Raw genomic sequence first — 57671 nt, 5'->3', positions numbered from 1 at the left:
AGCCAGCCCGCCCCCAGCCGGGCCGGTCGCGGCCGTGGCGCTCAGGGATGGCATCAGGGACGCCCCGCCCAGCAGGGCGGCACCGCCGCGCAGAAAAGACCGGCGGCTGGCCCACAGGGCCTCGGGGGTGGTGTCGCGCTCCTGCAGATCCCAGGAACGGCGGTGGCGCAGCAACATCATGATGTCTCCGACAGAACATGAGAGAGGAGGACTTCCGCAGGCAGGAGCCCCGATTACCGGGCATATCACCGGGCATCTGGCCCTGACGATATGGGGGTAGCCTGCCACGGGCGGAAGAACAGGGGCACTCACATCTGCGCGATTGACGGTCACGGCCCGTCCGGCAACACCGGAACAGGGGGCATACCGTCACAGCCATGACCACACAGACAAAAAGACAATCTTAAAAAATGGTGATTGCATTCCGCCCCGTTCCGTCGCAGGCTCCGCCCTGACCGGGGGATGCCGCTGTCCGTCCCGGTGCTGTGCTATGCGGGCCTCGCAGACCGGACCGCCGACCCTTTCAGGCCGGATGCCGGACAATCGAGTCGCCCCGCAGGTGTGGCGTGTCCCAGCCTACATAGGCAGCCTTTTTTCCGGGCCTGCCGCCAGATCTTACGTCGTTTTCCGGCCCGCCGTCCGCAGGCCCCCAGCTCAGGATTGCATCGTGTTTTCCAAGGCTCTCCGCGTTTCCCTTATCGCCTCTGCCGTTCTCTGTGCCGCTGTCCCGGCCTTTGCGCAGGAAAAAGGGGCCAAAGTGCAGAAGTTCGGCAACTGGTCGATGGGCTGCGACCCCAAGCAGCCGAAGGCCTGCCTGCTGCAGCAGGATTATGTTGATGCCAAGACCAAGGCCCCGCTGCTGCGCGTTGATATCGCCATGCAGGGCAACCCGGCTTCGCCGTCGCTGCGCGTGATCGCGCCGCTGGGCGTGCTGCTGCTGAAGCCGCTGGTGATCAACATCGACGGGAACGAGCCGGCCAACCTGCCGTTCACCACCTGCCTGCCCGGTGGCTGCTCCACTGTGGTGTCTCTGGCCTCGCAGGCGGTTGAGCGCATGAAGTCGGGCAAGCAGATGAACTTCACCTTCACCATGGCCAACCAGCAGACTGTCAACGCCACCATCAGCCTGAAGGGCTTCAACGATGGTCTGGCTGCCCTGAGCAAGTAAGACCCCGGCGCCAGCGGCCCGGCACAGCCCGGAAGGATGGGATCCGGACAGAGAGGGATATCTCTCTGTCCGGATTTTCTGTTTTCAGACCGTCCGGTCTCCCGCACACTGATTTTTCTGCTGATTTTTCAGGACATCCGCATGCCCGACTCTGCACGCCTTACCCGTCGGCGCCTGTCCGCCCTGCGGTCCGGTTCTGTGGTTTTGTGCGCACTGCTGCTGTCTTCGTTTTCAGGCTGCGCGCTGCAACCCTCGCTCTCCCCGCGCCCGGCCAGCCCGCCGTGGCAGGCCGAGCCGACAGTTCCGGTGATCAATGCCATCAGCCCGGATGCCCCGCCGGGGCGGGGCTGGAGCCTGCGCCATCCCTCGCTGCGCTTCGGCGGGCTGTCGGGCATGGCCGTAACCGGGGTGGCAGCCGATGGCCGGATCAGCCTGACTGCGGTTTCTGACCGGGGGACACTGGTCCGCTTTACCCTGACCCCTGACGGGGCCCCGGATCTGACCGTGGAGCCCGAGGTCCGCCCCCTGACCGGGCTTAACCTTCAGCCTCTGCTGAAAAACCGGGACCGCGACTCGGAAGAAATTGTGGCCCGCGCCGATGGCAGTCTGCTGATTTCCTTCGAGATGGACCATCGCCTGTGGGCGTATCCGCCCGATCTGGCATCCCCCCCGCTGGCCGTGGCCCTGCCCGATGATTTTGGCCGGGTGATCAACAATGGCGGTCTGGAAGGAATGGCCCTGCACCCCGACGGGCGCCTGCTGCTGGTGCAGGAAAGCACGGTGCCAGACGACAGCGGACCAGCGCATGGATCCGGGGCGCCGGACCGCCGCCTGATCCGCGCCTGGGTCGGCATTCCCGATGACCGGCACCCCGGCCAGTACCGCTGGTCCCCCCGCCGGATCGCCGCCTTTGAAGACTACGAGGTCAGCGGTGCCACCGCGCTGGCCGATGGCACCGTCCTGCTGATCGAGCGGGCGTGGTCCTTCCCGCTGACATTCCATACCCGGATCAGGCGACTCGGCCCCGAGCTGTGGGACGATGGCGCCAAGGTGCTGGACGGACCGGAACTTTTCCGCCCGGACCCCGCTGCCATACACGAAAACTATGAATCCTTGGTTGTATTGCCCACCCGATCCGGAACGGAGAAGGATCCGCACCTGTTTATATTGTCAGACAATAATTTCCTCGCTGCACAAAAGACTCTGCTGCTCGATATAGGCCGTTTGGCTGATCTTGACGGAATGCGGCGGTAGGTCTTTCCTGAGGAAGCAGTCAGCAGTTGCGGAAGGGCAGATCTACCGAAGGGTAAACATGTCTGCCGACAGTCAGCTTCCGGGCTGAGCAGTGGGGAAAAACGAATGAAGTTTCTTGTAGCGGATGACCATCCTCTGGTGCGGCGGGCACTGGCGCTGACCCTTGAAAAGGTCTCGCCTGATGTCACCCTGCTTCAGGCGGACAGTCTGCAGGCCGCACTGGACGTGGTGGGGCAGCACCCGGATATTGATCTCGTGCTGATGGATCTGTCGATGCCCGACACCACCGGGCTGGACGGGGTGAAAGAAATGCTGGCCGCCGCCGCCCCGGCACCGGTGGCCGTGGTCTCTGCCGAGGAATCCCCGGATATCGCCCTGCAGGTTCTGGCTCTGGGCGGTGCGGGCTACCTGCCCAAGTCGCTGCCGGAAGATGTGATGCGGGCCGCCCTGTCACTGGTGCTGGCCGGGGGTACCTATGTGCCGCCGCTGGTGACCAGCCGGGCCGCAGCCCCGGCGGCCCTGCCGCAGCTGGGCGGGGGCGTGATGCGCAGCCCGTCGCCGGATGTGGCGGTCCGGGGCACCCGGGGCGTCAGCTCTCTCACACCGCGGCAGCGCGATGTGCTGGATCTGATCATCGAGGGGATGTCGAATAAGGAAATCGCCGACCGCCTGCAGGTGGCCGAAGCGACGATCAAAGTGCATGTTACGGCAATTCTGCGGGCCTTTGGCGTCAACAGCCGCGCCAAGGCCATCAGCGCTGCCCGCAGGGAAGTGGAAGCCACCCCATAACCCCCCCCCCTTGCCCCGGCGGACCTGCCCCGGCGGACCTGCCCCGACGGACCTGTCCCCGGCAGGGCTGTCTACGGCAGACCTGAACATAAAAAAGCAGGCCCGCCGGGGTCTGTCAGAGTGGTGACAAGCCCCGTTGTTTTTCAGCGGGGTTTGCTTTTTGGGACATCAGGCTGCGATGAGGGTGCTTTCCCGACAACAGAGCAAACCGCCCGGATCAGGACCGCGGTGCACCCACGGGGGGGAGTTCTCTTGTATTGATAACGCCGGAAATCCGCTGAAATCCGGCCCGTCGATCGCAACTCCGGCCCCGGTGGGGCACCCCCCCTGTTCCCGCCGCTGATAACTCTGGAGTCATTATAGTCCGCAGGGGTACCGCCGGTCAGATTCTGCCGAGTCCCCGGCCCGGAACGCCGGCCCCGCTCCCGGCGGCCCCGCCCCCCCCCAGAACAGGCAAACCGGCAGGAAAATCAGTGTTCACGCCCGACAGCGGGGCAATCAGCCACTTGTTTCAGGTCACTTTTTCCCGCTGATCCCGGCAGGTTTTGCCTACTGTTAACTCCTTTTTCACTGAGGAGGCATAGGGTCAGACCAAACCAGTGGTGTGACGGCCTTCGGGCGGCGTAAACAAACGGGAACGGAAGCAGTGGACTCATTCCTTGCACAGATGCGCAATCTCGGCCCTGCCCGTCTGGCCGCCCTTGCCGGTGTTGCCATCGGGATGCTCGGCTTCCTGATCTATTTCGCCACCCGCTTCAGCTCCCAGCCGATGGAACTGCTGTTCGGCGATCTGGCCCCGCAGGATTCCAAGGCGATTATCGCCGACCTTGATGCCCGCAAAATCCCCTACGAACTGCGCGCCAACGGCACCGAAGTGCTGGTGCCCGCCGATCAGGTGCTGAAGCTGCGCGTGCAGATGGCCGAAAAGGCCCTGCCGATCGGCGGGTCGGTCGGCTACGAGGTGTTCGATAAGATGGACAGCCTCGGGGCCACCAATTTCATGCAGAACATCAACATGGTGCGGGCGCTGGAAGGCGAACTGGCCCGCACCATCATGGCGATTGACCACGTCAAGGCCGCCCGCGTGCATCTGGTGATGCCCAAGCGCGAGATGTTCACCCGCGAAACGCAGGACCCCACCGCCTCGGTTTACATCAAAATGTCGCGTGGCCGTCTGGAGCGGGATCAGGTGATGGCGATCCAGCGCCTGATCGCCAGCTCGGTCCCGAAGATGAAGCCGGGCCACGTCGCGGTGGTTGACGAACATGGAGCCCTGCTGTCGTCCCCCGACGACACCGACGCCATGGCGGTGATCAGCAATCAGGAACAGATGCGTCTGAAGGCGGAAAACCGCCTGTCCCGCTCGGTTGAGCAGCTGCTGGAAAGCGTGCTGGGCCCGGGCAAGGTGCGCGCCGAGGTGCGGGCCGACATGGACTTTGACAAGGTGATCACCAATCAGGAAGTCTTTGACCCTGATCAGCAGGTCGCCCGCTCCACCGTCACCCGCAACGAAAACAACCAGTCCACCGAAAACGACCCCGGCACCGTCAGCGTCGCCAACAATCTGCCCAACGCCCAGACCAACAGCGGCGGCCCGGCCGCCACCAGCCGCGAAAACCGCACCGAGGAAACCACCAATTTCGAAATCTCGAAAAAGGTGGTCAATCAGGTCAAGGAAGGCCCGAGCATCAAGCGGCTGTCCGTGGCGGTGCTGATTGACGGCCTGTATACCGGCACCGGCGAGCAGAAGCAGTATCAGCCGCGGTCCGAGCAGGAGATGGATAAGCTGTCGGCGCTGGTGCGGTCTGCCATCGGCTTTGACGCCAACCGTGGCGACCAGATCGAAATGGTCAACATGCAGTTTCAGGTCATTGATCTGGAAGGGGAAAAGCCGTGGATGTTCCTTGGGTTCACCAAGGAAGAGGTTATGCGCATGGCCGAAGGGCTGGGCGTGGCGATCGTCGCCATCCTCGTGATCCTGCTGGTGGTCCGCCCGCTGATTTCCCGTGCCTTTGAAGGGGCCGCCGCCTCTGCTGACAATCAGCTGCTGACCGCCGAGGGCCTGCCCGGTGCCCCGCAGCTGACCGGCCCGGCGCCGATCCCGGAAGAAGAGGATATCTCCGACGAGCTGATCGACATCGACAAGGTCGAAGGCCGCGTCAAAGCCTCCAGCCTGCGCAAGATCGGCGAAATCGTCGAAAAGCATCCGGAAGAAGCCCTGTCCATCGTCCGCAACTGGCTGTATCAGGAGGCCTGATCCCGGCTTCGGGGTTATGTTCCGGTCTCTGTTGTCCGTCATCTCCGGCCCCCCTGCCCCGGCAGGGCCCGGCCACAGTGTAGGGAGTTCGCGCCTTGGGTCGCGTAAAGGAAGACTACCGCAGCCTCACCGGCCCCCAGAAGGCAGCCATCCTGCTGCTGTCACTGGGTGAAGAGCATGCGGCGAAGATCTTCTCGATGATGGATGACGAGGAGATCAGGGAAATCTCCCAGATCATGGCCAACCTTGGCACGGTGTCATCCAATATCGTCGAGCGTCTGTTCGTCGAATTTGCCGATGCCATCTCTAACACCGGGTCGCTGGTCGGGTCGTATGACACCACCGAACGCCTGCTGCTGAAGTCCCTCGGCAAAGACCGCGTCGATGCGATCATGGAAGAAATCCGGGGTCCGGCCGGGCGCACCATGTGGGATAAGCTCGGCAACGTGAACGAGCAGGTGCTGGCCAACTACCTGAAGAACGAATACCCGCAGACCGTGGCGGTGGTGCTGTCAAAGATCAAGGCCGACCACGGGGCCCGGGTGCTGGCGCTGCTGCCCGAAGGCTTCGCCATGGAAGTCATCATGCGTATGCTGCACATGGAAGCGGTGCAGAAGGAAGTGCTGGACGGCGTGGAAAAGACCCTGCGCACCGAGTTCATGTCCAACCTTGCCCGCACCGCCCGCCGCGATGCGCACGAGATGATGGCCGACATCTTCAACAACCTCGACCGCAACACCGAGGCCCGCTTCATGGGGGCGCTGGAAGAGCGCAACCGCGAAAGCGCCGAGAAGATCAAACAGCTCATGTTCACCTTCGAGGATCTTACCCGCCTCGATACCCAGGGCGTGCAGACCCTGCTGCGCCATGTGGAAAAGGACAAGCTGGGTCTGGCCCTGAAGGGGGCATCGGACGGCCTGAAGGAAATCTTCTTCAAGAACATGTCGGAACGCGCCGGGAAGATGCTGCGCGAAGACATGGAGGCCCTGGGCCCGGTGCGTCTGCGCGAAGTGGACGAAGCCCAGAACATCATCGTGGTGCTTGCCAAGGAACTGGCCAATTCCGGCCAGATCGTGATCTCCGAAGGCAAGGACGACGACGAGCTGGTCTACTGATCCCCGCCCGTCTCCGCCCTGCCTGCCCTGTTCCTCTCTGGTGATAAGGATCCCGCCCCTTCATGTCGGCCCCGACCGTCCGCAAGTTTACCTTCGACCTCCGCTTCGACGAGCCGGAGGATCCCGGGCAGACCGTGGCCTCGGACCTGCTGTATGCGGCTCCGACCGGGCATCTGGCCGGGCACGAGGGGGAGGAAGCCGACTATCTGGCGGCGGACGGCGTCTATGATGCCGAGCCCGCCCCGCCCCCGCCGCTCTATACCGAAGAGGAAATGGAGCTGGCGCGGGAGGAAGCCTATGTCGCCGGGCATACCGCAGCGCTGGAAGAAGCCTCGACAGCGCTGGAACAGGCCATGGTCAGCGCCCTGACCCGCTGCGCCGAAGGCATCGCCGGTCTGAAGCCGGGGCTGGAACGGGCCACCGGTGAAATCGGCGAACTGGCGACACAGGTGGCGCTGGCCGTCTGCCGCAAACTTCTGCCCCATACCGGCAGCCACTATGCGGCGGCGGAAATCACCGCGCTGGTCGCCGCCCTGATGCCGGAGCTGCACGCCCACCCGCGCCTGATGCTGCGCGTTCACCCCGACATGGTGCCGCTGCTGCGCGACCAGATCATGCAGGTTGCCCAGCGGGCCGGGTTTGAAGGCCGGATCGTCACGGTCGAAGACCCGTCGATGGTGCTGTCAGATGCCCGGCTGGAATGGGCCGACGGCGGTGCTGAACGCAACACCACCCGCCTGTGGCAGCAGGTGGAGGATCTGGTGGAGCGGAACATTCCCCGGTTCACCCGTGGCGAGGCGCTGGATCTTCCCGCCCCGCCCGACCCTGACCCTGCCCCCGCCGCCGCGCCCGGTCCTGCTGACGAAGATGTCTGGCCCGAGACCGATACCCGGCGCTGGTATACCCCTCCTCCTGCGGTGCCCGCTGAATGATGTACAGCCCGATCCCGTCCCCTCCGTCGCCATCAATCCTGCCCGGCCCCGGTGGCCCCGGCAGCCCCGGCAGCCGGATGCCCCCCCTGAAAGACCCGGGCCAAACCCCGGTGACGTCTGCCGGTCTTTCATGCCATAACCAACTGAAAATAACCCCGGCGGCCCCGTTTATTCCACGGACGCCCCCCGGACAGACCCTGCAGGAGATGCCGCAATGGCCGATCAGGACCTTGAACTGGATGAATGGGAAGCCGCATCCCGTGCCGCTGCCTCCTCGGCTGAAGACGAAGTGGCAAACACCCTGATGGGGGAAGCCGTTCCCGATAAGCCGCGCTCGGCGGCGGATCTGGAAGCGGTGTATGACATTCCGGTCAAGGTGCAGGCGGTGCTGGGCAAGTCGTCCATGCAGGTCAACCAGCTGCTGAAGCTGGGCCGCGGCGCGGTGGTGGAGCTGGACCGGAAGGTCGGCGAAGCCATTGATATCTATGTCAACAACCGGCTGGTTGCCCGTGGCGAGGTCGTGGTGGTCGAAGACCGCCTTGGCATCACCATGACGGAAATCATCAAGACCGACCGCAACTGACCGGCCCGGCCCGGCCGGACCCGTCCGGATCCGGCACGGGCTGAGGACACCGGTATTTTTACAGTCAGGAGCCCGGCATGGCCGAAGAGACCCGCCCCAGCCTCCCCCTTCTGCGGATCGGACGGCGCTGGGGCCTGATCGACGGGGCAACCCTGTTCGGGATTGCCGGGGCCTTTGTGCTGATGGCTCTGGCGATCGTGCTGGGCGGGTCGGTTCTTGCCTTCCTTGATTTTCCCAGCGTGCTGATCGTCATCGGCGGTACGGTGCTGATCACCACCGCCAGCTATTCATGGGGCGACATGCTGCGCGCCGGGCAGGATCTGGGCCAGACCATCCGCCACCGCACCCGGTCGGGCCCCGACGCGGCGCGCGATGTGCTGCGGCTGGCCGATTTCGCCCGCCGCCACGGCATCCTGACCCTGCAGGGCAACATCGTCGGCGCCCTGCGGGACCAGCCGGTCCTGCAAAATGGCCTGAAGCTGGTGATCGAAGGCACCCCGGATACCGAGGTCGAGGTGCTGCTGCGCCGGGATATCGCCGCCCAGCAGAGCCGGATCGACAAATCCGCCAGCGTGCTGCGCCGCGCGGCTGAAATCAGCCCGGCCATGGGGCTGATCGGCACCCTGATCGGTCTGGTGCAGATGCTCAGCCAGCTGTCCAACCCGTCGGCCATCGGCCCGGGTATGGCGGTGGCCCTGCTGACCACCTTCTACGGGGCCATTCTGTCGAACATGGTGTTTTCGCCGCTGGCATCAAAGATGGAGCGCAACAGCGCCGAAGATCAGCTGATCCAGCACATTCATTTGCTGGGCGTGCTGTCGATCTGCCGCAAAGACAGCCCGCGCCGTCTGGAAATGCAGGTCAACAGCCTGCTGCCCGCCGACCAGCGGGTAGACGGACCGACCGGTTGACAGGCGCCTCCCTGTCTCTGCGCCGTAACAGTCGCCCCCGGGCGTCTTGCCTTCTGGCCCAACCGGCGCACACTGTCAGCAGGATCCCGCCCCGGGGTACGGCACCATGAACCTGTCGCAGACTTTCGCAGCATCGGCCCTTACCACGCTGGCCTTTACCGGCCCGGCGGCGGCGGCCCCGGCCCCAGCGGTGGCAGAAACCGGGGAGGACAGGCTGCGGCTGGTTTATTATGTCGGCAGCAAGGCACGCGGGGGTCAAGCCGCCACACCGGAAGAGGCGGCAATGCTTGACCGCCTCCACCGGCTGTCCCCGCTTGTCACCCTGACCGAGGAGCTGCCGATCCGCGCCGACCCGCTGTTTGAGGCGCACCGCTATGACTGCATGGTCTCCCTGCGCTTTTCCTCCTCGCAGCCGCGCCCGGAGACCCTGTCCAGCCGCCCGCAGATGCGGGTGGAGTATCTGTACTACCACTTACGGGGGACCCCGCCCCCGCCCGCCGATGCGGTCCGGGTTGCCCGGAACCGCCGGATGGCCGACTGGCCGGCAACCCTGAACGGCATCCCCTATGCCGAGCTGATCGGCACCAACGACGTGATCCAGACGGTTGATCTGCTGAAGGCGCGGCGGGTGGACTACATCCTTGCCTATCCCGGCAATATGGTCGGGTTGCCTGAGGTCCAGAGCGGGCAGATCGAGCCCGTGCCGGGCCTCCCGCCCGCGCGGACAGCCCAGATCCTGATCACCTGCCACACCTCTGACCGGGCCCGGCAGTTTCTGGAGCAGCTCGACAGCCTGACCCCGCCGCTGACCGATAGCACCGTCAGCCAGTAACCATCTCGGGTCCCGGCATTTTTTGCCGGTCTCTAAGACTTTCTTCAGGATTACCCGCTACCATCTGACCCGTATGCCTGTATTCCTGCCCGACTCCGGCACAGCCCGCCGGGGAATGGGGACAGGGGTGCAGACCAGACTTTGGGTTCAGGAGTGGTGCGGATGCGGTTACTGATTATCGGTTCTCTCGGCGGACAGATCGGTGCGGCCAGCCAGATTGCCATCCGGCGCGGGGCCAAGGTCAGCCAGGCGGACGATATTCCGGCGGCCCTTAATCTGTTGCGCAGCGGCAAAGGGGCCGATCTGATCCTGATCGACGTCGGGCTGGATGTCGGCGGACTGGTCGCCGGGCTGGAGGCCGAGCGCTTTTCCGTGCCGGTCGTCGCCTGTGGCATCGCCAACGATACCCGCGCCGCCGTTGCCGCCATCCGCGCCGGGGCCAAGGAATATCTGCCCCTGCCCCCCGATGCCGACCTGATCGCCGCCGTGCTGGAAGCGGTGGTGGCGCAGGACAATTCCCTGATTTTCCGCGATCCGGTGATGCAGCGCTCCATCCGGCTGGCCGATCAGGTTGCCCCGTCGGAAGCCGGGATCCTGATTGTCGGCGAATCCGGCACCGGGAAAGAGGTGATGGCCCGCTACCTGCACCGCAAATCGCGGCGGGCCGGGCAGACCTTTGTTGCCGTCAACTGTGCCGCCATCCCTGAAAACCTGATGGAATCCGAGCTGTTCGGCCACGAGAAAGGCGCCTTCACCGGGGCCGTCGCCCGCCGCATCGGTAAATTTGAGGAAGCCAGCGGCGGCACCCTGCTGCTGGACGAAATCTCGGAAATGGACGTGCGGCTTCAGGCCAAGCTGCTGCGCGCCATTCAGGAGAAGGAAATCATCCGGCTGGGCGGCAACCAGCCGGTGAAGGTCAATGTGCGCATTCTTGCCACCTCTAACCGCAACCTTCAGGACGAGGTCCGCAAGGGCACCTTCCGCGAGGATCTGTTCTTCCGCCTGAACGTGGTGACCCTGACCCTGCCGCCGCTGCGCGAACGCCCGGCGGATATCGAGGCGCTGGCCACCCACTTTATCCGCAAATATGCCGAGCTGAACGGCGTGCCGGAGCGGCCGCTGTCACGGGCGGCCCTGTCGATGCTGCTGCGTCACCCGTGGCGCGGCAACGTGCGCGAGCTGGAAAACACCATGCACCGCACCGTGCTGCTGGCCAGCGGGCCGGAAATCGAGCCCGAAGCGATTCTGCTGACCAGCGAGGACGGATCCCTCAGCGGTTTTGGCAGCACCGACAGCCATGACCCGGCCCCGGCCTTTGCCAATCCGTACAACGACGGGCTGTTCGGCAGCCCGACCACCCCGGCCCCAACCCCGGCGACCCCGGCGATGCTGGCGGGCGGGGCCGGGCTGGCCTCGGCCCTTGTCGGGCGGACGGTGGCCGATGTCGAACGCGACCTGATCATCGACACCCTGCGGCACACGCTGGGCAACCGCACCCATGCCGCCAATATTCTGGGCATTTCGATCCGCACCCTGCGCAACAAGCTGAAACTGTATGCCGATCAGGGCATGACGGTGCCGCCGCCCCCCAGCGGCGACCCTGACGCCCGCCTGTAAGCCGCGACCGTTACCCCGATCCCCCATCCCGCCCGCGCGGCGGGGCCTGCCAGCACACGCCCCGGTCTGACCGGGGAAGACAGTCAACGAGGACCGAATGGCCGACGATACCGGCAAGACAGGAGATGGCGGCGCTGCCCAGGCGGGCGGCGGACGGTTTTCGCTGAACGCGGATGCCGTGCGCGGTGCGGCCCTGGGCCTGCTGAAGCGGGGCGATCTGGCGCTGGCCATCGGTATGGCGATGGTGCTGGTCATCCTGATCATCCCGATGCCGCCATGGTTCCTCGACATCATGCTGGCGTTGTCGCTGACGATCTCGGTGCTGGTGTTCATGACCGTGATCTTCATCCAGAAAGCGATGGAGCTGAACAGCTTCCCCGTCATTCTGCTGGTCACCACCCTGTTCCGCCTGGCGCTTAACCTCGCATCGACCCGCCTGATCCTGCAATACGGGCATGAGGGCACCGCCGCTGCCGGTCACGTCATTCAGGCGTTCGGCGGGTTCATCATGGGCGGCAACTTCGTGATCGGGGTGATCGTCTTCCTGATCCTGATCCTCGTCAACTTCATGGTGATCACCAAGGGGTCAACCCGTATCGCCGAAGTGACGGCCCGTTTTACCCTTGATGCGCTGCCCGGTAAGCAGATGGCGATTGACGCCGACCTGTCCGCCGGGGTGATCGACGAACGGCAGGCGATCCAGCGCCGCCTTGACCTGCAGAAGGAAGTGGACTTCTTCGGGTCGATGGACGGTGCGTCGAAGTTCGTGCGCGGCGATGCCGTTGCCGGTCTGATCATCACCGCCGTCAACATCGTCGGCGGCATGATCATCGGCATGGCGCAGAACGGTCTGCCGTTCTCGCAGGCGGCTGACACCTATACCCGTCTGACCGTCGGCGACGGCCTGATCAGCCAGATCCCGGCGCTGATCGTCTCAGTCGCCGCCGGTCTGATGGTCTCTAAGGCCGGTCTGAGCGAAAGCACGGAAAAGGCACTGGGCGGCCAGCTGACCCAGTACCCCAAGGCCCTTGGCATGGCGTCCGCCGTTGCCGGTCTGCTGGCGGTGCTGCCCGGCACCCCGGCGCTGCCGTTCCTGCTGCTGGCGGGTATCACCGGGGCAGCGGCCTATTACACCGACCGCAAGCAGACCCGCGAACAGCTTAAGGCCGCCGAAATGGCCGCGATGGCCGAGCAGCAGAAGGCCCCGGTGGCGGAAGAACCGATCGCCACCGCCCTGCGGCTGGACATGGTGCGGCTGGAACTGGGTTACGGCCTGCTGTCGATGATCTCGGGCGGCGGCAACCAGCGGCTGACCGACCAGATCAAATCCCTGCGCCGGGCGCTGGCGACGGAAATGGGCTTCGTCATGCCCAGCGTCCGTATTCAGGATAATATGCAGCTGGCCGCCAATGCCTATGTCATCTACGTCAAGGAAGTGGAGGCCGGGCGCGGCGACCTGCGGCCCAACATGCTGCTGGTGATGGACCCCCGGGGCGAGGAAATCACCCTGCCGGGCGAAAAAACCCGCGAACCGACCTTTGGCCTGCCGGCGGTGTGGATTGAGGCGTCAAACCGCGAGGAAGCGCTGTTCCGTGGCTATACCGTCGTTGATCCGGCCACCGTCATCACCACCCACCTGACGGAAGTGGTGCGTGACAACATGGCCGAGCTGCTGTCGTTTGCCGAAACCCAGAAGCTGATGGACGAGCTGGACAAAGAACATCAGAAGCTGATCGCCGACATGATCCCGGCCCAGATCAGCGTCAACGCCGTCCAGCGTATCCTGCAGAACCTGCTGGGCGAGCGCATCTCGATCCGCGATCTGCCGACCATTCTGGAAGGGATTTCGGAAGGGTCGGGTATGACCCGCAACGTCATGCTGATGACCGAGCATGTGCGCATGCGCCTTGCCCGCCAGATCTGCGATGCCAATGCTGATGACGAAGGCGTGATCTCGCTGGTCACCCTGTCGCCGGACTGGGAACAGAACTTCGCCGAATCCCTGATCGGTCAGGGCGAGGAAAAGCAGCTTGCCATGCCGCCGACCCAGCTGCATGAGTTCATCAACACCACCCGCCAGACCTTTGAACGCTTTGCCATGCAGGGCGAAACCCCGGTGCTGCTGACCAGCCCGATGGTCCGCCCCTATGTCCGATCCATCGTTGAACGGTTCCGGCCGATGACGGTGGTGATGAGCCAGAACGAAATCCACCCCAAGGCCCGCATCAAGACTCTGGGACAGATCTGATGTCCGGGCCCTGGACCCTGATCCGGCAGATGCCGGTACCCTGCAAGCGCACCCCCCGCCCTGAGCGGGGGACGGAACCGGGAGACCGCCGATGCGCCTGAAGAGTTACTCCGCTGTCACCATGTCAGAGGCAATGGCACTGGTGCGCGCCGAACTGGGGGACGATGCCATCATCGTCTCCACCCAGCGCGCCAGTGGCGGGCAGGGCGTGCGCATCACCGCCGCTCTGGAGGAAACCACCAGCGATCAGGAAATCGCCGAGGTCTTAAGCGGCGCGCCCCTGTCGCCGGTCAACGAGACCATCCGCGACTGCCTTGTCTATCACGGGGTGCCGCCGCGCCTGTGCGAACGGATGCTGGCCGCCGCCCGCAGCATCGACACCGCCGACGCCACCATGGCCACCGCCGGGGCGATGGACGAGCTGTTCACCTTTGCCGCGCTGCCGTCGCGCAAGTCACCAACCCCGGTGATGCTGGTCGGTCCGCCGGGATCAGGCAAGACCATCACCGTCGCCAAGCTGGCGGCCCGGGCCCGGCTGGCGGGGCGCAGTGTCACCGTCATCACCGCCGATTCCGTGCGGGCCGGGGCGATGGAGCAGCTGTCGGCCTTCACCAGCATCCTCGGTGTGGAGCTGAAAAAGGCGCGCGGGGCCTCCAGTCTGGAAGCGATGGTGGCCGAAGCGACGCAGATCAGTGATCTGGTCTATATCGACACCCCCGGCCTGAACCCTTTCAGCAGCGAGGATATCGGCTACCTCAACACCCTGACCCATGCGGTCAGCGTCGAGGCGGTGCTGGTGCTGGCTGCCGGAGGCGACCCGATGGAAGCCACTGAGGTGGCGGAAATTTTTGCGCAGGCCGGGGCAACCCGCCTGCTGGCCACCCGGCTGGACATGACCCGCCGTCTGGGGGCGGTGCTGGCCGCCGCCGACGCCGGGCAGTTCATGTTCAGCGATGTGTCGATCAACCCGCATGTGGCCAACGGCCTGTGTTCGATCACCCCGGTGACCATGGCCCGGCTGCTGGTGCCGCCGTCAGAGGAATCGGTGGCCGCCGCCCCCGATGACTGGTCGGCCCGCCGCTCTGCCGCCGTGCCGATTCCGTCGGCACCGCAGCAGGCACAGGCCTATGCCGGGGCGGTTTCCGCCGCTGCCAGTGAGGGGTATGCCAGTGAGGGATATAGCGGTGAGGAGTATGACGGGGCCTATGCTGACGGCTACGGCGACGGGGATTATGACCAGCCCGCCGCCAGCCCGCCGCGCATGCCCCCGGCAGCCCAGACCTATGCCGACCCGGATCTGAATGATGATCCCGCCGGGTATGGTGCCGGATACGGCACCGACCCCTATGGCGGACAGGCCGCCCCGCAGCGGGGTGGATACGCCGCTGCCCCCTATAGTCCTTCGGACTACGACTCGGCCCGCAGCGCACAATCCCCCTATGGCGGATCGGGGTATGACCCGGCAGCCTATGCCGCCCAGCCGGTTGCCGGGCGCGGACAGGCCGCCCCGCAGCGTGGCCCCTATGGGCAACCGGCCCAGCCGCAGGATCCCTACGCTGCACCGCGTCAACGCAGCGCAGCATACGGGCAGCAGCAGCAGCCGCAAAACCCGGCGGCGGCTGATGTTCCGCGCATGCCGCGCCTGCGTTCAGGCCCGGATCAGGGGCAGGATCCGCAGCAGCGCCCCCGGGCGGCGGCCCCGCTGCCCCGCCTGCGCCAGCCGCAGCCGATTACTTCCGGCTATGGCGGACCGGGCGAAGACATGCGTAATATGCCTGATCCGGAACCGGAAAAGAGCCCAGATTTCTTCTCTTTCCTTGATGCAGACAGTGATACCAGCGAGGCACGCGGATGAGCACCCAGCTCCCCAACGACCAAACCCAGCTTCTGGCGCCGTCCCTGGCGCCGGGGTCAAGCGTGCGCTCGCGTGGCCGCAATGTTCTTGCCGTGGCCTCCGGCAAGGGCGGGGTCGGCAAGACGTGGTTCTCGATCACCCTCGCCCATGCGCTGGCGCTGCGGGGTCGTAAGACCCTGCTGTTTGACGGTGACCTCGGGCTGGCCAACGTCGATATCCAGCTCGGCCTGATGCCGAAGCTGGATCTGGGCAGCGTTGTCACCGGCAAGGTCACCCTGACGCAGGCGTGCAGTCATTACGACCGCGGCGGGTTTGATGTCATCGCCGGGCGGTCGGGCTCCGGCTCGCTGGCCAACATTCCGCTGTCGCGCCTGCAGCTGATGGCGGAAGACCTGTCGATGATGGCCACCGCCTATCACAAGGTGATCATTGATCTGGGGGCCGGGGTGGAAAAAAGCGTGCGCCAGCTCGCCCGGGCCGCCGGGACCATTCTGGTCGTCACCTCCGACGAGCCGACATCCCTCACCGATGCCTATGCCTTTATCAAGGTGACGGCGCTGGAACGGCCGGGGGCGGACATCCGCGTGGTGGTCAACGCCGCCAACTCGACCCGCGAAGGCGAGCGGACCTATGCCACCCTGCGCAAGGCCTGCGAAGGCTTCCTGAAGTTCAGCCCGCCGCTGGTCGGCATCGTCCGCCGTGACATGCGGGTGCGGGAAGCGATCCGCAATCAGACGCCGATCCTGATCCGCTCGCCGAATGCCGAGGCGGCGATGGATGTCGAGGCAATCGCCGACAAGCTGCTGGCGGACTGACGCCGTCTGACACAGGGGGCCGGGCATGAGCACTATACCCTCAGCACCGCCGCCCGCAGCGGCGGCAGCGCCTGCCCCTGCGGCGGCCCCGGTCATTGCCTCTGACGTGCCCGACGCCTTGCGCAGCCTGCCTGCCGGAACCCGGATTGAGGTCACCACCCTTACTGATCTGGTGCGGGGGCAGGTGCAGGCCGACAGCCGCTATGGCACGCTGACATTGCGCGGTGGCCTGCCCGCCCTGCCCGCCAACAGCAGCCTGACCCTGATTTTGACCGGCACCCCCGGCGAAGGCGTGTCGTTCCGGCTGTTTGCCGTCAACGGTCAGCCGCTGCTGCTGCCCGGCGGAACAGCCCTGCCCGGTTCGGCGTTACCCGGTGCGGTGCTGCCCGGTGGCGGAATCCCCGGAAACGGAATGCCGGGAAACGGAATCCCCGGAAGCGGCCTTAACACCCCCGGCCTGACCGCGCCCGGTTTTGCCGGGACAGGACTGGTCGGGACAGGGCTGGCCGGGACCGCCCCCGGCGGCCTCCAGCCCCCCGGCCTGCCCGGCTTTGACCCCGCTCATGGCCTGCGCCAGCCCGGCAGCCTGTTGCAGGCGGCCAATCAGGGCGATGCTGTCGCCCTCAGCCTTGGCAAGACCCTGACCGCCACCATCATCACCGGCCCACAGTCCGGCCCCCTCTCCGCCGGGGCGGCCCTGCCTGCGGCGATGGGTCCGGCTGCCCCCGGCAGTGCCGGACCGACCGGCCCCGCGCCACAGACCGCGCCGGTGCCCGGGGCTGGCCCCGCCGGGGGGGCACTGACCGCCCACGGCCTGTTTGCCGCCCTGCGCCATGCCGCCCATGCGGTCGCTGACGCCGCCACCGGCGACCATCCGGCCCCGACCCCATCGGCCCCGTCAACCCCGCTCCTTGAGCCCGGCGCACAGGCGCAGGTCCGGCTGACGGCGGTGCAGCTGCCCGACGGCACCCGCCCGCTGACCGCGCCGCCTTCGTCCGGGGCGGCCCCGCTGCTGTCGCTGGAGGGGAGCGTGACCGCCAGCCCCGGCGGCGGAACGGCCCTGATCCAGACACCGCAGGGCAGCCTGCTGCTGGATGTCCGCTCGCCGCTGCCGGTCAACAGCCATGTGACCCTTGATGTGATGACGGTGACGACCCCGGCGCAGGCCGGGGCGGCAGCCCCCGCACTGACCGGGACCGGGGCGGCCCCCGGTTTCGGCGCGCTCAGTCAGGCGCTGGATCTGCTGGCGCAGGAAGATGCCGAGGCGGCGCAGGCGCTGGCCCGGGCGATCCCCGCCCCGGATGCCCGGATGGTCACCACCATGATGGCGGTGGCCGGGGCAGCCCGCAGCGCCGACCCCAGAGGCTGGCTGGGGGACCGCCCGCTGAAGGCGCTGGACAGGCCCGACGGCAAGGGCCGCGCCCTGCTGAAGGATGTCGAGGACGCCACCCGCGAAACCGTCCGCCCGGCCCGGGATGGCGGCGGCGACTGGCGGGTGATGAACCTGCCGTTCGGCTTTGGCGGCCAGATTGACCGCATCACGCTGGTCACCCGCCGCACCGGCAGCGAAGCGGTGGAAGAAGACGGCACCGGCAGCGGCGGCGGCCGGGGTGGGGGCGTGCGCTTCCTGTTTGCGCTCGACCTGTCGCGGCTGGGGCCGATGCAGTTTGACGGCCTGTATAAAGGGGGGCCGCACGGGCAGCCCGGCAGCCGCCGCCTGTCGCTGCTGGTGCGCACCAGCCGGGCGCTGGACCCCGTGATCCGGCGCGACATCCTCGGCCTGTTCAGCACCTCGGCGGAGGCCATGGGCCTGACCGGCAGCCTGTCGTTTCAGGTTGCCGCCACCTTTCCCGGCCCGGTGGAGGCGCTACCGCCGTCGCTGCGGACCGCAGGCGGGGCCGGGGGTTTCACCGCCTGAGTCTGGCCCCTGTGTCTCGCCCCCCAAGTCTGGCCCCCCAAGTTTAGCCCTCTAAGTTTGGCCCCCTGAGTCTGGCCCTTACTTTCCCGTGTGCGGCGGATCAAAAAAATGATACTCGCATGCCTGCTGTCCTGATCCCTGCTTCTTTCTGGCTACACCCGAGACCATGACCGACCCAGAGTTCCGCCGCGCCCCTCTGCTGACCCGCCCGACACCGGCGCCGGGGCTGGATGCCGTGGTTGTGCTGTCGCGGCCGATGGCCGATGGCACCCGGGTGCAGGCCCGGTTCGTGCCGGACCGGCACGTGCTGGCCCCCGGGGCGTGGCAGGCCTATGCCGCCGTGCTGGACCAGCCGGAGCAGGGCTTTGCCGCCGACATCCCCGAAGGGCTGGCCGCTGCGGTCCTGTCTGATCTGGCCAACCAGCTGGTGCCCCGCTGGCTGGAGGTGACGGTGACCCGCGCCACCGGCACGGACAGCCACCGGGTGCGGCTGGAGGAACGCCAGCCCGGCTGGGCCAACCCGGATCTGCTGAACCGCCTGTATACGGACGAGGCCCTGTCCTGCGCGCTGCGCCCGGTCGTGCCCCTGCCGGAGGCCGCCGGATGACCGCAGGCCGGTTTGACATTGACCCGGCAGACCCGCGCGGCTTTTACGCCCTGCTGGGCATCGCCCCCACCGCCAGCCCGGCAGAGGTCAAAAGTGCCTTCCGCCGCCGGGCGAAGGATCTGCACCCTGACCGCAACCCGGACCCCGGCGCCAAAGAGGCGTTCCATCGCCTGACTGCCGCCTATGAGGTGCTGTCTGATCCGGCCCGCCGGGCAGCCTATGACAGCCGCCGCACCGGGGCGGGAAAAGCCGGGGCCGATGCCGCAGCGGGCCGTCAGTCCTCGCGTCACAGTACATCCTCCGGGGCCTCTTCTGGGGCGTCCTCTGGCGGCACGCGGGCGCAAAGCCGGTCCCCGCGTGACGGCGACCCGACCCGGGCCTATCGCCAGACGCAGGCCCGCACCCAGCAGCGCCCGGCCCCGGCCCACAAAGCCCCGGGCCGCACCGCCGCGCCGCCGGTGGCCTGCTGCTGCTGCGGCAAGGTGGCGGCCCAGCCGCGCTTTGTGGAATTCCTGACCGTCACCGGCACCCTGCGCCACACCCGCGAACACTGGCAGGAGGGCATCTACTGCCGGGCCTGCGCTGACCGCAAGGCCCTGAAGGTCGCCGCCCGCTGCTGGCTGACCGGCTGGTGGTCGCTGCGCGGGCCGCTGAAAACCATCCATGCCCTGAGCATTGCCCTGCGCGGCGGGCGTCTGCCCCGACAGCGCAACCACGCCCTGCTGATGCAGCAGGCACAGGCCTTCCTCAGCCAGAACGACCCGATGATGGCCCATGCCATCGCCCTGCAGGCGCAGATGTTTTCCCCCGACGGCGTCAGCCGCCTGCAGACCGACCAGATACTGGCCCGCATCCGCGCCGCCGCCCCCGGCCAGACCCTGCCGCCGCTGAAAGACCGCTGGCGCGGGGCCAGCGCCCTGCAACTGCTGCAACTGCTGCCGGTCTATGTGCTGATTGTGGTGCTGGCCCTGCTGTTCTGGCCGGGCGCCCAGACGGACGGCACCCCCGCCGAGCCGGTGACGGCGGTGACACAGCCGGGTGCGCCGGTGACGGGTCCGGCCAGCCCTGCGGCGCCGCCAACACCGTCCGCCGCAGCACCACCGCCGGTCGTCTCCCTCTCCGCCGGTGGGGTGCGGGCCGGGCAGTATCACGACATCCGGGTCGCCGCCACCGCCCTGCGCACCGGGCCGGGGCAGGAATTCCAGACCCTGCTGCTGCTGGGGTCCGGCGAAACCGTGATGGTCAATGAGGTCGCCAGCGACGGCCAGTGGGCCCGGGTGCAGACAGTCGATGGCCGCACCGGCTTTATCAGCAGCAGGGCCCTGATCCTGACCGACCCGGCCCGCGCCGAAGCGCTGCGACGGGAGCAGAAACGCCTCGGCCGCCCCTGATTTTCCCCTGCCCCCCGCCTCCACCGGACCGGAGCAATACCATCGGATATCCTACCCCATAAGTCGGGATACGATTGTTCGGACTCAGACACCATAGAACTAACCTGATATGCTGATGCAACAGGCCGTCTGGTGCCCGGCCCTGTTATTGTGCCCCTGTTGCATCCCCTGACCGGGCGCCCACCGCCTGCCCCTTGCGTTGTTATGGCCTGCCTGTTGTGTCAGGCCTGTTATGGATCATAATGCCTTCCACCGCCCGGACGCTGCCGGTCCTGTTGCCAGCCCTGCTGTCCCTGCTTCTCTCTGTTTTTGTCATGCCGGTGCAGGCTGCACAGCGGCCCGCTGCCGCGCAGGCCCCTGCCGCCACCCGGCCAGCCGTGGCTGGCCCGCCGATGATCGCCCGCTTTCCCGCACCGCAGATGGATGACGACCCCCGGGCCTATTACACCCAGGCCCTGATCGAGCTCGCCTTTTCCGAAACCCCGGAGCAGGGGCCGGGCCATGTGGTGTTCGCCACCGCCCCACAGGAACGGCTGCGGATTGAGGCCGAGCTGGAAAAAGGCACACGCCTGAATGTTTACCTGATGCCCGGCACAAATGCTTACGACAGCCGGTTCCTGCGGGTTGATGTTCCGGCGGACCGTGGCCTGCTCGGGCTGCGTGTCGGGGTGATCCGGGCCGAAGATCAGGCCCGGTTCGCCGAACTCCGCACACTGGATGATCTGCGCCAGATCCGCATCGGCAGCGTTCTCGGCTGGCACCTGACCGATATCCTGCAACACAATAGCCTGACCACCAATGTGGTGCCGGTCTATGAAGACCTGTACCGGATGCTGGTCCGCAACCGCCTTGACCTGATCTCACGCGGGGCGACCGAGATCGTGCGGGAACAGGCGGAAATGCACTTCGCCTATTCCGGGACCGTGATTGAAACCGGCCTGCTGCTGCGGATGCCGCTGGCTTTCTACATTTACGTCAGCCCCACCCACCCTGCCCTGCACCAGCGGATTCAGACCGGACTGCACCGGGCCATGACCAACGGGCGCTTTGAGGCCGTCTTCCGCGAGTGGTTCGGCCATGATCTGGATGCCCTGAAACTGGACAGCCGCCACATCATCGACCTGTCAGTCCCCGATCCGCATCTGCCGACCCTGATGATGGATCCGTCTTTGCGTCTGCCGCTGCGGATGCCGGGGGCCAAGGCCCAGACGTGGTAAGGCCACACTCACAACCCAAGGTACATATTTCAGCGATAAAGTATAAGCGCACAACCGGGCGCTTCCGGTGATTGTGTTTCCGTTCCGTCTGCCTGTAAGCTCTTGACTGAAAAGCGGTTCGCATCCCCCCGATGCCGGAAACAGCAGGACCATCCTCATGCGGCTTTCCTCTCCGGTTTCCCGACGTCACTGCCTTGGCCTGCTGGCAGCCCTGCCCTGGGCCACACTGCCCGCCCGCCCGGCCCACAGCCGCACCGCAGAGGTGCTGGTGGCACGGACCCCGGCCCCAAACCCCGTGACCGCCCGCTTCGCCACCTATACCCACGCCCTGCTGGAGCTGGCCTTTGCCGAAACCGCCGAGTTCGGCCCGTCACGGGTTGATCTCGATGAGCGGAGTCTGGAACGGCGGCGGGTGGAGGCGGAACTGGACCGCGGGGACCGGATCTCCGTTTTCCTGATGCCGGGCACCAACGCCTACGACCGGCGGTTCCTGCGGATCAGCCTGCCGGTGGACCGTGGACTGATGGGCTTCCGGATCGGGCAGATCCGCCGCGCGGATACCGGGCGCTTCAGCGCCATCCGCAGCGTTGATGACCTGCGCCAAATCCGCATCGGCAGCGTGCTGGGGTGGTACATGTCCGATATCCTGCACCACAACGGGCTGACCGTGGATGTTCTGCCCACGGCAGGAGACCTGTACCCGATGTTGCAGAGGGGGCGGATCGACATGATCCTGCGCGGCGCCACCGACATCCAGCAGGAACAGGTCAACATCGCCGCCGACATGCCTGACATCGGGATCGAGGAGTCGCTGCTGGTGCACCTGCCGGTGGCCCAGTACCTGTATGTCAGCCGGGAACAGCCGGCCCTGTACCACCGCCTTGAGACCGGCCTGCGGCGGGCGGTGGACAGCGGCCGCTTCGACAGCCTGTTTTACGGGTATTACGGCCCGCCGCTTGAGAGCCTGACGGTCAGCGGACGGACCCGGATTGACCTGACCGACCCCGACCCGCATGGCCCGACCGCCAACGCCCCGCCCGGGCTGCTGCTGTCCCTGCCATCGCTGCCGGCACGGTGACAGTGACCAACGCCGCCGGTCTGGCCGTCAGGTCTTCTGGCGGCGGCGGTGCGATTCCTGACCGATGTCATCCAGCATGATCTGGGTCTTGCGGTCCTGCTCGGCCTTGGCGGCAGCCTCGCGGTTGGCCTGGGCGATTTCAAAGGTTTTCAGCTCTTTGAAGGCTTCGGCCACCGCATCCTGCGCCTGCCCGATCTCCACCCGCACATGGGCCAGCACCGTCTCCAGGTCCTGCCGCTGCCTCCGGGCCCACTGGGCATAGGCACCGAAGGTAAACCCGGCCCCGGTGCTGTCGCGGCGGGCCAGTTCCGCCTCGGCCTTCACCTGCTCTTCCAGCTGACGCATGAAATCAAGGATCTGGTCTTCCCGCTCATGCAGCTGACGCAGGATGCGGCGCTTTTCATCGACATCCCACTTCCGCAGGCGGATGACACCCTTCAGGCCCTTGGCCATGCGGTTTTACCCCTTACCCGATCTGCGGCGGCGGCGGTTCCATGCCGATCGCCTGTGCCAGCATGGTGTAGGATGTCTGCAGGTCGGTCGGTTCGTTCTTGCGCTGGCGCAGCACCTCTTCGATGCGGGGATACAGCTCGATGGCGGTATCGACCTCTTCGTTTGATCCGGCGCGGTAGGCCCCCAGCCGGATCAGTTCCGCCATATCCTCATAGGTCGAGATGATCTTGCGGGCGGTGCGGACCAGATCGTTCTGCTCGGGCGAATTACAGCCCGGCATGGTTCGTGACACCGACCGCAGCACGTTCATCGCCGGATAGCGGCCCCGCTCACCGATGGAGCGTTCCAGCACGATATGGCCGTCCAGAATACCGCGCACGGCGTCGGAAATCGGCTCGTTATGGTCATCGCCTTCCACCAGCACGGTGAACAGGCCGGTGATATTGCCCTGCCCGCGTGCGCCCGGACCAGCCCGCTCCAGCAGTTTCGGCAGCTCGGCGAACACGGTGGGGGTATAGCCCTTGCTGGCCGGGGGCTCGCCCGCGGACAGGCTGATTTCACGCTGGGCCATGGCAAAGCGGGTGACACTGTCCATCAGGCACAGCACATTCAGGCCCTGATCGCGGTAATATTCAGCAATCGCCATGGTCAGATAGGCGGCCTGACGGCGCATCAGCGGCGGCTCGTCAGAGGTGGCGACCACCACCACCGACCGCTTCAGCCCGTCTTCGCCCAGATCGTCTTCGATGAATTCCCGCGCCTCACGCCCGCGTTCGCCGATCAGGCCACAGACAATGATATCGGCGGAGGAGAACTTGGCCATCATCGACATCACCGACGACTTCCCCACCCCGGAGGCGGCAAAGATGCCCATACGCTGCCCGATACAGCAGGTGGTGAAGATGTTCATACAGCGGATGCCCAGATCCAGCTTGCCGCCGACCCGCTGGCGGCTGTGGGCCGACGGCGGATTGTTGCGGATGGTATAGGCGGCGGGCCCCTGCAGCAGCGGCCCCAGCCCGTCCACCGGCTCCGCCATCGCATTGACCACCCGGCCCAGCCAGCTGACATGGGGCTGCACCGACGGGGCCCCGGCCACCACTTCCGCCCGCGCGCCAAGGCTGATGCCATCGACACTGCCAAAGGGCATCAGCAGGGTTTTCCCTTCCCGGAACCCGACCACTTCAGTCGGGATCATCTTTCCGGCCCGGCCCATCACCATGATGCGGTCGCCCACCGACACCGCCGACTGCACCCCGCCGACCTCGACCAGCAGCCCCTGCACCCCGACCACCCGGCCAAACACCTGATGATCGGGAATACGGCCAAGCTCGGTCAGAAAATTGCGGACCAGACTGCTCACGCGGGGGACTCCGGGACAGATAAAGGACGGAAATAACAAAAGAAGAATCGGCGACGCACATTTCTGTTGTGAAACAAGGCCCAGCCGGATCAGAAAAAGATCAGAAAACTCAGATATCCGATGGCTTAGACCCTTGCCAGACTGAGTCAAGCACCCTATCGTTAACGGCGGGTTAACCGGGGATAACACGGACCTGTGCCGCGACAGACCACAGTGCCTGATTTTTTAGAGTCAGGGCCCGCTTCAGGCCAGTAAAAAGCCTGATGCCGGAGGTGGCCTGTTTCTCCCTAACAGTCTGTAAAACAGGGGCTGGAATGCGCGTTTTAGTCGTCGAAGACGATCCGTCGATGCGTCAAACCATCGAACTCATGCTCCGGAAGGAGCAATGGGTGGTCGACTCCACGCACCTGGGTGAAGACGGGCTGGAGATCGGCAAGCTTTACGATTACGACATCATTCTGCTGGATATGATGTTGCCGGACATGGATGGTCTGGACGTGATCCGCCAGCTGCGGGCGGCCCGGGTGGAAACGCCGGTGCTGATTCTGTCCGGCCTGTCCGATTCCGACCGCAAGGTGCGCGGTCTGGGCGTCGGGGCCGATGACTATCTGACCAAGCCGTTCGACCGGGCGGAGCTGGTGGCCCGGATGCAGGCAATCGTACGGCGGTCGAAAGGCCATGCCCAGTCGGTGGTGTCCGTCGGGCGCCTGAACGTCAATCTGGATACCCACAGCGCCGCCATCGACACCAAGCCGCTGCACCTGACCGGCAAGGAATACGGCATTCTGGAGCTGCTGGCGATCCGCAAGGGCACCACGCTGACCAAGGAACAGTTCCTCAACCATCTGTACGGCGGTATGGATGAACCGGAACTGAAAATCATCGACGTGTTTATCTGTAAGCTGCGCAAAAAGCTGGCGCAGGCCTCTGACGGTGACAACTACATCGAAACCGTGTGGGGCCGTGGCTATGTGCTGCGCGACCCCAGCCAGCCGGAACAGGCGAAGGCCGTGGGCTGAGAACGCCCTGCCCCTTTACAGAGTATGACGGTAAAACCGGGCGGCAGATCCCCTCTGCCGCCCGGTCTTTTTCTGTGCTTCAGGCCGCGCTGTCTTCTGTCACCGGGACCGGGGCGGGCACCGGGAAGACCGTGTCATAGGCCCAGGTGAAGACGAAGGCATAGACCAGATAAAACGCTGAAAAGGCGATATCGACCAGCAGCGCGTCCCACAGGCCGATGCCCAGCCACCACGCCGTGACCGGCAGAAAGCCGACCGTCAGCCCGGCCTCGAACGCCACGGCATGCAGCACCCGCTGCGGTACGGTCTTGCGGGTATGGCCCTGCCAGCGCAGCAGCGCATGGTCAAACAGCCAGTTGAACAGATAGTTCCAGCCGGTTGCCATGCTGGCCCCGATGATGACCAGCACCCCGAACTCGGCGGGCTTGGCATCAAACACCCACGCCCCCAGCGGCGTGGCAATCATCAGACCCAGCAGTTCAAAGCTGACAGCCTGACGGATACGGTCCAAAGGTGTGCGCATGATTTGCGGCCCCGTGTGTGCGGGCCGTCCCGATTGCTGATCCCAGAATGGGGGAGGCCGTCCTCCTGTCATCAAACGGGGGGACCATGCCAGATCGACTTCCCGGGATCAACCATACATTCAGTGACCCCATGCTCCGCCCGGAGCAACTGCGGAAAATTAGCCTGTCAAAATATTAAAAACACTTAAGGATATCATGGCAGTGCCTTGCCACGTATACGAAAGCACCTCTCACATTAGATATTTATAACCATACCCGGTCACAAAACCGCAGGATATAACCCGCGACAATTACTGACCACACTCACTCAGTAATTGATAGTAATTATCAGAAAAGCAGACCCATCATGTTCTGGAACAAGTCCTCTCAAAAGGCTGATGACATCCTGCGCGCCCTCGACCGCTCGCAGGCGATTATCGAGTTTAATCTCGATGGCACCATCCGCAATGCGAACAGCCAGTTCCTGTCCCTGATGGAATACTCCGCCGACGACATTGTCGGCCAGCACCACCGCCTTTTTCTCGATGAGCAGACCCGCACCAGCCCGGACTATGCCGCTTTCTGGGACGATCTGCGCCGGGGCGAATTCAAGACCGCGCAGTTCAAGCGAATCACCAAAACCGGCAAGGTGGTGTGGCTGCGGGCCTCGTACAATCCGGTGCTGGATAGCCACGGCAGGCCCTACATGGTGGTCAAATACGCCAGCGACGTCACCGCCACCAAAGAAGAGCACATCGACCTTCTCGGCAAGGTCAATGCCATCCTGCGGTCACAGGCGGTCATCGAATTTGCCGTGGATGGCACGGTGATCACCGCCAATGCCAATTTTCTGAGTGTGCTGGGCTACAGCCTGCCGGAAATCACCGGCAAACATCACCGCCTGTTTGTTGATCCGGCGGAACATGACAGCGCCGACTATGCCCGGTTCTGGGACGATCTGCGGCGCGGCGAATTTCAGGCCGCCCAGTACAAGCGCATCAGCAAAAGCGGGAAGCCGGTGTGGATTCAGGCCAGCTACAATCCGGTGTTCGATCTGGATGGCACACTGGTGAAGATCGTCAAGTTTGCCACCGACATCACAGCGCAGGTGGAGCTTCTCGACCATCTTAAGGCACTGATTGACGTCAACTTCACTGAGATTGACAGCGCCATCAGCCGGTCTGACACACTGGCTGATACCGCAGGATCGGCGGCGGGCGAGACCCTGAACAACGTGCAGACCATCGCCGCCAGCGCCGAAGAACTGGCGGCCTCGATCAGCGAAATCTCCGCCAGTATGACCCGGTCACAGCAGGCCAGCGACACCGCCACCATCACCGTCGATCACGCCGGAGATGCGGTGGAACGCCTGTCGGATGCCGCCAATGCCATGTCCGGCATTGTCAGCACCATTCAGGATATCGCCGCCCAGATCAATCTGCTGGCCCTGAACGCCACCATCGAATCCGCCCGTGCCGGTGACGCGGGGAAAGGTTTTGCCGTGGTGGCCGGAGAGGTGAAAAATCTGGCGACACAGGCCGCCCGCGCCACCGGCCAGATTTCGCACGAGATCGAAGGGGTTCAGAAAGTGGCCGGGGACGTGGTCAGCGCGCTGGACAGCATCCGCCAGTCCATCGGCACCGTCCGCAATCACGTGGTCAGCACCGCTTCGGCGGTGGAGGAACAGAGCGCCGTCACCCGCGATATGTCGCAGACCATGCAGTCCGCCGCCCGGGCGGTGGAACTGGTGTCGGGCAATGTCAACACCATCACCTCAGCCATCGGGCAGGCCCGGGGGGCCTTTGACCGCACCCGCGAAGCCGCCGAGGTTCTGGCCCGCTAAGCCGGACGACAGAGCAAAGACAGGAACGGATCATCCGGCGGATGGTCCATCCCCATCATCCGCTGCGCTTCATCTCTTTCTGGCAGGTGGGCGCCAACACCGCCGCCACGGCATCAATACGACACACATCCGCAACCCATCAAACAGTCCGGGGGGAAACATGTTCTGGAGCCGCGCATCCTCACAGGCGGAAGAAGTCCTTCACGCTCTCAACCGCTCTCAGGCGGTCATCGAATTTGCGCTGGACGGTACGATCCTGAACGCCAATCAGCCGTTCCTGATCCTGATGGAATATTCGGCAGAAGAGCTGATCGGGAAGAATCACCGCCTGCTGGTCGATGAGCAGACCCGCACCAGCCCGGACTATGATGCGTTCTGGAATGACCTGCGGCGGGGCGAGTTCAAAAGCGCCCAGTTCAAACGGATCACCAAATCCGGCCGTACCGTGTGGCTGCGGGCATCTTACAATCCGGTACAGCATGCCGATGGCACCCTTCACAAGATCGTCAAGTATGCCAGCGACGTCACTCAGACCAAGGAAGAGCATATTGATCTGCTGGGGAAGGTAAACGCCATCCTGCGGTCACAGGCCGTCATCGAGTTTCAGCCCGACGGCACCGTCATCACTGCCAATGAAAACTTCCTCGGTCTGCTGGGGTACCGGCTGGACGAAATCGTCGGGCAGCACCACCGGATGTTTGTGGACCCGGCAGAACAGAACAGCCCCGGCTATGCCACGTTCTGGGATGACCTGCGGCAGGGGGAATTCCGGGCGGCGCAGTATAAGCGCCTGACCAGATCCGGGCAGCCGGTATGGATTCAGGCCAACTACAATCCGGTGTTTGATCTGGATGGCCGTCTGGTCAAGATCGTCAAGTTTGCCACGGATGTCACCGAACAGGTCCTGCTGTTAGATCAGGTCCGGTCTATGCTGACGGTCAACTTCAGCGAAATTGACGGGGCGATCAATCAGTCAGACACGCTGGCCCATACCGCCGGGTCGGCTGCGGCTGAAACACTGGGCAACGTGCGCAGCATCGCCGCCGGGGCGCAGGATCTGGCAGCATCGGTCCACACGATCTCTGCCAGCATGTCGCGGTCGCAGGAGGCCAGCGATACCGCCGCCGCCGTGGTCGCCGACGCCGGATCGGCGGTGGAGCGCCTGTCGGAAGCGACCTATGCCATGTCCGGCATTGTCAGCACCATTCAGAATATTGCCGCCCAGATCAACCTTCTTGCCCTGAATGCCACCATTGAATCCGCCCGCGCCGGAGATGCCGGAAAGGGCTTTGCCGTGGTGGCCGGAGAAGTGAAAGCCCTGGCGACGCAGGCGGCCCGCTCCACCAGCCAGATTTCTCACGAGATCGAAGGGGTGCAGAAGGTCGCCGATGATGTGGTTGGCGCGCTGGACAGCATCCGCCAATCCATCGGCACGGTGCGGGGCCATGTGGTCAGCACCGCCTCGGCAGTGAAGGAACAGAACGCCGTCACCCGGTCAATGTCACAGACCATGGAATCAGCGGCCAGGGCGGTGGAACAGGTTTCAGGTAATGTTCTGACCATCAGTGAAGCCATCGGGCAGGCCCGGGGCGCCTTTGACCGCACCCGCGAAGCCGCAGAGGTTCTGGCCCGCCGCTGAGGGCACCACAGCCTGACAGCGGATGCAGAGGCGGGGGCTGCCCCCGCCGCTGTTCTCATTTTGCACTGACTCTCATTTTGCACTTCAGGAGTGTCCCCCCTGCCTGCGGAATGGAGGCCGGGCAAGAGTCCTGTAAAGACTGAAGAAAGCGCCTTCTTTTCTTAGAAAAAATCTAAAAATCTTACTTTTCCCTGCGTTTTCAGGATAGTCCAACCAGACCATAGACCCAAAAACCGTGCGGCGTACACTGTACAGACTGCCCGCAGAGACCCGCACCGCAGAGAAAGGGGATCAGATCATGTTCATCAAACGAATGGACGCCGACGCATCTGATCTCCTTCAGGTTGTAAGGGAAACTCAGGCCGTCATCTCGTTCACCCCGGATGGGGTCATCCTGTCCGCCAATCAGGTCTTCCTTGATCTGATGGGCTATAAACTGAGCGAACTCGCCGGCAAACATCACCGGATGTTTTTATCCGGCGCAGAGCAGCAGGGCGATGACTATGCCGATTTCTGGGGTCGCCTGCGCCGGGGCGAACGGCAGAGCCGCCAGTTCAGCCGCGTGACCAAAACCGGCCAGACCGTCTGGTTGCAGGCCAGCTACACCCCGGTGCGGAATGCCTCCGGCAAAGTCGAAAAGGTGATCAAATGCGCCACCGACATCACCCCGATCAAGATGGAACACATTGACCTGCTGGGTAAGGTCAATGCCATCATGCGGTCGCAGGCGGTGATTGAGTTTTCCCCGGACGGGATGGTTCTCACCGCCAATCAGAATTTTCTCGATGCCCTCGGGTACCGGCTGGACGAAATCACCGGCAAACATCACCGGATCTTTGTGCCGGAACAGGACCGGACCAGCGAAGAGTACACGGCATTCTGGGCCACGCTGCGGCAGGGCCAGTTTCAGGCCAGCCGGTACCGCCGCATCCGCCGCGATGGCTCTGACATCTGGATTCAGGCCACCTACAACCCGGTTTTTGACCTGACCGGCACGCTGGTCAAGGTGGTCAAGTTTGCCACCGACGTGACCGAGCATGTCAGGCTGATGAGCAGGCTGAAGCAGATCATTGACGTCAACTTCAGCGAAATCGACGAAGCGATCGTTCATTCTAACCAGATGACGCAGGCGACCGGCACCGCAGCCTCCTCCACGCTGGAAAACGTGCAGACCATCGCCGCCGGAACCCAGCAGCTTGTCGCTTCGATCAACGAGATTTCTGCCAGCATCAGTCAGTCGCAGCAGGCCAGCGATCAGGCGAAGGAAACGGTGGCCACCGCCGATTCCTCTGTCGTCCGGCTGGTTGATGCCACGCAGGAAATGAGCAGCATCGTCAGCACCATCAACGGCATCGCCGCGCAGATCAACCTGCTGGCCCTGAATGCCACCATCGAATCCGCCCGCGCCGGAGTGGCGGGCAAAGGGTTTTCCGTTGTCGCCGGAGAGGTGAAGACGCTGGCGACACAGGCGGCGCAGGCGACCGGCCTGATCTCAAGAAAGATTGATGCGGTTCAGGCCGTGTCGTCACAGGTGGTCATGTCTCTCGACTCGATCCGCAGATCGATTGATACCCTGCGCCAGCAGGTGGTCTGCACCGCATCGGCGGTTGAGGAACAAAGCATCGTGACCCGCGATATTTCCAACACCATGCAGGCGGCGGCCTCGTCGGTGGGGGCGGTGACCCAGAACGTGGTGACCATCAGCGCCGCCGTCGCACAGGCCCAGAGCGCCTTTGAACGGACCCGGGAAGCCGCGGCGGTGCTGAGTCACTGACGCCCCGTTACCGGTAGCGGGCCGCAGGCTCCCGCCGGGACAGGTTGGGCAGCATCGCCTGCCGGGCGGTTTCATAGGCCGTCCACTCCGCTTCCTCTGCCAGCGGCGGAATGGTGATGAACTCGCCCCGGTCCAGCCCGGTCAGGGCGGCATCGACCAGATCATCAACGCTCATCACAGCGTCCGGCGGCAGGGCCGACAGATCACCGCCGCCGGTCTGCCAGATGTCGGTGGCGGTCGCCCCCGGCAACACCGCCTGCACATGCACCCCGGTTCCGGCCAGTTCCTGCCGCAGCGACTGGCTGAGGGCCAGCATGAAGGCCTTGGACCCGCTGTAGACCCCGTTCAGGATCTCCGGCCCCACCGCCACCACCGACGACAGATTGATCAGCGTCCCCTGTCCCCGGGCCTTAAACCCGCCGATGACCGCCCGCGCCAGCCGGGCCGGGGCCGTCACATTGATGGCAACCATCGCCGTGATCTGATCCGGCGTCATCGCCGCCACCGGCAGCACCGACGCCACCCCGGCGTTGTTGACCAGATGGGTCAGCCCGGCGTCGGATGCCAGATCCGCCTCGACCGCCGCCAGTGCTGCCGGGTCGGTCAGGTCGGCGACCACCACCCGCACCGCCACGCCGTAGGCCGCCCGCAGCCGGGCCGCCAGCGCGTCCAGCACATCCCCTCGGCGGGCAATCAACACCAGACCGTGGCCCCGGGCCGCAAAACGGTCGGCATAGGTGGCCCCGATGCCGGACGATGCGCCGGTGATGGCAATGGTACCCAAAGAAGACGTGCTCATGATCGGTTATCCTGTGTCTGTCGGGCCGTGTCTGCCGCAGCATAACAGGGCCCGGTGGAGTGCGTGACCACAGGTTTACCATTGCCAGCCGATATCCTGAATGTCATAGAAACAGCAATTCAGGACATGACACAGGCAGGGCAATGATGAAGACCATCGGCGTGGTGGTGCCCGACGGCACCCCGTTTATGGGGCTGGCGGCCCTGTCGGTGTTTGAGCTGGCCACCGTTCTGCTGACCGGCTCAGGTCTGCGGGCCGACTCAGGCGGCGGCTACCGCTGTGTGCTGCTGTCGGCCACCGGCGGGCCGGTCCGCACCAGCCTTGGATCACGGCTGGAAACCGATGCCCTGCCCGCCGGGGACGGCCCCGACTGGCCCTATGACACCACTCTGGTGCTGGGCGGGCTGATGCCCCAGCCCGGCCCGCCGCCGGTGCTGGCCCATCTGCGGGCAGCGGCCCGGCGCTCCCGCCGCGTTGCCGGGCTGTGCACCGGGGCCTTTCTGCTGGCCGAAGCCGGGCTGCTCGACGGTCGGCGGGCCACCACCCACTGGTATTATGCGCCCCAACTGCGCCAGACCTATCCGGGGGTCCGGGTTGAGGATGACCGGATCTTTATCCGCGATGGCGCGGTCTGGACCTCGGCGGGGATGAGTGCGGGGATTGATCTGGCGCTGGCCCTGCTGGAAGACGACCACGGCCCGGCCCTGTCCCGCGCCGTGGCCCAGCGGATGGTGGTCTATCACCGCCGCCCCGGCGGGCAGTCGCAGTTTTCTGCCCTGCTGGAGATGGAACCCCGCTCTGACCGGGTCCGCCGTGCCCTTCAGCACGCCCGCGACCATCTGCACACCCCGCTTGGTGTCGAGGATCTGGCGGCAGCCGCCAGCCTGAGCCCCCGCCAGTTCAGCCGGGTCTTCCGGGAAGAGACCGGACAGTCCCCGGCCAAGGCGGTGGAGCATCTGCGGCTGGAATCGGCGCGGGGCCTGCTGGAACAGGGCCGCCGGTCACTGGACGAGGTGGCGCGGATCACCGGCTTTTCTGACCGCGACCACATGCGCCGCGCCTTTCTGCGCCACTTCGGGCACCCGCCCCAGACCCTGCGCCGCAGCCTGCACGGCAGCCTTACAGCGGATGCAGATCCAGATGCAGGGGCTGATCCGGCCGCAGCGTGACCCGCATCACCGGCACCGGGATTACAGCGAACGGCAGGCGGAGCGGCGGGTGCGGGCCGAGGCGGTGTTTCATGCCGCCTGCGACCGTCACCGCAGCGGTGCCCCGCTGCACTTTGCCGCACTGGCCGCTGAAGAAGGCTTTGCCGATCAGGCCCACCTCAGCCGCGAGGTGCGGCGGATCACCGGCTTCCCCCCCGGGGACTTTGCCCGGCGGTTTGCCGAAGACGAGTCGTTCTGGCTGTACCGGCTGTGGGTCTGACCCGGCGACGTTACACCGCCTCCGGGACAAACAGATGCGGCGGGGTCGGCAGCAGATCCTGCGCCGCCACCAGCTGCGGCTCGATCTCGCCCAGCGACAGTGTCAGATCAATCACCGCATACAGGGCTGACATCGCGTGCGACAGCGCCTGCGGCGGGCTCTCGCCATTCAGCAGGCAGCCCAGCAGCAGCGCCGCAAAGGCATCGCCGGTACCATGGATCGGCGCTGGCGGCGACAGGCGCGGGGTCCGCACCAGCCACGCCGCCTCTTCGGTCACGGCCAGACAGCCGATCTCCCCCCGGTCCGGCAGCGGCATGCTGGTGCCGACCACCAGCCGCGGCCCCAGCCGCAGCGCCGCCCGCGCCGCCGTCACCGCCTCGGCCACCGTGGTCACCGGCAGGCCGGTCAGCAGGTGCAGCTCAAAACGGTTGGGGGCAATCACATCGGCCTGCGGCACCAGATGCGCCCGCATGAAATCAGGGATATCCGCCGCCGCATACAGCCGCCCCTGCCCGTGGGCATCGTCATCGCCCATCACCGGGTCGCACAGATAAATGCCGGTGCCGTCCCCGGCGTGCAGGGCCTTGACCGCCCGCAGGATCGCCCCGCCGATTTCCGCCCGGCCCAGATAGCCCGACACCAGCCCGGCAGCGCGGCCTAGATGCCCCGCCGCCGCCAGCCCGTCAACGATGTCGCCGACATGCTCCGCCGTAAACGCCTCGCCCCGCACATCGGGGTAGCCGATCCGGCACGACAGCTGACAGGTATGCACCGGCCACACCTCAAACCCCAGCCGCTGCAACGGGAACACCGCCGACGCGTTGCCGACATGCCCATACGCCACATGCGACTGCACCGACACCACGGTGCGCTTCCGGTTTGTCATTTTTTTGGTCCCTCACACGCCGGGCGGGCGCCTCCGCGCCCTTGGCTTACGTGCCCACGCGGGCACGGGGCCTCAATGGCCCAGTCGGTACGGCGGCGCCGTACCTCCGTTGTCTGTCCCTCACACGCCGGACGGGCGCGTCCGCGCCCTTGGCTTACGTGCCCACGCGGGCACGGGGCCTCAATGGCCCAGTCGGTACGGCAAAGCCGTACCTCCGTTGTCTGTCCCTCACACGCCGGGCGGGGGCGTCCGCGCCCTTGGCTTACGCGCGAATGGTCGCGCGGGGCCTCAATGGCCCAGTCGGTACGGCAAAGCCGTACCTCCGTTGTCTGTCCCTCACACGCCGGGCGGGGGCGTCCGCCCCCTTGGCTTACGTGCCCACGCGGGCACGGGGCCTCAATGGCCCAGTCGGTACGGCAAAGCCGTACCTCTGTTGTCTGTCCCTCACACGCCGGGCGGGCGCGTCCGCGCCCTTGGCTTACGCGCGAACGGTCGCGCGGGGCGAGTTGGCTCAGGAACATCTCTCTCCCCCTTTTTCAACCGCCCAAGACCCTAGAACCACTCCGGCCTGTCGAAAAGATCCTTTTTTGCAATCACGGCCAGTCCGGTTTCTTCCCACCCATAGCCCCGCCCCCACCCCCGCCATAACACACTGCGGCCTTGTGCCCGGTGCCGGAATCGGTACTATGCTGCATGCGCGAATGCGCAACTTTGTTAAAGACGCACCACCAATTCAAAAAATCATCTTGCGCCAGGTCCGGCCAAGACCGGCGCCATCCGGGAGGTTCCCCTGCCATGCCGACACAGTCCCGTCCCCGCCGTTCCATGCTGTATATGCCGGGGTCGAACACCCGGGCGCTGGAAAAGGCCCGTGGCCTTGCCGCCGATGCCCTGATCCTTGATCTGGAAGACGCCGTCGCCCCCGACACCAAGGTCGAGGCCCGCGCCAATGTCTGCGCCTTTGCCGCCACCTACGGCCAGCGTGAGGTGCTGATCCGCGTTAACGGTCTGGGCACCCCGTGGGGCCATGATGATATTGCCGCCGCCGCCCGCAGCGGGGCCCACGGCATCCTGATCCCCAAGGTGGAAAGCGCCGACATGGTCCGGCAGGTCGAAGCCATCATGGCCGCCAGCGGGGCCCCCGCCGACATGGCCATCTGGTGCATGATCGAAACCCCGCTGGGCGTGCTGCATGTCGAAGAGATCGCCCGCGCCACCCCGCGTCTGGGCGGGTTTGTGATGGGCACCAGCGACCTTGCCAAGGATATGCGCTGCCTGCACACCACCCTGCGCCTGCCGTTCATCGCCGCTTTTAACCTGTGCGTGATGGCGGCCCGGGCCTATGGGCTGGCGATTCTGGACGGCGTCTATCTTGACCTGTCCGATGACGAAGGCTTTGCCGCCGCCTGCCTGCAGGGCCGCGAGCTGGGCTTTGACGGCAAGACCCTGATCCACCCCAAGACCATCGCCGCCGCCAACGCCGCCTTCGGCCCGACGGAGAAGGAACTGGACTGGGCCCGCACCATCATCGCCGCCCATGCCGCCGCCGAGGCTGACGGCAAGGGCGTGGTGGTGGTTGACGGCAAGCTGATCGAAAACCTGCACGTCGTCACCGCCCGCCAGACCGTGGCGCTGGCCGAACAGATCGCCGCGCTTGAAGCCGCCGCCGCCTGAGCCGGAAAGGACTGTCCCCCATGACAACCAATAAGACCAACAGCGGCAACTTCTTCGAGGATTTCCGCATCGGTCAGGTGCTGGCCCACGCCACCCCGCGCACCGTCACCGAAGGCGATATCGCCCTCTATACCGCCCTCTACGGTCCGCGCTTTGCCGTGCAGTCTTCCGCCGAGTTCGCCACCGCGCTCGGGTTCGAGGATATGCCCGCCGATGACCTGCTGGCCTTCCACATCGTGTTCGGCAAGACCGTGCCGGATATCTCGCTGAACGCGGTCGCCAACCTCGGCTATGCCGACGGCACCTTCGGCGTGCCGGTCTATGCCGGGGATACCATCACCACCACCTCCACCGTCATCGGCCTGAAGGAAAACTCCAACGGCAAGACCGGGGTGGTCTATGTCCGGTCACGCGGGGTCAACCAGCGCGGCGAGATGGTTGTCGATTACGTGCGCTGGGTGATGGTCAACAAGCGCGACGCCGCCGCCCCGGCCCCGGCCGAAGTGGTGCCCGACCTGCCGAAGACGGTGCCGGTCGCCGCCCTGAAGGTGCCCGCCGGTGTCACCTTCGACACCGAGGCCTACGACACCGTGCTGGCGGGCAGCCCGCACCTGTGGGACGACTACGCCCCCGGCGAGAAGATCGACCATGTTGACGGCATGACGATCGAGGAAGCCGAGCACATGATGGCGACCCGGCTGTACCAGAATACCGCCAAGGTCCACTTCAACCAGTTTGAGCAGGCCAAAGGCCGGTTCGGCAAGCGGCTGATCTATGGCGGGCATATCATCTCGCTGGCCCGCGCCCTGTCGTTCAACGGGCTGGGCAACGCCTGCAAGCTGGTGGCGATCAACGCCGGAAGCCACTGCAACCCGACCTTCTCCGGCGATACCATTCACTGCTGGACCGAAGTGCTGGACAAAGCCGCCTTCCCCGAACGCAGCGACGTCGGCGCCCTGCGCCTGCGCACCGTCGCCACCAAAGACCTGCCCTGCGCCGGTCATCCGTATAAGGATGCCGACGGCAAGTATCTGCCCGCCGTGGTGCTGGACTTTGATTACTGGGTGCTGATGCCGCGCCGCTGAAACCGGCCCGGCATGCCTGATGACGGACCGCCCGGCCACCGCGCCGGGCGGTCTGCGTTCCGCCGCCTGCCGTCAGTCGAGCTTGCCGATCCGGGCCTTATACGCCTGCCCCGGGGTCAGTACCGGGGCCGGGGCCGTCACGGGTATCCATGCCGGGGTGATCATCCGCCGTGGCCCGCTGCGGACGGCCCGCCCGGTCACTTCCAGCCACAGCATCAGGTCACCGTACTGCGATACGGCCCGGTGGAAGGCTTCTGTCTGTACCGCCAGTTCGCCCGGTGCCCAGTGCAGGGCCTGCCCGTGCAGCACCCGGTACACCTGCGGAAATGCCTGCGCAAACATCTCTTCATGGTGATTGTTGACGTAAAGGCCGGGCCGGCGCACATACTGGTTCATGTTCGCGACAAAGGCCCGGTTGGAGAGCATGCCTGCCGCAGGCCACAGCGCCTTCATACGGGCATAGGCCAGCACATAGGCCAGCGGTGTCATCGCATAGGCCCCGACTCCGGCATGGAAGACCGTGCCCCAGCCATGCAGGGAATCCAGCGCCAGCCCCCAGGTGCAGCGCCATGCCGCTTCCAGCGCCCCCTGCCCGGTCCGCATCACCTGCCCGGAATGATTCCCCGCCATCGGCAGCCATTCCAGCGTTGTTGCCCCCGCATTCTCCACATAGACCACACTGGCATCCTGCGGATCGAAAAACGGCCGGTCCACATCATGGACCGCCAGAATGATCCGCGCCCGGCGGACGTTCGGCGGCAGCCGGGTATCCTCGACCGCCTGACTGACCACCTGCCCGTGAACCGGATCGATCAGGAACAGGTTGACCCGGATCACCGCCCCAAAGACCTCCCACAGTCTGTTGGCGATCTTGATGGCGGTCACCGCGCCCCGGCTCCAGCCCATGATGTTGATGACGGTCGGCTGAACATGCAGGTTGGCCACCACACTCACCGCCCGCAGCACATTATCATGCCAGCCGGTCCCGTTGGCCTTCGCGGTCAGCTGACTGTAGGGCGTATCCCCGGTCTCGCCATAGAACGACCGGATGAACCCGGCATCCGCGCCGCGCGGGGCCGCCTTGATCTGCTGTTCAATAAAAGGATTGGCGATGTTCTTTGCGACCCCCAGCAGCGGGTTGTTCACCCCCGGCATCACCGCGCCGTTCCCGGTATCCGATCCCGGCCCTTCCAGAATCAGATAGGTGCCGGTCACCGGAGCATTGCCATAGGGGGACGTGCGGACCTCATGTCCGGCAGTCAGGGCGGCGAAGGTGGCCACCAGCTCATCCTGACTGTTGCGGTTGAATGCAGTGCCACAGCAATAAATGGTAAAAACCGGCATCACCGCCCCCTATATACCTATAAGGGTAATTGAAGCACGATTCCCCCCGCCCTCAAACCCCCCGTTTCCGGACGGTCTTTATCGCAGTGCAAACCCATCCGCTTTCTGCGGTCTTTGTCGCAGTGCAAACCCATCCGTTTTCTGCGGTTTTTATCGCAGTGCAAACATTGTGTTGACCGCAGGCCGCAGACGTGGTTATCTCCCCCTCGATTGTCTCGCGATCGCGCGAATGACGGTGGCGCTCAGGTGGATATGCCGGGCGCCTTAATCGTCTTTCCCGAGCCCTTCTGAAAGCGAAACCGTCCGGTCCCCCGTCGCGCGTGGTGAGCGGACACACTGCGTCCCGAGTCTGGTCCCTGCGGGGAAGATCGGGCGCTCAAAGGATTTTTGACGTGACCGATATGGAAACCGGCGCCGCCGTTGCGGGCCAGTCCACCACTTTTGACTCTCTGTCCCTTGCCCCGTCCCTGATGCAGGGCCTGACAGAAAATAATTTCACCTCCCCCACCCCGATTCAGGCTGAAGCCATCCCCTACGGTCTGAAGGGCCTTGACGTGCTGGGCATTGCCCGCACCGGCACCGGCAAGACCGCCGCCTTCGTGCTGCCGATGATGAACGCGCTGGTGGAATCGCGTGGCAAGATTCCGCCGCGCCACATCCGAGCCCTGATTCTGGCCCCGACCCGCGAACTGGCGGTGCAGATCGACGACGCGATCCGTACCCTGGGCAAGCACACCCGCCTGCGGTCCTTCGCCGTGCTTGGCGGCGTCGGCCGCCGCCCGCAGGTTGACCGCCTCTTCCGTGGCGTTGACATCGTGGTCGGCACCCCCGGCCGCATCAACGACCTGATGAGCACCGGCGAACTGCGCCTTGACCTCGTCAGCCACTTTGTGCTGGACGAAGCCGACCAGATGCTGGATTTCGGCTTCATCCACGACGTGCGCAAGATTGCCAACGCCCTGCCGCAGGACCGTCAGTCGATGCTGTTCTCCGCCACCATGCCGCCGCAGGTGGCATCGCTGGCGCAGACCCTGCTGACCGACCCGGTGCGTGTTGAAGTCGCCCGCGCCGGTGAAACCCCGGCCAAGATCGACCAGCACGTCTACTTCGTTGAAGGCGGTGCCAAGCAGGATCTGCTGGTGCAGCTGCTGGAAGACAAGGGCATCACCCGCACCATCGTCTTCACCCGCACCAAGCACGGCGCCAACCGCCTGAGCGAAAACCTGTTCAAGGCCGGGATCCGTTCCGAAGCCCTGCACGGCAACAAGAGCCAGGCCGCCCGTCAGAAGTCGCTGGACCGCTTCCGCGCCGGGGAAAGCCGCGTGCTGATCGCCACCGATATCGCTGCCCGTGGCATTGATATTCCGGCGGTGTCGCACGTCATCAACTACGACATCCCCAACGTGCCGGAAAGCTATGTGCACCGCATCGGCCGTACCGCCCGTAACGGGGCCAGCGGGATTGCCGTGTCGTTCTGCGCCAGCGATGAAGCGGGTTACCTGCGCGACATCCAGCGCCTGACCGGCAACGAGCTGAGCATTCTGGGCGGTGACTGGCCGACCCGGATGCCCAAGCGCGGTGCCGCCTCGCAGGGCCGCCGCCCGCCGCAGCAGCGCGATGGCCAGAGCCGTTCTTTCGGGGACCGTGCCCCGCGTGGTGACCGCCCGTTCGGCGACCGCCCGCAGCGTGAAGAACGCTCCTTCGGCGACCGCGCCCCGCGTGGTGACCGTCCGTTCGGTGACCGTCCGCAGCGGGAAGAGCGCTCTTTCGGTGACCGCCCGAACCGGGGTGACCGTCCGTTCGGCGACCGTCCGCAGCGTGGCGTGCGTGTCTTCGGCGGCCGCGCCCCGCGTGGTGACCGTCCGTTCGGCGACCGTGCCCCGCGTGGCGACCGCCCGTTCGGCGACCGCCCGCAGCGGGAAGAACGTTCCTTCGGGGATCGCGCCCCGCGTGGCGACCGTCCGTTCGGTGACCGTCCGCAGCGGGAAGAACGCTCCTTCGGCGACCGTCCGAACCGGGGTGACCGTCCGTTCGGCGACCGTGCCCCGCGTGGCGACCGCCCGTTCGGCGACCGTCCGCAGCGTGAAGAACGCTCCTTCGGCGACCGCGCCCCGCGTGGGGACCGTCCGTTCGGGGACCGTCCGCAGCGTGAAGGCCGTTCCTTCGGCGACCGCCCGCAGGGTGACCGCCCGTTCGGCGACCGCGCCCCGCGTGGGGACCGTCCGTTCGGTGACCGCCCGCAGCGCGAAGGCCGTTCCTTCGGCGACCGTCCGCAGGGTGACCGCCCGTTCGGCGAGCGCAGCGAACGGTCCTTCGGCGACAAGCCGGCCCGCCGCGAAAACATGCCGCGCCCGTTCAAGGGCAAGGGTGAATTCGGGGCTGACCGTCCGCAGCGCGAAGACCGCCCGTACCGCGCCGCCGATCATGGCGACCGTCCGGTCGGCGACCGCCCGATGAAGGCCCCGCGCAAGGATTTCGGTGATCGTCCGCAGGGCGAGAAGAAGTCCTTCGGTGGCAAGAAGGGTTTTGGCGACAAGACCGCCTTCTCCAAGCTGCGCAAGACTGACGCCGCCTGATCTCTGCGGTTAACGTCCCCTGAGTGACAGAACGCCCCCCTGTGCAGACAGGGGGGCGTTTTTGTTTCAGCGCACCATTCCGGGCGGGCGGGAGTGGGGGGGGGGCAGACCGCAGCACACCCCGTATCGGTGCCAGCTCAGGCCGTAAGGATGGTTTTCACAAAATCCCGCATCCGCTCTTTCAGCGCATCAGACCGCGACACCAGATTCTCGGCAGTCGCCAGTACCTGCCGGGCGGCCACCCCGGTTTCCTGCGAAGCCTGAGAAACCCCGGAAATCCGCACGGACACAGCCCCGGTACCGTCAGAAGCCCGACGGGTGCTTCCCGCAATTTCCCGGGTGGCAGCATCCTGCTGTTCCACCGCCTCAGCAACCGCAAGGCCGATGCCGTTCATATCGGCAACGGTGACGGTGATGGACTGGATGGCCCGCACCACTGCAGTAGTGGCCGTCTGTACCGCTTCAATCTGCGCGGCAATATCCCGGGTGGCCTTGGCTGTCTGCCCGGCCAGACTCTTCACTTCCCCCGCCACCACAGCAAACCCTTTGCCGGCCTGCCCGGCACGGGCCGCCTCAATCGCCGCATTCAGGGCCAGCAGGTTGGTGCGGCTGGCAATGTCAAAGATCAGCCGTACCACCATACTGATGTGGCTGACCGACGCCGCCAGCCCCTCCACCAACGCGCCGATCTGATCAGCCTTATCAACCGCTGACGCCGACACCCGCGAAAAGTCTTCCATCCTGCGGGCGATCTCCCGGATAGAGGCATGCAGTTCCCCTGCCGCCGACGCCACCGTGCGCACACTGTCAGCCGCGGTGTCCGCTGCCTGCGACACTTCCGCAACGCCCCGGCTGGCGGTTTCGGCGCTTCCGGTCATCGCCACAGAGCAGTCCTTCAGTTCGGCAGCGGCAGCGGTTACAACCCCGGCCAGATCATTCACTTCCCGCTCAAACACCTCAATCACCGATCTGGTTGCTTCCCTCCCAGCCTGCACATAGACAGAAACTGCCAGCTCCATATCCAGAAAAACCGCTTTGGTCACGGCACTGACAAGCCGGGCCGCCTGCTGCGGGGAACGGCGGTGATGCCGGAAAATCAGATCGGTCATCATCGTCAGGGCATAGCAGTAAGATGCCATATACCAGCGCGGTTCCAGCCCGATCCGGGCATGCGTCAGGCCAACGGCGGTCACCTGCGCCATATAGGCATCATCGAAATCACCGCTAAACACCCCGGTCAGCCAGTGCCGGGCCTGCATTGCCCGGGCATGAGCCAGACGGTCCGGGCTGCCGAACAGCCGGGTTAACTGTGGTACGGCACGGATCCCGGCATAAAGCCCATCCAGAAGTCCTTCCAGATGTGCCTCCAGAATCGGACGAAACTCTCGCAGGGCCGCGCAGGTCTCTGCATCAATACGCAGGAATGACAACCGGACATCACGGTCCAGACCATGAATGACCGGCGAAGGAACGGACGTAAACACGATAAGCCTCCGGGCTGGATGGATCTGCCAGAGAGAGGGGCATCACGGCAAACCGACCGTACCGGCACCGGCTGGCCCGCTGCCGAAGATGCAGAACTGACAGGACCACAAGAAGATAACCCTTTAAAAAAACATGGTTTTCCCCTGCACCCCGCTCCTCTTCCGGTCATAGGCACACATGAGCGCAGGCTCCTGATAGCAGGGCCTGACGGTGTTTCTGTCTTTCCACGTTCAGAATTTCAGCAGAGCGCCGCAGCACGGGCTATTTTTAGGCCGTGACTCATTGCGACGTTGCAGCGATATTTCTCCGGCGCGGCAACCGGTCAGGCAGGCTTTCAGGCGCATCCCTACCTCTACCGGCAACCTGCCGGAGTCGGCGGCAGCTTATGCCTGCGCCACACACCCCGTCTTCTCCGGCATGCCGTTGCAGAAAAGGCGTTGCGAGGTCACTTTTCAATGGCCTTTCAGCTTCGCGGATACCCGGAACGGGACCCTGCTCTGGGGGGCTGTTCCCCTGTCACCCTCTTGTAAACGGATAGGTAATTTCTTTCTCCCCCCGCCCGGTTCCCTAAGACCGGCTTTCATAAAGTGGTATCAGGGTACGAACGAGACGCAATATGGAAGAAAACTTCCAAGCTATCAAGTTGAAAAATCCAGTTCTTTCTGCCGTATACGGTTTTATCCCACCAAGTCCTTATAATCGCTTGGATTGCATATGCATCCACGAAACCCGGCACGAAACCCGGCACGAAACCCGACACGAAACCCGGGTAAACTTTCTAAGGTTACGGGGGCCATCCCTATGACCCCCATGGCCGATGACGGTTTTCAGGAACGGATGGACACAGCCGCCCGCCTGGCCGGAAACGCCACACGGCTGGCAGAAAAAACGGGCATCTCCCGCCGGGCGATCGGCGAATATCTGGCCGGAAAGGCAGAACCGTCGCGGCTGCGGCTGATTGCCATCGCCGCCGCGGCCGGAGTCCGTATTGAGTGGCTGGCAACGGGGGAAGGGCCGATACCGGCACGGTCCGGGGCAAATCCGACCGACCACCCGGCCCCAGTCGATGCCCGGCGACTGGCTACGGTGGGGGAGATGATCGCCGACCTGTACAGCGGAGAGAACACCCCACTCCCCCCCCGGCTTCTGGCGCGCTTACAGGCGGAGATCTACGCGGATTTGGCCTCCGTCACCACCGACGAGACCGGGTGGATGATTGGCCTGAAAGTCGCCCTGCAACGCCTGCGGCGGGATCTGTGGGCAGCATCGGAGTAGCCCGCCTGCCTCTTTCACCCGTCGGAGCAATAAAAAAAGGCCCGGACACTGCCGGGCCTTTTTCTCGGGCTTTTTTCTGTCTGCGGGCGGATTACATCCAGCCGACCGCCTTCAGCACTTCGTCCCCGCCGCGCCAGATCATATGCAGCGACACCCAGACGATCATTGCCAGACCCAGATAGCCGATCCAGTGATACCGGGTCAGCGCCTTGGCGATGTAGGTCGCCGCCACGCCCATCAGCACCACCGACAGGATCAGGCCGGACACCAGCACCCAGGTGTGATCGCCCGCCGCACCGGCCACCGCCAGCACGTTGTCGATCGACATCGACAGGTCGGCCATCGCCACCTGCACCACCGCCTGCATGACGCTTTTGCCCTGCTTGCCCGACGGGGCGGAGGTGCCGTCCTCCATCTCGCTTTCGACCAGATCGGCGGCGGCTTCCTCTTCCTTGGGGGAGCGCAGATCGCGCCACATCTTCCAGCACACCCACGCCAGCAGCAGGCCCCCGGCCAGCGTCAGGCCGATGATCGCCAGCAGCTTGGTGGCCAGCACGGCAAAGGCGATACGCATGACCACGGCGGCGGTGATCCCCAGCAGGATCACCTTCCGGCGGTGCAGCAGCGGCACCGAGGCCGCCGCCATCCCGACGACGATGGCGTTATCCCCCGCCAGCACCAAGTCGATGAACAGCACCTGCATGAAGGCTGTCAGTTCTGAAATCAAACCTGCGTCCATAGTTACGCTCATCCTGTCCCGTAAACCCGGCCTAAGCCGGAATAATCAGTTAAAAGACCGGCCCCGGGGCCTGTCATCCCCCGGGGCGGTCGCGGCCTTTTCCGTCTTCGCCGGCCTCAGTCCTCGCCGTGGAAGGCGTGCTTCGGCTCCGGCCTCCCCCTGATCAGGCGCCACAGCGGCGGGCCGATCAGCAGGGCGGCGGCCAGCAGCAGCAGACACAGCGACAGCGGATGGGTGAAGAACACCGACCCATCGCCCTGCGAGATCGACAGCGCCCGGCGGAACTGCTGTTCTGCCATCGGGCCGAGGATCAGGCCGATCACCGCCGGGGCCAGCGGCACATCAATCACCCGCAGGAAGAAGCCCAGCACCCCGATGCCATACAGCAGCACCAGATCCACCACCGAGTTGTTGAGGGTATACGTGCCCAGCGTGGCAAAAACCATGATGCCCGCATACAGCAACGGCTTGGGGATGACAAGCAGGCGCACCCACATCCCGACCAGCGGCAGGTTCAGCACCAGCAGCATAAAGTTGCCGATGTACAGGCTGGCGATCAGGCCCCACACCAGATCCGGCTGGGTGGCGAACAGCTGCGGGCCGGGGTTAAGGCCAAACTGCTGGAAGGCGGCAATCAGAATCGCGGCGGTGGCGGTGGTCGGCAGGCCCAGCGACAGCAGCGGCACCAGCGTACCGGCGGCAGAGGCATTGTTGGCGGCTTCCGGCCCGGCGACGCCTTCAATGGCGCCGTTGCCAAACTCTTCCGGCTTTTTCGACAGCTTCTTTTCCGTCAGATACGACAGGAAGGTGCCGATTTCCGCCCCGCCTGCGGGCAGCGCCCCCAGCGGAAACCCGATCGCCGACCCACGGAACCACGGCTTCCACGACCGTTTCCAGTCTTCGCGGCTCATCCACAGGCTGCCTTTGATGGCTTCCATCTGCTCGGTCTCAAAGCGGTGACGCACCGCCATGAACATGGTCTCGCCGACCGCGAACAGGCCGACGGCCACCACCACCACGTCAATACCGTCCAGCAGCTCCGGCACGCCGAAGGTGAAGCGGGCCTGACCCGACTGCATGTCGATGCCGATCAGCCCCAGCGCCAGACCGACACCCAGCGCCGCCGCCCCTTTCAGCACCGACTGACCCAGCACGGCGGTGACGGCGACAAAGGCCAGCACCATCAGCGCGAAGTATTCCGCCGGGCCGAAGGACAGCGCCACCTTGACCATCGTCGGGGCCAGAAAGGTCAGCGCCACGGTGCCGACCGTACCGGCCACAAACGACCCGACGGCGGCGGTGGCCAGCGCGGCGGCCCCGCGCCCGGCCCGGGCCATCTTGTTGCCTTCCAGCGCGGTGACGATGGTGGCGGATTCGCCCGGGGTGTTGATCAGGATCGAGGTGGTGGAGCCACCGTACATCCCGCCGTAATAAATCCCGGCGAACATGATCATCGACCCGGTGGGATCAAGGTTGAAGGTGACCGGCAGCAGCAGCGCCACGGTCAGGGCCGGGCCGATGCCCGGCAGCACGCCGACGGCGGTGCCCAGCGTCACGCCGATCAGCGACCACAGCAGGTTCAGCGGCGTCAGCGCCACCGAAAAGCCGTGCATGAGGGAGGAAAAGGTATCCATGGCCGATGCCCCTTACAGCACGCCGTTAAAACACATCGGTGAACGGACCGGCCGGCAGGGTCAGGCCCAGACCGGCGGTGAACCCGGCGTAAGCCGCCACCGACAGCACCAGCGCGACGATGATATCCCGCCGCAGCGACCGGCTGCCGAAGGCCCGGGCCGTGGCCAGAAACAGGATCGTCGAGGCGATGATGAATCCGGCATGCTCCATCAGCACGATCTGCGCCAGCAGCCCGCCGCTGACCATCAGGAACGGCGGCACATCCATCGCCGGAATTTCGGCGGCGTCGGCATTTTTCATCACCATCGACCGGATGACGATGGCAAGGCCGACCGCCATCATGGCGGCGGCAATCAGCAGCGGAAACACTTTCGGCCCGACGGCCTGCACCACTGCTGTCTCTGGCAGGGAACTGATACCGATGGCAATGGCACCGCCGATCGACAGTACCTTGACGCCAAACGATGCTTCCCAGCGGCGAACCTGCGCCTGGGGCATGGCGTGACACTCCGGATATATAAAAGAAAGAGAGGCCGTGTCAGGGCAGCGCGGCGGGCGGAAGACCCCGGAGAAACCGGGGCGGGGCCGGGGGCGGGGGCGAACACGGACGCAAGGCAGAACAGGGAAGCGGGGGACGGACGGTGGACACCGGGACAGGAGAGGGGTCGCATCCCGGCGGCAGTATCATCATCCGTCCGCCCGCTTCCGGCCCCGCCCCGCCGGATTCAGCAGGGCCGGGGGACGGGGCGGTCTCAGACGGTCAGGCTTACTTCACCAGACCGATATCCTTCAGCACGGTTTCAATGCGGGCCTGATCGTCTTTCAGGAAGGCAGTGAACGCATCACCCTTCTGGAACAGGTCGGTCTGGCCGCGCTTGACCAGCGTATCCTGCCACACCGGGCCCTTCACGGCGGCCTCAACGGCGGAAATCAGGGTTTCCTTATCCTTGGCGCTGATGCCGGGGGCGGCGAAGATGCCGCGCCAGTTGGCCAGCTCGACGTTGACGCCGCTTTCCTTCAGGGTCGGGGCGCTGACATCCTTCAGACGCTCGGCGCTGGACACCGCAAGGGCGCGCAGCTGGCCGCTGGCGATCTGGCTGGCCCATTCCCCGGCGCCGGACACGCCGACGGTGACATGGCCGCCGAGAATCGCCGCCAGTGCCTCGCCACCGCCCGAGAACGGCACATAGTTGACGTCAGACGGCTTCAGGCCGAGTTCCTTACCGATCAGCCCGACCAGAATGTGGTCGGTGCCACCGGCAGAGCCACCGGCCCATGCCACCGCGCGCGGGGCTTCCTTCAGCTTTTTCTTCAGGTCATCGAAGGTCTTGATCTCAGACGCGGCGGGCACCACCAGCACTTCGTACTCGCCGGTCAGGCGGGCAATCGGGGTCACGGAGTCGATACCGACCGGGGCGTTGTTGGTCTTGATCGCGCCGATCATCACCATGCCGCCGACCATCATCTGCTTGCCGTCGCCCTTGCCCTGGGTGGCAAACTGGGCCAGCCCGATGGTGCCACCGGCGCCCGGCACGTTGTTGACCTGCACGGTCTTGACCAGCCCGCCTTCCTGCAGGGCCTGCTGCATGCTGCGGGCGGTCTGGTCCCAGCCGCCGCCCGGCGAGGCCGGGGCCATGATCTTCAGGCTTTCCAGCTTCTGTTCAGCCATGGAAACGCCGGACAGGCCGACGGTGGCACAGGCGAAAACGGCGACCGCAACGGTGCGGGCGAGAACCTTCTTCATGACATTTGCTCCCGGTTTACGTCTTGCCCCGCCGTATGGACATGGGGGGCATGCGTCTATTGCAAGCCGGAGTGTGTCGAAGGGTGCGGTGCGGTCACAATCACCGCTCTGTAATTTTTATGTAAAAGTATCCACCCGAAAATCAGGGACATCAGCCCTTGCGGAAGCCAAGCCGGTCAAGGGCGGTTTTCATCCGGGCCTCTTCTGCCTCCAGCGCCGCGCCCATGCCGTCGCCGACGGTCAGGGACGGCAGCCAGCCCATCCGTTCGCAGGTACGGGTCCATGCCGCATGGGTGGTCAGCAGGGTCAGCACCCGGGTCAGCCGGTCGCGGGCATCGGCGCTGACCGACGGGGCGGCGAAAAAGCCCCGCCAGTTCTGGAATATCATCGGGATGCCCTGTTCAAACAGGGTCGGCCAGTCATAGCCCCACAGGCGTTCCGGGCTGGTGACGCCCAGCACCCGCACCCGCCCGCCCAGCACCGCCTGCCGGGTTTCGGCGATGCCGGTGACCAGCGCCGCCGTTTCCCCGGCCAGCAGGGCGTTCAGCGCTTCGGTCCCGGCATCGTGGGGGATGTAGCGCAGGGCGGCGGGATTGCCGCCTGCCGCCTCGACCATCAGCCCGGCGCAGACATGATCCAGCCCCCAGCGGGCCGAGCCGCCGCCGACCGGGGTATGGGCCGGGTTCTGGCGCTGATGGTCGAAAAAAGCGCGGGCGGTGGTGAAGGGCGAGTCCCGTTCCACCACCAGAATCTGGTATTCCCGCATCACCGTCGCCAGCGGCAGCACATCACGGAAGGTCAGCCGGAAATCGCCGGTCAGCCCGGTCAGGATCAGCGACTGCGACTGCACCATCATCATATCCGGGCGGCCCTGAGCGATCAGGTGGATCAGCGCCCGCATCCCCCAGCCGCCGGAATAGTTCTCATAATGCAGCCGGGCCACCAGCCCTTCGTCCAGCAGCCCCTGCCCGACGATGCGGGCCGCCGTATCCCAGCCGCCGCCCTGCCCGCCCGGCACCAGCAGCCGCAGCGCCCCCATCACCAGCGCCTGCGCCGGGTGCGGCACCGTCAGCCCGGCCACCGCCCCCGCGCCCAGCAGGGCCCGCAGCAGCGCCCGGCGCGACGGGCCGGGGGCAGACGCCTTTCTTTCCGGGCGGGAACCTGTCATTGTCAGCGGCACTCCGGAAACGTCCTGAAAAATAAGAACGGCCCAATCCTAAGGTCATGAGCCAGCATATCGCCATCATTGATGATGACGAGCGGATTGTCCGCTCGTTATCCGCCTATCTCAGCGGCGAGGGATACCGCGTCAGCGGTTTTGCCACCGGCAGCGCCGCGCTGGCCGCCCTGCAGGGGCAGCCCGCCGATCTTGTGCTGCTGGATATCACCCTGCATCACAGCGACGGCCGCATTGAAAACGGTCTGGAGGTCGCCCGCGCCCTGCGCGGCGCGGCCCCGTCCACCGCCCTGATCATCGTCAGCGGCAAGACCGACCCGGTGGAACGGGTGGTCGGGCTGGAACTGGGGGCCGATGATTATATCTGCAAGCCTTTCGACAGCCGGGAACTGCTGGCCCGGGTGCGGTCGGTGCTGCGGCGGGCAGTGCCGCCCGCCGGGCCGGTTGCGACGGCTCCTGTCGCGATGGCTGCGGTCGCCGCAGGCACCCCCGCCGACCCTGATCTGCCGCGCATCGGCGGCTGGGCCTTTGACCGCAAGGCCCTCTGCCTGCTGTCCGCCGACGGCGATGTGGCCCTGACCCGGCTGGAGGCTGAATGCCTTGCCGCCCTGCTGGCCCACCCGCGCGCGGTGCTGACCCGGCAGGAGATTGTCGAGGCGATCGGCGGCCCCGACTGGGTGCCGGAAGACCGCCGTATTGACATGATCATCGCCAAGCTGCGCAAAAAGCTGGGCGACGACCCGGAGACACCGCGCTTTATCGCCACCGTGCGCGGGGCCGGATACCGGCTGATCGGCGCGGGATAACCCCCGCGCCGCCGCCGCGTTACCAGCTTTTCAGGAACGCCCTGATATCCGCCTTGCGGGCATCGGTGCAGAACCCTTTGACCTGCTGCGCCTGCATCGCGTGGTATTCAATGCCGTTCAGCTCATGCGCAACGGTGCCGATCGGCTTCATCGCCTCCAGCTTCGCCAGCGCCGCCTGCCGGTCATAGGGGATGCCGCAGGCCCCGGCGGCCCCCAGCCGCGACCATGCGGTCATCAGCTCCGGCCCCCAGCCCAGCGTCTCTTCGCCCTTGAAGCGGGCATCATAGGCGCGGGTGTAGGTGTCCGGCGTGACGGTCCGGTCAGCCATGCTGCCGCGCTTGCTGCACGCCGTCAGGGCCACAGCCCCCATCAGCAGCACACCAAAGCGCAGCGCCAGCCGTTCCACACGGCGGGTTTCAAGTCGGTTGCGGTGCATTCTTTTTCCCCAAATGCCCTTAAAAAGAGCATGAGATTATCAACCGAAAGTCACCCCGTCCACCCGCATAAAGGGAGATCATTCCCCTTTCGTCACCCCCCAGAGTGTCACCGGCATTGCCGTATCCCACCCCAGAAAGCCGCCGACCGGGCGGGTCTGGGCCACGGACAGCCGCAGCAGATCACCGCCCCGGCGGGCCTGTAAGGCCACCAGCCGCGCTTCTGACTGCACCGTCACCGCCGTTGCCACCATCCGCCCGCCGGGGCGCAGGGCGTCAAAGCAGGCCTCGGCCACCCCGTCGCGGGTGATGCCGCCGCCGACAAACACCACATCCGGCGTTGGCAGCCCGGTCAGGGCATCCGGGGCCCGGCCTTCCACCAACCGCAGATCCGGCACCCCCAGCGCATCGCGGTTGTGGCGGATGTTGGCCTGCCGGTCGGGGTGAGACTCGATGGCAATCGCCCGGCAGGATGGATGGCTGCGCATCCATTCAATCCCGATCGAGCCGCTGCCCGCCCCGACATCCCACAGCAGTTCCCCCGGGCGGGGGGCCAGCCGGGCCAGCGTCACCGCCCGGATGTCGCGCTTGGTCAACTGGCCGTCGTGGCGATAGGCGGCATCCGGCAGGCCCGGCGTCACCGCCAGCGGCAGGGTGCCGGGGTCGGGCACCGGCTCCACCGCGATCACCGCCAGATCCGGGTAAGGCTGATCGGGGAAATCCGCCGCCAGCGCCTGCATCCGGCTTTCCCGCAGGCCACCCAGATAGCCCATCACCGTGATCCGGCTGGCGGAAAACCCATGCAGGCACAGCAGCCGCGCCACCTCGGCCGGGGTGTGCGCCCCATCGGCCAGCAGCAGCAGCCGCGCCCCCGGGTGCAGGCAGGCCGCCAGCCGGGCCAGCGGGCGGCCATGGGTGGCGATCACCGTCACATCCTGCACCGCCCAGCCCATCCGCGCGGCGGCCAGACTGACGCAGGAAGGGGCCGCCAGCACCCGCACCGCCTGCGGGGTCAGGGCACCGGGGGGCAACAGCGGGGCCAGACCCGCCGCCAGAGTCGCCCCGATGCCATAAAACATCGGGTCACCGCTGGCCAGCACACACACCGGCTGCGGGTACAGCCCGGCCAGCAGCGGATAGGCCCCGGAAAACGGGCTGGGCCACGGCAGGCGGGTCTGGCCCGGCTGATCGGGCAGCAGGGCCAGATGCCGCGCCCCGCCGACCACCACGGCGGCCTGTTCCACCGCCTGCCGGGCCGCAGTGCCCAGCCCGTCGGGGCCGTCTTCGCCCAGTCCCACCACGGTCAGCCATGCCGTCATGCCGTTTCTTTCCCTGCTGTATGGTTGCGCCGGTCACAGATGCCACAGCACACCGCCGGACGCCACCATTTCAGGGCCGCCCGCAGACGGTCCGCCGGATCTGGACTCAGTATATTCAAAAGCAATTATGTCTGTTCAGCCGCAACACATTCAGACGCCCTCGAATGAATGAACCGCGCATATTAAAAGGAATACCAGATCCCCTTCCCCCATGTGCCTCCGGCGCGGCGGCAGTACCCATACTTAAAAAGTGCCTATCCCTGTTCATCCTGCGGTTTTTTGCAAACTGCGGCGCATTCAGCCACAGGCCATCTGTCCGACAGAGGTTTTTGGCCCGTCTTAAGAACCATAGCCATCCCTGAAATCACGGGATTCTTCCGTAAAATCTGCCCTGCCACCGTCTGGCACACCCGTTGCTACTACCCCATGCTGCAGGACCTTGCAGACGAGATCAGCCCCCCTCTGTGGCCGGTGCCCTGCGTGCCCGGCGACACCAGCCCGGAGATCCGACATGGCCGAAACCACCGCCCTTGACCGTGATGCCCGTCTGACGTTCCTGCACATTGATGCTGACACCCGCGCCGCCCTGCGGGAGTTCCGTCCGCTGCTGGAAAAGCATCTGGAAGGGGTGCTGGATAAGTTTTATGGCAAAATCAACGGCGTCCCCCATCTGGCCCGCCTGTTCAGCAACCCCGACACCCTGCGCCATGCCCGCACCATGCAGGCCAAACACTGGCTGAACGGGGTGTTTTCCGGCGATTTCGATGACGCCTATATGCGGCAGGTGACCATCATCGGCCGGACCCATGAGCGGGTCGGGCTGGAGCCGCGCTGGTACATAGCCGCTTATTGCTATGTGCTGAATGCGATGGTCGATCTGGTGCGCCGCACCTTTGGCAAATCGCCCGATCAGGTTGCCCGGCTGATCACCGCCATCAATAAGGCGGTCTTCCTCGACATGGAACTGGCGGTGTCGATTTACATCCAGACCGCCCGCGATTCTGCCCTGTCGGTGATTGAGGTGTTCGAGAAAGAGGTCGATGGCATGGTGGAAATGGTCTCCTCTGCCGCGACCGAGCTTCAGCAGTGCTCCGCCGCCATGGCCCGCAGCGCCGACACCACCAGTCAGGAAGCCAGCGAAGTGTCTCTGGCCGCCGACGCCGCCGCCGCCAATGTGCAGACCGTCGCCGCCGCTGCGGTGGAGCTGCACGCCTCAATCAACGAAATTGCCCGCCAGATGGACGGCTCGGCCCGGATCTCCGGCGAGGCGGTGATCAAGGCGGAACGGGTCAACGAGCTGGTCGATGGCCTTGCCACCTCGGTGGACCGGATCGGCACCGTGGTCCGGCTGATTTCTGACATCGCCAGCCAGACCAATCTGCTGGCCCTGAATGCCACCATCGAAGCCGCCCGCGCCGGCACCGCCGGAAAAGGCTTTGCCGTGGTGGCCGGCGAGGTGAAAAGTCTGGCCGGGCAGACCGCCAAAGCCACCAGCGATATCTCTGCGCAGATCGGCGCAGTGCAGAAAGCCACCCGCGACGCGGTGATCGCCATTCAGGCCATCAGCGAAACCATCGGCGAAATGAACGTGGTCGGCACCGCGATCGCCAGCGCCATCGAGCAGCAGGGCGCCGCCACCCGCGAAATCGCCAGCAACACCCAGCAGGCTTCTGACGGCACCAGCTCTGTCACCGCCCGGATCTCCAAGGTGTCTTCCGCCTCGATGGAAGCCGGGGCCGCCGCCCGTCAGGTGCTGGCCACCGCGCAGGAACTGACGGTCAAATCGGGTGGCCTGAAGGACCGTGTCCGTGATTTCGTCACCAAGATCAAGGTCGCCTGAAAGACCCCAACCCAGCCCGTGGGGCTGGGTTGGGTTTTTGTTTAGCCCCTCACGCGGCGGGCGCGGGCGTCCGCCCGCTTGCCTCACGCGCGAATGGTCGCGCGGGGCCTCAATGGCCCAGTCAGCCCGGCAACGCCGGGCTTCCATTTGCTTAGGTGTTTAGTCCCAGCATGTGATGGTGTAAGACTATCCCCATCACAGCGGAGGGATTTATGGGCCAGGTTCTCCATGGGAGCGCCAAGACCACGCACGCCGTTCGAGCAGAGCTACAGCGATTGCAGGCTTCGGTCGCGCACCTCGCCAAAAAGTACGGGATCAACGAGAAAACGGTCCTGAAGTGGCGCAAGCGGCAATCGGTGGAAGACATGCCAATGGGACCGAGGGAGCGGCGCAGCACTGTGCTCTCGCCAATGGAGGAAGCCGCAATCGTGGCTCTGCGGGTGCAGGCCCGGCTGCCACTCGACGATGTATACATCGCGCTCAAGGACGTGATCCCGCATCTGAGCCGCTCGTCGTTGCATCGTTGCCTTCAACGGCATGGAATCAGCCAGTTGCCCAAAGCCGATCGTGAGAAGCCGAAGAAGTTCAAGAACTACGAGATCGGCTACTTCCACATCGATATCGCCGAACTTCGCTACGAGGATGGCAAGGCCTACCTCTATGTCGCTGTGGACCGCACATCCAAGCTGGTCTTCGCGCGCATCTATCGCAGAGCGACGAAACTGGTCGCCGCTGGCTTCCTGAAAGCATTGATTAGGGCGGTGCCCTACAAGATCCACACCATCCTCACCGACAACGGCGTGCAGTTCACCCAGTTCGAGCGTGACACCGGGTTGACCTTCCCGCACATCTTCGGTCGCGTCTGTCGGGAAAACGGAATCGAGCATCGGCTGACCAAACCCTACCGTCCTTGGACCAAGGGCCAAGCCGAACGCATGGTGCGAACCATCAAGGACGCAACCGTCAAATCCTTCCACTATGCTTCGATCAACGAACTGCGACGCCACGTCCGCGACTGGTTGATCGCCTACAACTTCGCCAAGAAACTCAAAGCGCTCAAGTTCAGAACACCCTACGAGGCCATCGAGGAACTCTGGAAATCAAAGCCTGACGTCTTTATCATCAAGCCTAACCATCACATTCTGGGACTAAACACCTAAAACACCTAAGCGTTGTTGATGTATGAAACATAGATTAGAATGATCTCGTAGGTCAAGATCCTTGCCCAGACTGAAAACATTGGCAGCAGATTTAAGGGGTTAGTTATGATCGAAACACTTCAACAAAGATGGAAAAGATCGGGCCTTAGCGATGGAGATACGGTACTTATACATAGCAATATAAAGAGAACACTTATTGAGTATCGTATTAATAAAATTTCGATTTCTCCACAAGATATTTTGGATAGCTTTATTGATGTGATAGGCTCGAAGGGAACGCTTCTTCTACCTCTATTTAATTTCGATTTCGCAAATGGCATTCCGTTCGATATTAGAAATTCAGAGTCACAGATGGGCGCCTTAACTGAGGTCGGCAGGAAATTTTACGGTGCTGTTAGAACTGGACATCCGATCTATTCTTTCGCGGTAATCGGATATAAATCTTCTGAGTTCGAGGGAATTGATAACGTTAGTGGTTATGCCGAGGATTCTCCATTCGGAGTACTAAAAAGATTAAATGGCAAGATAGGATCACTCGACTTAGAGGATCAAAACAGTATGACTTTTTATCATCACGTGGAAGAAATTAAGCGCGTTGACTATAGGTACTTTAAATCATTTAGTGGCGATTACACAGACTCGTCTGGCCAGACGAAAAATAAAAAATATGATCTCTATGTTAGGGATATCGAACGTGGAGTTATGACCAATGTTAATCCAGCAGGCGAGCTTCTATGGAATGCTGGATTGTATAGTGGATTCAGACCTAAGGAAGGTCCCGGGCTTCGACTTGTGAATGCCAAATCGATGTTTCATTTTGTTGAAAAAATAATTGATAGCGGCAAGGCGCTTGGAACACTTTACTCGATTGAAGATTCGAAATGATTGGAAATGAAATTTACAAGTTGGCGGAAAAACTTTGGCCAATTAATCGTAGCCTTACTGGCGAAGGCGTAAGGCAGACGTTGAGAATTATTCAAAATGAATTACCAGAATTAAAAATTTTTGAAGTTCCAAGTGGAACCCAAGTTTTCGATTGGGTCGTCCCGAAGGAATGGAATGTCAGTGACGCATATATAATTACACCAAGCGGTAAAAAGATATGTGATTTTAAGAAAAATAATCTACATCTAGTTGGATACAGCACTCCCATCAGATTGAAACTTAGCCTAGCTGAGCTACAAGAGCATCTGCATTCTCTACCAAATCAACCAAACGCCATTCCTTATATAACCTCATATTACAAAGAGCGGTGGGGATTTTGTATCTCACACGAGGAGAGGTTAGGCTTAGAGGAGGGTGTATACGAGATATATGTAGATACTCAACTCTTTGATGGAAGTCTTACATATGGTGAATTTCTACTCAAAGGTGATTCATCGAAAGAGGTCTTTATATCGACTTACGTTTGTCACCCATCTATGGCTAATAATGAGCTGTCAGGCCCTTGTGTAACTGCATTTTTGGCAAAAAAGCTGAAAGACTTGGGGCGTACAAAGTACAGCTATCGATTAATTTTTATACCGGAAACGATTGGCTCCATAACTTATCTCAGTAAAAATATTGAACATCTTAAGAATTCAGTATTCGCAGGTTTTAATGTTAGTTGCGTTGGTGATAATCGTGATTATTCCTATCTTCCAAGTCGCAACGGCAATACATTAAGCGATCAAGTTTCCAAGCACGTTTTGAGATACATTTGCCCTACGTATAAGGTTTATACTTGGGGTGATCGAGGCAGTGACGAGAGGCAATATTGCGCTCCAGGTGTTGATCTCCCGATTGCCTCAATTATGCGTACCAAGTACGGAATGTATGATGAATATCATACTTCGCTTGATGACTTGATTAACGTTGTTACAGCAGAGGGTTTGGATGGTGGATTTAATGCTATTTGGAATGCTATCGAGGCACTCGAAAGGAACGTTTATCCCAAAGTTAAGGTGCTTTGCGAGCCACAATTAGGTAAACGAGGCCTGTATCCTACGTTATCAACTAAGGCAAGTGGCGCTGAGGTTAGACTGATGATGAACTTGATTACTTGGTCTGATGGTACTCGTTCATTAATTGAAATTGCCGATCTGTGTGGTTCTCCCGTTTGGGAATTATACCCTATTGTTGATAAGTTGAGTGCTCATAATCTTATTGATCTACTTGAGGCTCCAGATCAGTAAATTATATTTTGCTAGAGCATTTTCAGATTGAGTGTGCGTAACCCGCAGCTTTAAAGAAATTTGCACACTGCTGCGGAGAGAAGCGCTCGATAAGCTGGCCGACCTGATCCCACAGCGCATCGGTGGTGCGCTGTGGTTCCTGTCGCAACAGGGCTTTGAGTTTGGAAAAGGTTATCTCAATGGGGTTCATGTCGGGAGAGTATGGCGGCAGATAAACACACTGAGCACCCGTTGCTTTTATGGCCGCCTCAACTTCCTGCGTTTTGTGTGCCGGAAGAGTGTCCATGACAACGATGCCCCCTTTCGCAGAGAGGGACCAAGGATCTGGCGAACATAGGCCAGAAACGCCTCCCCATTCATGGGGCCGTCGAGGACAAGAGGCGCAGAGATCCCTGAGAGCTGAAGTCCGGCAACAAACGTGGTGGTTTTCCAATGCCCAAACGGCCCGCTGGACAGACATCTTTGCCCTTTCCGGGCCCTTCCGTAAAGCCGGGTCATCTTGGTGCTGATGCCGGTCTCATCAAGGAAAACAAGCTTTTCAGGGTCAAGATAAGGCTGTGCGGCTTTCCAGATCCGCTTCCGGTTTGCAACGTCCGGCCTTTCTTGCTCGCTGGCGCGCAGTGTTTTTTTGAACGTCAGTCCCAGTCGGTCAATGGCCAGCCAGAGGGCCACGCCACTGATCCTGATGCCGTATTCGCTCTCAAGCCAGCGCTGGATTGCGGCAATCGTGGCATCGTTCTGCGCCCGGATATAACCTGCTCCTGTTCTGGCGTCAGTTTGCGGGGGCGATGCCCCCGCACTGTACTGGCCTCGCTTTAGCCAGTCTTTCTGCGGAGGATCTGCGCTTTGTAAATGTAGGAAACACTGACCTGAAACAGCAGGGCTGCCTGTCTGGCGGGCATCCCACCGT

48 protein-coding genes and 1 pseudogene (2 of these 49 only partly in view) are annotated in these 57671 nt (G+C 64.2%); 33 read left to right on the top strand and 16 right to left on the bottom strand.

Annotated features, from left to right (window positions below):
* A protein-coding gene (gene msrP, locus G365_RS0104090) for a protein-methionine-sulfoxide reductase catalytic subunit MsrP (protein ID WP_026345077.1) crosses the window boundary here: on the bottom strand, nucleotides 1–177 show its 5' portion. 822 nt of this gene lie to the left of the window's left edge; only the first 177 of its 999 coding nucleotides appear in the window; it begins with the start codon at nucleotides 175–177; the stop codon falls past the left edge of the window.
* A gap of 490 nt (nucleotides 178–667) precedes the next feature.
* Here msrP and G365_RS22690 point away from each other — a divergent pair, with 490 nt between their 5' ends.
* The 18 genes from G365_RS22690 (at nucleotide 668) to G365_RS0104000 (ending at nucleotide 22587) form a co-directional block, all read left to right on the top strand.
* Nucleotides 668–1168: an invasion associated locus B family protein gene (locus G365_RS22690; RefSeq protein ID WP_019644230.1), complete on the top strand. Its 501-nt coding sequence runs from the start codon at nucleotides 668–670 to the stop codon at nucleotides 1166–1168.
* Between the two features lie 141 nt (nucleotides 1169–1309).
* On the top strand, nucleotides 1310–2422 hold the full coding sequence (locus G365_RS0104080) for an esterase-like activity of phytase family protein (protein WP_169545046.1): 1113 nt from the start codon (nucleotides 1310–1312) through the stop codon (nucleotides 2420–2422).
* Nucleotides 2423–2527: 105 nt separating this feature from the next.
* Nucleotides 2528–3211 carry a response regulator transcription factor gene (locus G365_RS0104075; protein WP_019644228.1) on the top strand — a complete coding sequence of 228 codons (684 nt, stop codon included), beginning with the start codon at nucleotides 2528–2530 and terminating at the stop codon, nucleotides 3209–3211.
* Nucleotides 3212–3878: 667 nt separating this feature from the next.
* Nucleotides 3879–5468 carry a flagellar basal-body MS-ring/collar protein FliF gene (fliF, locus tag G365_RS0104070; protein ID WP_019644227.1) on the top strand — a complete coding sequence of 530 codons (1590 nt, stop codon included), beginning with the start codon at nucleotides 3879–3881 and terminating at the stop codon, nucleotides 5466–5468.
* Nucleotides 5469–5563: 95 nt separating this feature from the next.
* Nucleotides 5564–6583: a flagellar motor switch protein FliG gene (gene fliG, locus G365_RS0104065; protein ID WP_019644226.1), complete on the top strand. Its 1020-nt coding sequence runs from the start codon at nucleotides 5564–5566 to the stop codon at nucleotides 6581–6583.
* A gap of 62 nt (nucleotides 6584–6645) precedes the next feature.
* Nucleotides 6646–7515: a FliH/SctL family protein gene (locus G365_RS0104060; protein WP_019644225.1), complete on the top strand. Its 870-nt coding sequence runs from the start codon at nucleotides 6646–6648 to the stop codon at nucleotides 7513–7515.
* 304 nt (nucleotides 7516–7819) lie between these two features.
* A complete protein-coding gene (gene fliN, locus G365_RS0104055) occupies nucleotides 7820–8098 on the top strand; it encodes a flagellar motor switch protein FliN (RefSeq protein ID WP_407635436.1) in 279 nt (92 codons plus the stop codon).
* A 77-nt stretch (nucleotides 8099–8175) separates the two neighbouring features.
* The gene (locus G365_RS0104050) at nucleotides 8176–9009 is read left to right on the top strand and encodes a motility protein A (RefSeq protein ID WP_019644223.1); all 834 of its coding nucleotides are present in this window, start codon (nucleotides 8176–8178) and stop codon (nucleotides 9007–9009) included.
* Between the two features lie 106 nt (nucleotides 9010–9115).
* Nucleotides 9116–9841 carry a hypothetical protein gene (locus tag G365_RS0104045; protein ID WP_019644222.1) on the top strand — a complete coding sequence of 242 codons (726 nt, stop codon included), beginning with the start codon at nucleotides 9116–9118 and terminating at the stop codon, nucleotides 9839–9841.
* A 162-nt stretch (nucleotides 9842–10003) separates the two neighbouring features.
* A complete protein-coding gene (flbD, locus tag G365_RS0104040) occupies nucleotides 10004–11458 on the top strand; it encodes a sigma-54-dependent transcriptional regulator FlbD (protein ID WP_019644221.1) in 1455 nt (484 codons plus the stop codon).
* A gap of 97 nt (nucleotides 11459–11555) precedes the next feature.
* On the top strand, nucleotides 11556–13706 hold the full coding sequence (flhA, locus tag G365_RS0104035; RefSeq protein WP_019644220.1) for a flagellar biosynthesis protein FlhA: 2151 nt from the start codon (nucleotides 11556–11558) through the stop codon (nucleotides 13704–13706).
* A gap of 91 nt (nucleotides 13707–13797) precedes the next feature.
* The gene (locus tag G365_RS24205; RefSeq protein WP_019644219.1) at nucleotides 13798–15561 is read left to right on the top strand and encodes a flagellar biosynthesis protein FlhF; all 1764 of its coding nucleotides are present in this window, start codon (nucleotides 13798–13800) and stop codon (nucleotides 15559–15561) included.
* Nucleotides 15558–16376 carry a MinD/ParA family protein gene (locus tag G365_RS0104025; RefSeq protein WP_019644218.1) on the top strand — a complete coding sequence of 273 codons (819 nt, stop codon included), beginning with the start codon at nucleotides 15558–15560 and terminating at the stop codon, nucleotides 16374–16376. Before G365_RS24205 ends, G365_RS0104025 begins: the two co-directional genes overlap by 4 nt.
* A 25-nt stretch (nucleotides 16377–16401) precedes the next feature.
* Entirely contained in the window at nucleotides 16402–18294 is a 1893-nt protein-coding gene (locus G365_RS0104020) for a hypothetical protein (protein ID WP_026345073.1), read from the top strand.
* 166 nt (nucleotides 18295–18460) lie between these two features.
* Nucleotides 18461–18901 carry a hypothetical protein gene (locus tag G365_RS20275; protein ID WP_019644217.1) on the top strand — a complete coding sequence of 147 codons (441 nt, stop codon included), beginning with the start codon at nucleotides 18461–18463 and terminating at the stop codon, nucleotides 18899–18901.
* Nucleotides 18898–20292 (top strand): DnaJ domain-containing protein, encoded by a 1395-nt coding sequence (locus G365_RS24545; protein ID WP_019644216.1) that lies wholly within the window; start codon nucleotides 18898–18900, stop codon nucleotides 20290–20292. The genes G365_RS20275 and G365_RS24545 overlap by 4 nt, the downstream gene beginning before the upstream one ends.
* Nucleotides 20293–20534: 242 nt before the next feature.
* A complete protein-coding gene (locus tag G365_RS0104005; RefSeq protein ID WP_019644215.1) occupies nucleotides 20535–21509 on the top strand; it encodes a substrate-binding periplasmic protein in 975 nt (324 codons plus the stop codon).
* Nucleotides 21510–21666: 157 nt separating this feature from the next.
* Nucleotides 21667–22587: a type 2 periplasmic-binding domain-containing protein gene (locus G365_RS0104000; RefSeq protein ID WP_019644214.1), complete on the top strand. Its 921-nt coding sequence runs from the start codon at nucleotides 21667–21669 to the stop codon at nucleotides 22585–22587.
* Between the two features lie 27 nt (nucleotides 22588–22614).
* Here G365_RS0104000 and G365_RS0103995 read toward each other — a convergent pair whose 3' ends face one another.
* Together G365_RS0103995 and fliI are read right to left on the bottom strand one after the other, a co-directional pair.
* On the bottom strand, nucleotides 22615–23040 hold the full coding sequence (locus tag G365_RS0103995) for a hypothetical protein (protein WP_019644213.1): 426 nt from the start codon (nucleotides 23038–23040) through the stop codon (nucleotides 22615–22617).
* A 13-nt stretch (nucleotides 23041–23053) separates the two neighbouring features.
* A complete protein-coding gene (gene fliI / locus G365_RS0103990; RefSeq protein ID WP_019644212.1) occupies nucleotides 23054–24403 on the bottom strand; it encodes a flagellar protein export ATPase FliI in 1350 nt (449 codons plus the stop codon).
* Between the two features lie 314 nt (nucleotides 24404–24717).
* On the opposite strand from fliI, the gene ctrA reads away from it, so the two are divergent.
* Nucleotides 24718–25422 (top strand): response regulator transcription factor CtrA, encoded by a 705-nt coding sequence (ctrA, locus tag G365_RS0103985; RefSeq protein WP_019644211.1) that lies wholly within the window; start codon nucleotides 24718–24720, stop codon nucleotides 25420–25422.
* A gap of 79 nt (nucleotides 25423–25501) precedes the next feature.
* Here the strand turns inward: ctrA and G365_RS0103980 are convergent, their stop codons facing one another.
* A complete protein-coding gene (locus G365_RS0103980; RefSeq protein ID WP_019644210.1) occupies nucleotides 25502–25945 on the bottom strand; it encodes a PACE efflux transporter in 444 nt (147 codons plus the stop codon).
* Between the two features lie 347 nt (nucleotides 25946–26292).
* On the opposite strand from G365_RS0103980, the gene G365_RS0103975 reads away from it, so the two are divergent.
* The 3 genes from G365_RS0103975 (at nucleotide 26293) to G365_RS0103965 (ending at nucleotide 31181) form a co-directional block, all read left to right on the top strand.
* Nucleotides 26293–27768 (top strand): methyl-accepting chemotaxis protein, encoded by a 1476-nt coding sequence (locus G365_RS0103975; RefSeq protein ID WP_019644209.1) that lies wholly within the window; start codon nucleotides 26293–26295, stop codon nucleotides 27766–27768.
* Between the two features lie 160 nt (nucleotides 27769–27928).
* A complete protein-coding gene (locus G365_RS0103970) occupies nucleotides 27929–29407 on the top strand; it encodes a methyl-accepting chemotaxis protein (protein ID WP_019644208.1) in 1479 nt (492 codons plus the stop codon).
* Between the two features lie 298 nt (nucleotides 29408–29705).
* The gene (locus tag G365_RS0103965) at nucleotides 29706–31181 is read left to right on the top strand and encodes a methyl-accepting chemotaxis protein (protein WP_026345072.1); all 1476 of its coding nucleotides are present in this window, start codon (nucleotides 29706–29708) and stop codon (nucleotides 31179–31181) included.
* Nucleotides 31182–31188: 7 nt separating this feature from the next.
* On the opposite strand, the gene G365_RS0103960 is transcribed toward G365_RS0103965, so the two are convergent.
* Nucleotides 31189–31980, bottom strand: a complete 792-nt coding sequence (locus G365_RS0103960; protein ID WP_019644206.1) for an SDR family NAD(P)-dependent oxidoreductase — start codon at nucleotides 31978–31980, stop codon at nucleotides 31189–31191.
* Between the two features lie 143 nt (nucleotides 31981–32123).
* Here G365_RS0103960 and G365_RS0103955 point away from each other — a divergent pair, with 143 nt between their 5' ends.
* Complete coding sequence (locus G365_RS0103955) at nucleotides 32124–33149, top strand: GlxA family transcriptional regulator (protein WP_019644205.1); 1026 nt, start codon at nucleotides 32124–32126, stop codon at nucleotides 33147–33149.
* A complete protein-coding gene (locus tag G365_RS0103950) occupies nucleotides 33121–33408 on the top strand; it encodes a hypothetical protein (RefSeq protein ID WP_019644204.1) in 288 nt (95 codons plus the stop codon). The genes G365_RS0103955 and G365_RS0103950 overlap by 29 nt, the downstream gene beginning before the upstream one ends.
* Before the next feature lie 10 nt (nucleotides 33409–33418).
* On the opposite strand, the gene pdxY is transcribed toward G365_RS0103950, so the two are convergent.
* On the bottom strand, nucleotides 33419–34294 hold the full coding sequence (gene pdxY / locus G365_RS20270) for a pyridoxal kinase PdxY (RefSeq protein WP_019644203.1): 876 nt from the start codon (nucleotides 34292–34294) through the stop codon (nucleotides 33419–33421).
* Nucleotides 34295–35089: 795 nt separating this feature from the next.
* On the opposite strand from pdxY, the gene G365_RS0103940 reads away from it, so the two are divergent.
* Nucleotides 35090–35968, top strand: a complete 879-nt coding sequence (locus G365_RS0103940; RefSeq protein ID WP_019644202.1) for an HpcH/HpaI aldolase/citrate lyase family protein — start codon at nucleotides 35090–35092, stop codon at nucleotides 35966–35968.
* A gap of 20 nt (nucleotides 35969–35988) precedes the next feature.
* Complete coding sequence (locus tag G365_RS0103935; RefSeq protein ID WP_019644201.1) at nucleotides 35989–37053, top strand: MaoC family dehydratase; 1065 nt, start codon at nucleotides 35989–35991, stop codon at nucleotides 37051–37053.
* A gap of 72 nt (nucleotides 37054–37125) precedes the next feature.
* On the opposite strand, the gene G365_RS0103930 is transcribed toward G365_RS0103935, so the two are convergent.
* Nucleotides 37126–38397 carry a hypothetical protein gene (locus G365_RS0103930; protein WP_019644200.1) on the bottom strand — a complete coding sequence of 424 codons (1272 nt, stop codon included), beginning with the start codon at nucleotides 38395–38397 and terminating at the stop codon, nucleotides 37126–37128.
* 401 nt (nucleotides 38398–38798) lie between these two features.
* Here G365_RS0103930 and G365_RS23400 point away from each other — a divergent pair, with 401 nt between their 5' ends.
* The gene (locus tag G365_RS23400; protein WP_081628455.1) at nucleotides 38799–40973 is read left to right on the top strand and encodes a DEAD/DEAH box helicase; all 2175 of its coding nucleotides are present in this window, start codon (nucleotides 38799–38801) and stop codon (nucleotides 40971–40973) included.
* Between the two features lie 137 nt (nucleotides 40974–41110).
* On the opposite strand, the gene G365_RS0103920 is transcribed toward G365_RS23400, so the two are convergent.
* Nucleotides 41111–42457, bottom strand: coding sequence for a globin-coupled sensor protein (locus G365_RS0103920; protein ID WP_019644198.1), 1347 nt, complete (start codon nucleotides 42455–42457; stop codon nucleotides 41111–41113).
* Nucleotides 42458–43259: 802 nt separating this feature from the next.
* Between G365_RS0103920 and G365_RS22685 the strand changes: the two genes are divergently transcribed.
* Complete coding sequence (locus G365_RS22685) at nucleotides 43260–43733, top strand: helix-turn-helix domain-containing protein (protein WP_019644197.1); 474 nt, start codon at nucleotides 43260–43262, stop codon at nucleotides 43731–43733.
* A 91-nt stretch (nucleotides 43734–43824) separates the two neighbouring features.
* Here G365_RS22685 and G365_RS0103910 read toward each other — a convergent pair whose 3' ends face one another.
* From G365_RS0103910 to G365_RS20250, 5 genes are all read right to left on the bottom strand, one after another.
* On the bottom strand, nucleotides 43825–44472 hold the full coding sequence (locus tag G365_RS0103910; protein WP_019644196.1) for a YjbE family putative metal transport protein: 648 nt from the start codon (nucleotides 44470–44472) through the stop codon (nucleotides 43825–43827).
* Nucleotides 44473–44588: 116 nt separating this feature from the next.
* Nucleotides 44589–46106 (bottom strand): tripartite tricarboxylate transporter permease, encoded by a 1518-nt coding sequence (locus tag G365_RS0103905; protein WP_019644195.1) that lies wholly within the window; start codon nucleotides 46104–46106, stop codon nucleotides 44589–44591.
* A 25-nt stretch (nucleotides 46107–46131) separates the two neighbouring features.
* Nucleotides 46132–46605: a tripartite tricarboxylate transporter TctB family protein gene (locus G365_RS20255; protein WP_019644194.1), complete on the bottom strand. Its 474-nt coding sequence runs from the start codon at nucleotides 46603–46605 to the stop codon at nucleotides 46132–46134.
* Nucleotides 46606–46873: 268 nt separating this feature from the next.
* Entirely contained in the window at nucleotides 46874–47851 is a 978-nt protein-coding gene (locus tag G365_RS0103895) for a Bug family tripartite tricarboxylate transporter substrate binding protein (protein WP_019644193.1), read from the bottom strand.
* Nucleotides 47852–48002: 151 nt separating this feature from the next.
* Nucleotides 48003–49019 (bottom strand): Bug family tripartite tricarboxylate transporter substrate binding protein, encoded by a 1017-nt coding sequence (locus G365_RS20250; RefSeq protein ID WP_155976112.1) that lies wholly within the window; start codon nucleotides 49017–49019, stop codon nucleotides 48003–48005.
* Nucleotides 49020–49075: 56 nt separating this feature from the next.
* On the opposite strand from G365_RS20250, the gene G365_RS0103885 reads away from it, so the two are divergent.
* Entirely contained in the window at nucleotides 49076–49834 is a 759-nt protein-coding gene (locus G365_RS0103885; protein ID WP_019644191.1) for a response regulator transcription factor, read from the top strand.
* Nucleotides 49835–49853: 19 nt separating this feature from the next.
* On the opposite strand, the gene G365_RS22680 is transcribed toward G365_RS0103885, so the two are convergent.
* Nucleotides 49854–50270: a hypothetical protein gene (locus G365_RS22680; RefSeq protein ID WP_019644190.1), complete on the bottom strand. Its 417-nt coding sequence runs from the start codon at nucleotides 50268–50270 to the stop codon at nucleotides 49854–49856.
* Between the two features lie 78 nt (nucleotides 50271–50348).
* The gene (gene cbiE, locus G365_RS0103875) at nucleotides 50349–51587 is read right to left on the bottom strand and encodes a precorrin-6y C5,15-methyltransferase (decarboxylating) subunit CbiE (protein ID WP_019644189.1); all 1239 of its coding nucleotides are present in this window, start codon (nucleotides 51585–51587) and stop codon (nucleotides 50349–50351) included.
* 511 nt (nucleotides 51588–52098) lie between these two features.
* Here cbiE and G365_RS0103870 point away from each other — a divergent pair.
* The 4 genes from G365_RS0103870 (at nucleotide 52099) to G365_RS23390 (ending at nucleotide 56761) form a co-directional block, all read left to right on the top strand.
* Entirely contained in the window at nucleotides 52099–53427 is a 1329-nt protein-coding gene (locus G365_RS0103870; RefSeq protein WP_019644188.1) for a globin-coupled sensor protein, read from the top strand.
* Nucleotides 53428–53639: 212 nt separating this feature from the next.
* Nucleotides 53640–54587, top strand: a complete 948-nt coding sequence (locus tag G365_RS0103865) for an IS481 family transposase (RefSeq protein WP_019644187.1) — start codon at nucleotides 53640–53642, stop codon at nucleotides 54585–54587.
* A gap of 105 nt (nucleotides 54588–54692) precedes the next feature.
* A complete protein-coding gene (locus G365_RS23395) occupies nucleotides 54693–55472 on the top strand; it encodes an AAC(3) family N-acetyltransferase (protein ID WP_081628427.1) in 780 nt (259 codons plus the stop codon).
* Nucleotides 55469–56761: a DUF4910 domain-containing protein gene (locus G365_RS23390; protein ID WP_081628426.1), complete on the top strand. Its 1293-nt coding sequence runs from the start codon at nucleotides 55469–55471 to the stop codon at nucleotides 56759–56761. Before G365_RS23395 ends, G365_RS23390 begins: the two co-directional genes overlap by 4 nt.
* Before the next feature lie 22 nt (nucleotides 56762–56783).
* Here G365_RS23390 and G365_RS23385 read toward each other — a convergent pair.
* Nucleotides 56784–57671 (bottom strand): annotated as a pseudogene (locus G365_RS23385) (IS630 family transposase) (it continues 64 nt past the right edge of the window).

This window comes from Novispirillum itersonii subsp. itersonii ATCC 12639, from assembly GCF_000381985.1.
Taxonomy (GTDB): Bacteria; Pseudomonadota; Alphaproteobacteria; order Rhodospirillales; family Rhodospirillaceae; genus Novispirillum; species Novispirillum itersonii.
The sequence above is the reverse complement of the archived record's forward strand: the minus strand, read 5'-3'. Positions and strand labels throughout refer to the sequence as shown.

Excerpts from the sequence above, each read along its gene's own strand:
- G365_RS0104080 (WP_169545046.1), top strand. The coding sequence starts at position 1,310 with ATGCCCGACTCTGCACGCCTTACCCGTCGGCGCCTGTCCGCCCTGCGG.
- G365_RS0104075 (WP_019644228.1), top strand. The coding sequence starts at position 2,528 with ATGAAGTTTCTTGTAGCGGATGACCATCCTCTGGTGCGGCGGGCACTG.
- fliF (WP_019644227.1), top strand. The coding sequence starts at position 3,879 with ATGCGCAATCTCGGCCCTGCCCGTCTGGCCGCCCTTGCCGGTGTTGCC.
- G365_RS0104060 (WP_019644225.1), top strand. The coding sequence starts at position 6,646 with ATGTCGGCCCCGACCGTCCGCAAGTTTACCTTCGACCTCCGCTTCGAC.
- fliN (WP_407635436.1), top strand. The coding sequence starts at position 7,820 with ATGGGGGAAGCCGTTCCCGATAAGCCGCGCTCGGCGGCGGATCTGGAA.
- G365_RS0104050 (WP_019644223.1), top strand. The coding sequence starts at position 8,176 with ATGGCCGAAGAGACCCGCCCCAGCCTCCCCCTTCTGCGGATCGGACGG.
- G365_RS0104045 (WP_019644222.1), top strand. The coding sequence starts at position 9,116 with ATGAACCTGTCGCAGACTTTCGCAGCATCGGCCCTTACCACGCTGGCC.
- flbD (WP_019644221.1), top strand. The coding sequence starts at position 10,004 with ATGCGGTTACTGATTATCGGTTCTCTCGGCGGACAGATCGGTGCGGCC.
- flhA (WP_019644220.1), top strand. The coding sequence starts at position 11,556 with ATGGCCGACGATACCGGCAAGACAGGAGATGGCGGCGCTGCCCAGGCG.
- G365_RS24205 (WP_019644219.1), top strand. The coding sequence starts at position 13,798 with ATGCGCCTGAAGAGTTACTCCGCTGTCACCATGTCAGAGGCAATGGCA.
- G365_RS0104025 (WP_019644218.1), top strand. The coding sequence starts at position 15,558 with ATGAGCACCCAGCTCCCCAACGACCAAACCCAGCTTCTGGCGCCGTCC.
- G365_RS0104020 (WP_026345073.1), top strand. The coding sequence starts at position 16,402 with ATGAGCACTATACCCTCAGCACCGCCGCCCGCAGCGGCGGCAGCGCCT.
- G365_RS20275 (WP_019644217.1), top strand. The coding sequence starts at position 18,461 with ATGACCGACCCAGAGTTCCGCCGCGCCCCTCTGCTGACCCGCCCGACA.
- G365_RS24545 (WP_019644216.1), top strand. The coding sequence starts at position 18,898 with ATGACCGCAGGCCGGTTTGACATTGACCCGGCAGACCCGCGCGGCTTT.
- G365_RS0104005 (WP_019644215.1), top strand. The coding sequence starts at position 20,535 with ATGCCTTCCACCGCCCGGACGCTGCCGGTCCTGTTGCCAGCCCTGCTG.
- G365_RS0104000 (WP_019644214.1), top strand. The coding sequence starts at position 21,667 with ATGCGGCTTTCCTCTCCGGTTTCCCGACGTCACTGCCTTGGCCTGCTG.
- G365_RS0103995 (WP_019644213.1), bottom strand. The coding sequence starts at position 23,040 with ATGGCCAAGGGCCTGAAGGGTGTCATCCGCCTGCGGAAGTGGGATGTC.
- ctrA (WP_019644211.1), top strand. The coding sequence starts at position 24,718 with ATGCGCGTTTTAGTCGTCGAAGACGATCCGTCGATGCGTCAAACCATC.
- G365_RS0103980 (WP_019644210.1), bottom strand. The coding sequence starts at position 25,945 with ATGCGCACACCTTTGGACCGTATCCGTCAGGCTGTCAGCTTTGAACTG.
- G365_RS0103975 (WP_019644209.1), top strand. The coding sequence starts at position 26,293 with ATGTTCTGGAACAAGTCCTCTCAAAAGGCTGATGACATCCTGCGCGCC.
- G365_RS0103970 (WP_019644208.1), top strand. The coding sequence starts at position 27,929 with ATGTTCTGGAGCCGCGCATCCTCACAGGCGGAAGAAGTCCTTCACGCT.
- G365_RS0103965 (WP_026345072.1), top strand. The coding sequence starts at position 29,706 with ATGTTCATCAAACGAATGGACGCCGACGCATCTGATCTCCTTCAGGTT.
- G365_RS0103960 (WP_019644206.1), bottom strand. The coding sequence starts at position 31,980 with ATGAGCACGTCTTCTTTGGGTACCATTGCCATCACCGGCGCATCGTCC.
- G365_RS0103955 (WP_019644205.1), top strand. The coding sequence starts at position 32,124 with ATGATGAAGACCATCGGCGTGGTGGTGCCCGACGGCACCCCGTTTATG.
- G365_RS0103950 (WP_019644204.1), top strand. The coding sequence starts at position 33,121 with ATGCAGGGGCTGATCCGGCCGCAGCGTGACCCGCATCACCGGCACCGG.
- pdxY (WP_019644203.1), bottom strand. The coding sequence starts at position 34,294 with ATGACAAACCGGAAGCGCACCGTGGTGTCGGTGCAGTCGCATGTGGCG.
- G365_RS0103940 (WP_019644202.1), top strand. The coding sequence starts at position 35,090 with ATGCCGACACAGTCCCGTCCCCGCCGTTCCATGCTGTATATGCCGGGG.
- G365_RS0103935 (WP_019644201.1), top strand. The coding sequence starts at position 35,989 with ATGACAACCAATAAGACCAACAGCGGCAACTTCTTCGAGGATTTCCGC.
- G365_RS0103930 (WP_019644200.1), bottom strand. The coding sequence starts at position 38,397 with ATGCCGGTTTTTACCATTTATTGCTGTGGCACTGCATTCAACCGCAAC.
- G365_RS23400 (WP_081628455.1), top strand. The coding sequence starts at position 38,799 with ATGGAAACCGGCGCCGCCGTTGCGGGCCAGTCCACCACTTTTGACTCT.
- G365_RS22685 (WP_019644197.1), top strand. The coding sequence starts at position 43,260 with ATGACCCCCATGGCCGATGACGGTTTTCAGGAACGGATGGACACAGCC.
- G365_RS0103910 (WP_019644196.1), bottom strand. The coding sequence starts at position 44,472 with ATGGACGCAGGTTTGATTTCAGAACTGACAGCCTTCATGCAGGTGCTG.
- G365_RS0103905 (WP_019644195.1), bottom strand. The coding sequence starts at position 46,106 with ATGGATACCTTTTCCTCCCTCATGCACGGCTTTTCGGTGGCGCTGACG.
- G365_RS20255 (WP_019644194.1), bottom strand. The coding sequence starts at position 46,605 with ATGCCCCAGGCGCAGGTTCGCCGCTGGGAAGCATCGTTTGGCGTCAAG.
- G365_RS0103895 (WP_019644193.1), bottom strand. The coding sequence starts at position 47,851 with ATGAAGAAGGTTCTCGCCCGCACCGTTGCGGTCGCCGTTTTCGCCTGT.
- G365_RS20250 (WP_155976112.1), bottom strand. The coding sequence starts at position 49,019 with ATGACAGGTTCCCGCCCGGAAAGAAAGGCGTCTGCCCCCGGCCCGTCG.
- G365_RS0103885 (WP_019644191.1), top strand. The coding sequence starts at position 49,076 with ATGAGCCAGCATATCGCCATCATTGATGATGACGAGCGGATTGTCCGC.
- G365_RS22680 (WP_019644190.1), bottom strand. The coding sequence starts at position 50,270 with ATGCACCGCAACCGACTTGAAACCCGCCGTGTGGAACGGCTGGCGCTG.
- cbiE (WP_019644189.1), bottom strand. The coding sequence starts at position 51,587 with ATGACGGCATGGCTGACCGTGGTGGGACTGGGCGAAGACGGCCCCGAC.
- G365_RS0103870 (WP_019644188.1), top strand. The coding sequence starts at position 52,099 with ATGGCCGAAACCACCGCCCTTGACCGTGATGCCCGTCTGACGTTCCTG.
- G365_RS0103865 (WP_019644187.1), top strand. The coding sequence starts at position 53,640 with ATGGGCCAGGTTCTCCATGGGAGCGCCAAGACCACGCACGCCGTTCGA.
- G365_RS23395 (WP_081628427.1), top strand. The coding sequence starts at position 54,693 with ATGATCGAAACACTTCAACAAAGATGGAAAAGATCGGGCCTTAGCGAT.
- G365_RS23390 (WP_081628426.1), top strand. The coding sequence starts at position 55,469 with ATGATTGGAAATGAAATTTACAAGTTGGCGGAAAAACTTTGGCCAATT.